This window comes from Paenibacillus thiaminolyticus (genome assembly GCF_003591545.1).
Classification (GTDB): domain Bacteria; phylum Bacillota; class Bacilli; order Paenibacillales; family Paenibacillaceae; genus Paenibacillus_B; species Paenibacillus_B thiaminolyticus_A.
Genome location: NZ_QYZD01000001.1, coordinates 230686 through 284266, shown reverse-complemented (window position 1 = coordinate 284266; position 53581 = coordinate 230686). Strand labels below are relative to the sequence as shown.

General features: G+C 50.1%; 78 protein-coding genes and 1 tRNA gene (1 of these 79 cut by a window edge). 12 read left to right on the top strand and 67 right to left on the bottom strand.

The genetic code is table 11. The annotated features are described in order from the left end of the window. Nucleotides 1–128: 128 nt before the first annotated feature. On the bottom strand, nt 129–353 hold the full coding sequence (locus DQX05_RS01455) for a helix-turn-helix domain-containing protein (protein WP_119790246.1): 225 nt from the start codon (nt 351–353) through the stop codon (nt 129–131). 175 nt (nt 354–528) lie between these two features. On the opposite strand from DQX05_RS01455, the gene DQX05_RS01450 reads away from it, so the two are divergent. From DQX05_RS01450 to DQX05_RS01415, 7 genes are all read left to right on the top strand, one after another. Beyond that, complete coding sequence (locus tag DQX05_RS01450; protein ID WP_119790244.1) at nt 529–711, top strand: hypothetical protein; 183 nt, start codon at nt 529–531, stop codon at nt 709–711. A gap of 236 nt (nt 712–947) precedes the next feature. Then, the gene (locus DQX05_RS01445) at nt 948–1118 is read left to right on the top strand and encodes a D-alanyl-D-alanine carboxypeptidase (RefSeq protein ID WP_119790242.1); all 171 of its coding nucleotides are present in this window, start codon (nt 948–950) and stop codon (nt 1116–1118) included. A gap of 79 nt (nt 1119–1197) precedes the next feature. After that, nucleotides 1198–1503 carry a hypothetical protein gene (locus DQX05_RS01440; protein ID WP_182914576.1) on the top strand — a complete coding sequence of 102 codons (306 nt, stop codon included), beginning with the start codon at nt 1198–1200 and terminating at the stop codon, nt 1501–1503. 415 nt (nt 1504–1918) lie between these two features. Continuing rightward, entirely contained in the window at nt 1919–2782 is an 864-nt protein-coding gene (locus DQX05_RS01430) for a DUF3800 domain-containing protein (RefSeq protein WP_119790239.1), read from the top strand. A gap of 337 nt (nt 2783–3119) precedes the next feature. Continuing rightward, complete coding sequence (locus DQX05_RS01425; RefSeq protein WP_119790237.1) at nt 3120–3305, top strand: hypothetical protein; 186 nt, start codon at nt 3120–3122, stop codon at nt 3303–3305. Between the two features lie 22 nt (nt 3306–3327). Beyond that, the gene (locus DQX05_RS01420; RefSeq protein ID WP_119790235.1) at nt 3328–3921 is read left to right on the top strand and encodes a hypothetical protein; all 594 of its coding nucleotides are present in this window, start codon (nt 3328–3330) and stop codon (nt 3919–3921) included. A 57-nt stretch (nt 3922–3978) separates the two neighbouring features. Continuing rightward, nucleotides 3979–4707, top strand: a complete 729-nt coding sequence (locus tag DQX05_RS01415; RefSeq protein ID WP_119790234.1) for a hypothetical protein — start codon at nt 3979–3981, stop codon at nt 4705–4707. A gap of 76 nt (nt 4708–4783) precedes the next feature. Here DQX05_RS01415 and DQX05_RS01410 read toward each other — a convergent pair whose 3' ends face one another. The 61 genes from DQX05_RS01410 to DQX05_RS01125 all read right to left on the bottom strand — a co-directional run bounded on the left by DQX05_RS01410 (nt 4784) and on the right by DQX05_RS01125 (nt 46009). After that, the gene (locus tag DQX05_RS01410) at nt 4784–5446 is read right to left on the bottom strand and encodes an N-acetylmuramoyl-L-alanine amidase (protein ID WP_119790232.1); all 663 of its coding nucleotides are present in this window, start codon (nt 5444–5446) and stop codon (nt 4784–4786) included. After that, on the bottom strand, nt 5430–5849 hold the full coding sequence (locus DQX05_RS01405) for a phage holin family protein (RefSeq protein ID WP_119790231.1): 420 nt from the start codon (nt 5847–5849) through the stop codon (nt 5430–5432). The genes DQX05_RS01410 and DQX05_RS01405 overlap by 17 nt, the downstream gene beginning before the upstream one ends. Nucleotides 5850–5926: 77 nt before the next feature. Further along, entirely contained in the window at nt 5927–6088 is a 162-nt protein-coding gene (locus DQX05_RS30495) for a hypothetical protein (protein WP_182914575.1), read from the bottom strand. Next, entirely contained in the window at nt 6088–6414 is a 327-nt protein-coding gene (locus DQX05_RS01400) for a hypothetical protein (RefSeq protein WP_119790229.1), read from the bottom strand. The genes DQX05_RS30495 and DQX05_RS01400 overlap by 1 nt, the downstream gene beginning before the upstream one ends. Nucleotides 6415–6426: 12 nt before the next feature. After that, nucleotides 6427–7275 (bottom strand): hypothetical protein, encoded by an 849-nt coding sequence (locus DQX05_RS01395; RefSeq protein WP_119790227.1) that lies wholly within the window; start codon nt 7273–7275, stop codon nt 6427–6429. Nucleotides 7276–7277: 2 nt separating this feature from the next. Continuing rightward, nucleotides 7278–7850 (bottom strand): YmfQ family protein, encoded by a 573-nt coding sequence (locus tag DQX05_RS01390; protein WP_119790225.1) that lies wholly within the window; start codon nt 7848–7850, stop codon nt 7278–7280. Then, a complete protein-coding gene (locus DQX05_RS01385) occupies nt 7843–8961 on the bottom strand; it encodes a baseplate J/gp47 family protein (protein WP_119790224.1) in 1119 nt (372 codons plus the stop codon). Before DQX05_RS01385 ends, DQX05_RS01390 begins: the two co-directional genes overlap by 8 nt. Next, complete coding sequence (locus tag DQX05_RS01380; protein ID WP_119790222.1) at nt 8961–9416, bottom strand: DUF2634 domain-containing protein; 456 nt, start codon at nt 9414–9416, stop codon at nt 8961–8963. Before DQX05_RS01380 ends, DQX05_RS01385 begins: the two co-directional genes overlap by 1 nt. Continuing rightward, nucleotides 9409–9825 carry a hypothetical protein gene (locus DQX05_RS01375; protein WP_119790221.1) on the bottom strand — a complete coding sequence of 139 codons (417 nt, stop codon included), beginning with the start codon at nt 9823–9825 and terminating at the stop codon, nt 9409–9411. The genes DQX05_RS01380 and DQX05_RS01375 overlap by 8 nt, the downstream gene beginning before the upstream one ends. Then, nucleotides 9815–10930, bottom strand: a complete 1116-nt coding sequence (locus DQX05_RS01370) for an XkdQ/YqbQ family protein (RefSeq protein WP_119790219.1) — start codon at nt 10928–10930, stop codon at nt 9815–9817. Before DQX05_RS01370 ends, DQX05_RS01375 begins: the two co-directional genes overlap by 11 nt. Beyond that, complete coding sequence (locus DQX05_RS01365) at nt 10927–11574, bottom strand: LysM peptidoglycan-binding domain-containing protein (protein WP_119790217.1); 648 nt, start codon at nt 11572–11574, stop codon at nt 10927–10929. Before DQX05_RS01365 ends, DQX05_RS01370 begins: the two co-directional genes overlap by 4 nt. A 10-nt stretch (nt 11575–11584) precedes the next feature. Next, nucleotides 11585–13852, bottom strand: coding sequence for a hypothetical protein (locus DQX05_RS01360; protein ID WP_119790215.1), 2268 nt, complete (start codon nt 13850–13852; stop codon nt 11585–11587). 162 nt (nt 13853–14014) lie between these two features. Beyond that, on the bottom strand, nt 14015–14449 hold the full coding sequence (locus DQX05_RS01355; protein ID WP_119790213.1) for a phage tail assembly chaperone: 435 nt from the start codon (nt 14447–14449) through the stop codon (nt 14015–14017). Nucleotides 14450–14467: 18 nt separating this feature from the next. Next, a complete protein-coding gene (locus DQX05_RS01350; RefSeq protein WP_119790212.1) occupies nt 14468–14881 on the bottom strand; it encodes a phage tail tube protein in 414 nt (137 codons plus the stop codon). A gap of 13 nt (nt 14882–14894) precedes the next feature. Further along, on the bottom strand, nt 14895–16358 hold the full coding sequence (locus DQX05_RS01345; protein WP_119790210.1) for a phage tail sheath family protein: 1464 nt from the start codon (nt 16356–16358) through the stop codon (nt 14895–14897). Further along, nucleotides 16359–16550, bottom strand: coding sequence for a YqzN/YkzM domain-containing protein (locus DQX05_RS01340; RefSeq protein ID WP_119790208.1), 192 nt, complete (start codon nt 16548–16550; stop codon nt 16359–16361). A 5-nt stretch (nt 16551–16555) separates the two neighbouring features. Continuing rightward, entirely contained in the window at nt 16556–17392 is an 837-nt protein-coding gene (locus DQX05_RS01335) for a hypothetical protein (protein ID WP_119790206.1), read from the bottom strand. Continuing rightward, the gene (locus DQX05_RS01330; RefSeq protein WP_182914574.1) at nt 17389–17829 is read right to left on the bottom strand and encodes a hypothetical protein; all 441 of its coding nucleotides are present in this window, start codon (nt 17827–17829) and stop codon (nt 17389–17391) included. The genes DQX05_RS01335 and DQX05_RS01330 overlap by 4 nt, the downstream gene beginning before the upstream one ends. Before the next feature lies 1 nt (nt 17830). After that, nucleotides 17831–18214, bottom strand: a complete 384-nt coding sequence (locus tag DQX05_RS01325) for a hypothetical protein (protein ID WP_119790204.1) — start codon at nt 18212–18214, stop codon at nt 17831–17833. Further along, nucleotides 18211–18510: a hypothetical protein gene (locus tag DQX05_RS01320; RefSeq protein WP_259391719.1), complete on the bottom strand. Its 300-nt coding sequence runs from the start codon at nt 18508–18510 to the stop codon at nt 18211–18213. Before DQX05_RS01320 ends, DQX05_RS01325 begins: the two co-directional genes overlap by 4 nt. A gap of 64 nt (nt 18511–18574) precedes the next feature. Next, complete coding sequence (locus DQX05_RS01315) at nt 18575–19639, bottom strand: hypothetical protein (RefSeq protein WP_119790201.1); 1065 nt, start codon at nt 19637–19639, stop codon at nt 18575–18577. 15 nt (nt 19640–19654) lie between these two features. Then, a complete protein-coding gene (locus tag DQX05_RS01310; protein WP_119790199.1) occupies nt 19655–20050 on the bottom strand; it encodes a DUF2190 family protein in 396 nt (131 codons plus the stop codon). A 15-nt stretch (nt 20051–20065) separates the two neighbouring features. After that, nucleotides 20066–21250: a hypothetical protein gene (locus DQX05_RS01305; RefSeq protein WP_119790197.1), complete on the bottom strand. Its 1185-nt coding sequence runs from the start codon at nt 21248–21250 to the stop codon at nt 20066–20068. Continuing rightward, nucleotides 21195–21635 (bottom strand): hypothetical protein, encoded by a 441-nt coding sequence (locus tag DQX05_RS01300; protein WP_119790196.1) that lies wholly within the window; start codon nt 21633–21635, stop codon nt 21195–21197. Before DQX05_RS01300 ends, DQX05_RS01305 begins: the two co-directional genes overlap by 56 nt. 48 nt (nt 21636–21683) lie before the next feature. Then, complete coding sequence (locus DQX05_RS30490; RefSeq protein WP_182914573.1) at nt 21684–21821, bottom strand: hypothetical protein; 138 nt, start codon at nt 21819–21821, stop codon at nt 21684–21686. A 58-nt stretch (nt 21822–21879) separates the two neighbouring features. Next, a complete protein-coding gene (locus DQX05_RS01295; RefSeq protein ID WP_119790194.1) occupies nt 21880–22899 on the bottom strand; it encodes a structural protein in 1020 nt (339 codons plus the stop codon). Beyond that, nucleotides 22899–24374 carry a phage portal protein gene (locus DQX05_RS01290; RefSeq protein ID WP_119790192.1) on the bottom strand — a complete coding sequence of 492 codons (1476 nt, stop codon included), beginning with the start codon at nt 24372–24374 and terminating at the stop codon, nt 22899–22901. Before DQX05_RS01290 ends, DQX05_RS01295 begins: the two co-directional genes overlap by 1 nt. Further along, nucleotides 24367–25797 carry a DEAD/DEAH box helicase family protein gene (locus tag DQX05_RS01285; protein WP_119790191.1) on the bottom strand — a complete coding sequence of 477 codons (1431 nt, stop codon included), beginning with the start codon at nt 25795–25797 and terminating at the stop codon, nt 24367–24369. The genes DQX05_RS01290 and DQX05_RS01285 overlap by 8 nt, the downstream gene beginning before the upstream one ends. Continuing rightward, complete coding sequence (terS, locus tag DQX05_RS01280; RefSeq protein ID WP_119790189.1) at nt 25790–26677, bottom strand: phage terminase small subunit; 888 nt, start codon at nt 26675–26677, stop codon at nt 25790–25792. Before terS ends, DQX05_RS01285 begins: the two co-directional genes overlap by 8 nt. A gap of 77 nt (nt 26678–26754) precedes the next feature. After that, nucleotides 26755–27207, bottom strand: a complete 453-nt coding sequence (locus DQX05_RS01275; RefSeq protein ID WP_119790187.1) for a hypothetical protein — start codon at nt 27205–27207, stop codon at nt 26755–26757. Nucleotides 27208–27285: 78 nt separating this feature from the next. Continuing rightward, the gene (locus DQX05_RS01270; protein WP_119790185.1) at nt 27286–27501 is read right to left on the bottom strand and encodes a hypothetical protein; all 216 of its coding nucleotides are present in this window, start codon (nt 27499–27501) and stop codon (nt 27286–27288) included. Nucleotides 27502–27630: 129 nt separating this feature from the next. Next, nucleotides 27631–28662, bottom strand: coding sequence for a DNA cytosine methyltransferase (locus tag DQX05_RS01265; protein WP_119790183.1), 1032 nt, complete (start codon nt 28660–28662; stop codon nt 27631–27633). Between the two features lie 6 nt (nt 28663–28668). Beyond that, on the bottom strand, nt 28669–29202 hold the full coding sequence (locus tag DQX05_RS01260) for a ParB N-terminal domain-containing protein (RefSeq protein ID WP_119790181.1): 534 nt from the start codon (nt 29200–29202) through the stop codon (nt 28669–28671). A gap of 41 nt (nt 29203–29243) precedes the next feature. Next, nucleotides 29244–29795: a hypothetical protein gene (locus DQX05_RS01255; RefSeq protein ID WP_119790180.1), complete on the bottom strand. Its 552-nt coding sequence runs from the start codon at nt 29793–29795 to the stop codon at nt 29244–29246. Nucleotides 29796–30114: 319 nt separating this feature from the next. After that, nucleotides 30115–30579: a hypothetical protein gene (locus DQX05_RS01250; RefSeq protein WP_119790178.1), complete on the bottom strand. Its 465-nt coding sequence runs from the start codon at nt 30577–30579 to the stop codon at nt 30115–30117. A 529-nt stretch (nt 30580–31108) separates the two neighbouring features. After that, on the bottom strand, nt 31109–31348 hold the full coding sequence (locus tag DQX05_RS30200; RefSeq protein WP_147385143.1) for a hypothetical protein: 240 nt from the start codon (nt 31346–31348) through the stop codon (nt 31109–31111). A 60-nt stretch (nt 31349–31408) separates the two neighbouring features. Then, nucleotides 31409–31900 carry a hypothetical protein gene (locus DQX05_RS01245; protein ID WP_119790176.1) on the bottom strand — a complete coding sequence of 164 codons (492 nt, stop codon included), beginning with the start codon at nt 31898–31900 and terminating at the stop codon, nt 31409–31411. Nucleotides 31901–31996: 96 nt separating this feature from the next. Continuing rightward, nucleotides 31997–32266: a DUF3850 domain-containing protein gene (locus tag DQX05_RS01240; protein ID WP_119790175.1), complete on the bottom strand. Its 270-nt coding sequence runs from the start codon at nt 32264–32266 to the stop codon at nt 31997–31999. Further along, nucleotides 32257–32436, bottom strand: coding sequence for a hypothetical protein (locus tag DQX05_RS01235; RefSeq protein ID WP_119790173.1), 180 nt, complete (start codon nt 32434–32436; stop codon nt 32257–32259). The genes DQX05_RS01240 and DQX05_RS01235 overlap by 10 nt, the downstream gene beginning before the upstream one ends. Beyond that, a complete protein-coding gene (locus tag DQX05_RS01230) occupies nt 32423–32617 on the bottom strand; it encodes a hypothetical protein (protein ID WP_119790171.1) in 195 nt (64 codons plus the stop codon). The genes DQX05_RS01235 and DQX05_RS01230 overlap by 14 nt, the downstream gene beginning before the upstream one ends. Beyond that, a complete protein-coding gene (locus DQX05_RS01225; RefSeq protein ID WP_119790169.1) occupies nt 32614–33048 on the bottom strand; it encodes a hypothetical protein in 435 nt (144 codons plus the stop codon). Before DQX05_RS01225 ends, DQX05_RS01230 begins: the two co-directional genes overlap by 4 nt. Beyond that, entirely contained in the window at nt 33035–33355 is a 321-nt protein-coding gene (locus DQX05_RS01220) for a hypothetical protein (protein WP_119790168.1), read from the bottom strand. Before DQX05_RS01220 ends, DQX05_RS01225 begins: the two co-directional genes overlap by 14 nt. A gap of 33 nt (nt 33356–33388) precedes the next feature. After that, nucleotides 33389–34192, bottom strand: coding sequence for a DNA adenine methylase (locus tag DQX05_RS01215; RefSeq protein ID WP_119790166.1), 804 nt, complete (start codon nt 34190–34192; stop codon nt 33389–33391). Continuing rightward, nucleotides 34189–34527, bottom strand: coding sequence for a hypothetical protein (locus tag DQX05_RS01210; protein WP_119790164.1), 339 nt, complete (start codon nt 34525–34527; stop codon nt 34189–34191). The genes DQX05_RS01215 and DQX05_RS01210 overlap by 4 nt, the downstream gene beginning before the upstream one ends. 11 nt (nt 34528–34538) lie before the next feature. Continuing rightward, nucleotides 34539–35066, bottom strand: coding sequence for a DNA N-6-adenine-methyltransferase (locus DQX05_RS01205; protein WP_119790738.1), 528 nt, complete (start codon nt 35064–35066; stop codon nt 34539–34541). A gap of 85 nt (nt 35067–35151) precedes the next feature. After that, nucleotides 35152–36195: a hypothetical protein gene (locus tag DQX05_RS30485; protein WP_182914572.1), complete on the bottom strand. Its 1044-nt coding sequence runs from the start codon at nt 36193–36195 to the stop codon at nt 35152–35154. Continuing rightward, nucleotides 36128–36661, bottom strand: a complete 534-nt coding sequence (locus DQX05_RS01195) for a crossover junction endodeoxyribonuclease RuvC (RefSeq protein ID WP_119790162.1) — start codon at nt 36659–36661, stop codon at nt 36128–36130. Before DQX05_RS01195 ends, DQX05_RS30485 begins: the two co-directional genes overlap by 68 nt. Continuing rightward, nucleotides 36658–36846 carry a hypothetical protein gene (locus DQX05_RS30195; RefSeq protein WP_147385142.1) on the bottom strand — a complete coding sequence of 63 codons (189 nt, stop codon included), beginning with the start codon at nt 36844–36846 and terminating at the stop codon, nt 36658–36660. The genes DQX05_RS01195 and DQX05_RS30195 overlap by 4 nt, the downstream gene beginning before the upstream one ends. After that, entirely contained in the window at nt 36843–37001 is a 159-nt protein-coding gene (locus DQX05_RS30480) for a DUF6906 family protein (RefSeq protein WP_182914571.1), read from the bottom strand. Before DQX05_RS30480 ends, DQX05_RS30195 begins: the two co-directional genes overlap by 4 nt. Before the next feature lie 13 nt (nt 37002–37014). Next, nucleotides 37015–38445, bottom strand: a complete 1431-nt coding sequence (gene dnaB, locus DQX05_RS01190) for a replicative DNA helicase (RefSeq protein ID WP_119790161.1) — start codon at nt 38443–38445, stop codon at nt 37015–37017. Continuing rightward, the gene (locus tag DQX05_RS01185) at nt 38442–38783 is read right to left on the bottom strand and encodes a hypothetical protein (RefSeq protein WP_119790159.1); all 342 of its coding nucleotides are present in this window, start codon (nt 38781–38783) and stop codon (nt 38442–38444) included. The genes dnaB and DQX05_RS01185 overlap by 4 nt, the downstream gene beginning before the upstream one ends. Then, nucleotides 38761–39801 (bottom strand): replication protein, encoded by a 1041-nt coding sequence (locus DQX05_RS01180; protein WP_119790157.1) that lies wholly within the window; start codon nt 39799–39801, stop codon nt 38761–38763. The genes DQX05_RS01185 and DQX05_RS01180 overlap by 23 nt, the downstream gene beginning before the upstream one ends. Before the next feature lie 28 nt (nt 39802–39829). Then, a complete protein-coding gene (locus tag DQX05_RS01175) occupies nt 39830–40024 on the bottom strand; it encodes a hypothetical protein (protein ID WP_119790155.1) in 195 nt (64 codons plus the stop codon). A 200-nt stretch (nt 40025–40224) separates the two neighbouring features. Beyond that, nucleotides 40225–40932 (bottom strand): MBL fold metallo-hydrolase, encoded by a 708-nt coding sequence (locus DQX05_RS01165; RefSeq protein WP_119790151.1) that lies wholly within the window; start codon nt 40930–40932, stop codon nt 40225–40227. After that, nucleotides 40932–42050 carry a hypothetical protein gene (locus tag DQX05_RS01160; RefSeq protein ID WP_259391718.1) on the bottom strand — a complete coding sequence of 373 codons (1119 nt, stop codon included), beginning with the start codon at nt 42048–42050 and terminating at the stop codon, nt 40932–40934. Before DQX05_RS01160 ends, DQX05_RS01165 begins: the two co-directional genes overlap by 1 nt. Beyond that, the gene (locus DQX05_RS01155; protein WP_119790150.1) at nt 42051–44042 is read right to left on the bottom strand and encodes an AAA family ATPase; all 1992 of its coding nucleotides are present in this window, start codon (nt 44040–44042) and stop codon (nt 42051–42053) included. Further along, nucleotides 44039–44239 carry a hypothetical protein gene (locus DQX05_RS01150; RefSeq protein WP_119790148.1) on the bottom strand — a complete coding sequence of 67 codons (201 nt, stop codon included), beginning with the start codon at nt 44237–44239 and terminating at the stop codon, nt 44039–44041. The genes DQX05_RS01155 and DQX05_RS01150 overlap by 4 nt, the downstream gene beginning before the upstream one ends. A gap of 365 nt (nt 44240–44604) precedes the next feature. Continuing rightward, on the bottom strand, nt 44605–44862 hold the full coding sequence (locus DQX05_RS01145; protein ID WP_119790147.1) for a hypothetical protein: 258 nt from the start codon (nt 44860–44862) through the stop codon (nt 44605–44607). After that, a complete protein-coding gene (locus DQX05_RS01140; RefSeq protein WP_119790145.1) occupies nt 44859–45131 on the bottom strand; it encodes a hypothetical protein in 273 nt (90 codons plus the stop codon). Before DQX05_RS01140 ends, DQX05_RS01145 begins: the two co-directional genes overlap by 4 nt. Before the next feature lie 13 nt (nt 45132–45144). After that, the gene (locus DQX05_RS01135) at nt 45145–45387 is read right to left on the bottom strand and encodes a helix-turn-helix domain-containing protein (protein WP_119790143.1); all 243 of its coding nucleotides are present in this window, start codon (nt 45385–45387) and stop codon (nt 45145–45147) included. A 331-nt stretch (nt 45388–45718) separates the two neighbouring features. After that, on the bottom strand, nt 45719–46009 hold the full coding sequence (locus DQX05_RS01125) for a hypothetical protein (RefSeq protein WP_119790139.1): 291 nt from the start codon (nt 46007–46009) through the stop codon (nt 45719–45721). Nucleotides 46010–46098: 89 nt separating this feature from the next. Between DQX05_RS01125 and DQX05_RS30475 the strand changes: the two genes are divergently transcribed. Then, nucleotides 46099–46350, top strand: coding sequence for a hypothetical protein (locus DQX05_RS30475; protein ID WP_182914603.1), 252 nt, complete (start codon nt 46099–46101; stop codon nt 46348–46350). Nucleotides 46351–46522: 172 nt separating this feature from the next. On the opposite strand, the gene DQX05_RS01115 is transcribed toward DQX05_RS30475, so the two are convergent. Next, nucleotides 46523–46765, bottom strand: coding sequence for a helix-turn-helix transcriptional regulator (locus DQX05_RS01115; protein ID WP_119790734.1), 243 nt, complete (start codon nt 46763–46765; stop codon nt 46523–46525). A gap of 151 nt (nt 46766–46916) precedes the next feature. On the opposite strand from DQX05_RS01115, the gene DQX05_RS01110 reads away from it, so the two are divergent. The 4 genes from DQX05_RS01110 (at nt 46917) to DQX05_RS01095 (ending at nt 49791) form a co-directional block, all read left to right on the top strand. Continuing rightward, nucleotides 46917–47303 (top strand): helix-turn-helix domain-containing protein, encoded by a 387-nt coding sequence (locus DQX05_RS01110; RefSeq protein ID WP_119790135.1) that lies wholly within the window; start codon nt 46917–46919, stop codon nt 47301–47303. Nucleotides 47304–47345: 42 nt separating this feature from the next. Further along, nucleotides 47346–47669 carry a hypothetical protein gene (locus DQX05_RS01105; protein ID WP_119790134.1) on the top strand — a complete coding sequence of 108 codons (324 nt, stop codon included), beginning with the start codon at nt 47346–47348 and terminating at the stop codon, nt 47667–47669. Nucleotides 47670–47736: 67 nt separating this feature from the next. Next, nucleotides 47737–48591: an ImmA/IrrE family metallo-endopeptidase gene (locus DQX05_RS01100; protein WP_119790132.1), complete on the top strand. Its 855-nt coding sequence runs from the start codon at nt 47737–47739 to the stop codon at nt 48589–48591. Nucleotides 48592–48603: 12 nt separating this feature from the next. Then, complete coding sequence (locus tag DQX05_RS01095; RefSeq protein WP_119790130.1) at nt 48604–49791, top strand: site-specific integrase; 1188 nt, start codon at nt 48604–48606, stop codon at nt 49789–49791. Nucleotides 49792–49874: 83 nt separating this feature from the next. Here DQX05_RS01095 and DQX05_RS01090 read toward each other — a convergent pair. The 4 genes from DQX05_RS01090 to DQX05_RS01075 form a co-directional block, all read right to left on the bottom strand. Next, a tRNA-Thr gene (locus DQX05_RS01090) sits at nt 49875–49949 on the bottom strand. A 54-nt stretch (nt 49950–50003) separates the two neighbouring features. Next, nucleotides 50004–51794 (bottom strand): B12-binding domain-containing radical SAM protein, encoded by a 1791-nt coding sequence (locus DQX05_RS01085; RefSeq protein WP_119790129.1) that lies wholly within the window; start codon nt 51792–51794, stop codon nt 50004–50006. A 242-nt stretch (nt 51795–52036) separates the two neighbouring features. After that, nucleotides 52037–53329: a hydroxylamine reductase gene (gene hcp / locus DQX05_RS01080; RefSeq protein ID WP_119790127.1), complete on the bottom strand. Its 1293-nt coding sequence runs from the start codon at nt 53327–53329 to the stop codon at nt 52037–52039. Between the two features lie 194 nt (nt 53330–53523). Then, on the bottom strand, nt 53524–53581 hold the end of the coding sequence (locus DQX05_RS01075; RefSeq protein WP_119790125.1) for a GAF domain-containing protein. It continues 434 nt past the right edge of the window; only the last 58 of its 492 coding nucleotides appear in the window; its start codon lies off the right edge, out of view; it ends in the stop codon at nt 53524–53526.

The window sequence follows — 53581 nt, the reverse complement described above, 5'->3', positions numbered from 1 at the left end:
TTATTAGTCCTTCAAACACCGGATGAATCAACAATAAGGTTCCGTAAGGTCATTTAAGGAATTCTATGTCGGTAGATGAAATGGTAGATGGATTGGTAGATGAATAATGAAAAATCAAAGCCTCGGGACTACTCCCGGGGCTCCTTTTCGTTGTCTGGAATATATTCCAGGATGTCCTCTAAGTTGCATTCCAAGGCAGCGCACAACTTATTCAGCGTTTCAAAATTTGCTTGTGATGATCTGCCGTAGTAAAGATCCGCCACGGTGTTTCGGGCCAGTCCGGTCATTCTAACTACGTCTGCTACTTTCAATCGTTTTCGGCCCATCAACTCGCTTAATTTGTTGACGATCATTCGGTACTCCCCTTTCCGTTATTCGTAACACCATAATAACAATCCTAACAAAAACAATCAACAACCTGACTAAAATGATTGACATCATAATCATTATGTTGTATATTATGTATAGGAAGATGATTATATTAATCAATATGTTAATCGAATAGACTTCCGGAAAGGAGGTGAACAGATGGCAAAGAACAAGAAAAAAAACAAAAAGGTTCGGCCGCCGCAACAAGAGCAACAAGCCGAACCACAGCAAAAAGACGACCGGGTCTCGGCAAAGGAAATGGTTGGGCTTCTCACGGCAATCATCCAACTCCTAGCCGCCACCGTCACGCTAGTCCTACTCCTCGTCAAAGGAGGTAAGTGATTAGCAAGCTACTCGCCCCTTCGGGGGCGGGTAGTGACCCGGTCGTCTGACAAAAAGTATATCATATGACGGAATGACTTAAAACTGGAGGGATATGCGATGAAAAAGATTAACAACGCCACCCTAGCCATAATGATTGCCGGCGCCCTCGTCAGTTGCGTAATAGTCGGCGTTCTGCTCTTTAAGTAACACATGTGGGGGCTGCGGCCCCTCTAAATACGCAAGGAGGGTCAATTATGAGAGCGACATGCACCACCTTAACACGAGGCGGCAAAGTCAAAACGGTAACCGGTAAAGTACTGCAGCGCGGGCTTGGAGTAATAACGCTCGTGCTCACAAACAAGGACGGGACCCAGAAAATACGCCGCTTTGATGAGTCTAAATACACTGTCAGGGTTTTTGATTAATGCGGGGCTACGGCCCCTCTATTGGTTTAAATACGAACAGCATTGTATACTAAACTTAATTATCATTAGGAGGATAAGCATGATGTCTAATGCAAAGTTTAATCCAGATGAATCTATCGAAATATTAAAGGCTTTAATTGAGGCATCTGGAAGCAAAGAAGCGAAGACTATTGAAATTCCACTTGAAGAAGCTAGGCAAATCCTTAACAATTTTAGAATAATGAAACATCAAGCGGATAGCATGAATCGCACACTTGGTGAATTGAAAGAAATGGCGGATCAAGGCCGGTTAGTAAGAGTTGAAGATAATTCTCTCAAGGGATTCTGTTTCACCAAGGAAGAACAAGAAAGAATCAACAAGAATTTCCCCGCAATGAATGAATAAGTCCGCCTGATGAGTCTGAGGAAGCCAACGAAACCTAGCCCTTCGGGGCGAAGTAAATATGACGCAATAAGAGCCCCCGGACATCCCGGGGCTTATCTTTTTCCAAATGAATCATATACGGGCTTCTCGCAGCGCACGCAGGTGTACACGCCGTCGATCCATCTCCCTTTCATGTTGGCCATGCAACTGCACAGGTCCGGATCTTTCGGCTTTTTGACCGCCGGCTCTGTACGTTGTAAGTCCTCTCGCCAGTCCTTCATTCCGATCACCTCGAACATATATTCGAAACCAGTATATGCGAATACACGTTCTCACATCAACTCAATATTTTATAATTACCATTTTTTGTTTTGAAGTACTATCAAGTTAATATTTATGATGAGTATATGAACTCATCAATCGAGGGGGATGCAAGATGGAATGGCGATCAAGACCAAGAATTATTGAATACTGGCCTGACGGTGTTGATTATATAATGGGGATGGATGAGAGCGGCACAGCGGATCTAGTATCAATTAGCAGGAAGGTAGCTGCCGGAAAAGAAGATGAAATTGATTTTACAATGAGAGACTTTACTTTGACTGGTGTTATAGTCGATCAAAACCGTTATGATGAGCTAAAAAGGGTTGTAAATGAAGTGAAGTTTAAGCATTGGGATCAGGGCTTGTATCGTCATAATGGAAGGGAAAAAAGAATATGTTTTCACTCTAGGGATATAAGGAAGAAATCGTATCCCTTTAATAATATTGACCCAGAAATATTAACCTATGATTTGACAAACATGATCGAGAGTGTTAATGCTAAAATAATATCTTGTCATATAGATAAATTAGCTCATTATAAAAGATACATCAATCCAATTCATCCGTATCATATTGCCGTCCAATTTATTTTGGAGCGATACTGCAAAGGATTAAATGATGGAGATATGACTGGGGTTGTCATGCTTGAGTCTCGTGGTAAAAAAGAAGATAAGTTCGTATTAGATTATATTACCCATATTATTGATAACGGAACAAACCAGAATCCAGCTTCTCATTTTCGAAATATCCGCGGAGTTTATTTCAACCCAAAATGGTGGAAAAACGATGATGATAAAAGTTCCTTTATAATACTCGAATATGCAGATCTTGTTTCTTATCCTATCCATAAAGAGCATAGGCATTCGACTAATGAAAGAGCTGTAGATCCGGCTTTTTCAATTGTGGAGAGGAAGTTTTATAATTTTCCAAATTATTTGGGTTGGGGATTAAAGGTATGGAGACCACGGTATAAATAAAAAACCGCCACAGCGTAGCTGGACGGCCGACCGAGTAATCCCGATCCCTGCATAAATTATATCATAAGTTAAGTTTCTTTACAACAATATTGTTAAAAAAGAGCCGTGGGAATCGGCTCTTTTTGTATGGTTTTTACCACTGGTTCAGAAGTTCAATACTTAGCTCAAACTTTATATGTTGTATATGCAAGTCGCTACTTAAGACACTCATTTATTACTAGTCTTTACATCCCACTCTCTCATACCATTTTACCATTATTATACTTTATTTCAACCTAATTTTTAGTATAATATACCTAAGTTCCGCAAATAAATCTACAATTAGGAGGTGGGACTAGTGATTACGACAATTCAGAATGCAATTGAAAACAACCTAACAGTATATATTCGACTAAGTAATGGGGATACAATTTCAGGGAATGTAGAAGTTTCTGATGATCCAAGCCGAATTAAGATTCGGAATTTTGAGGAAGTTATGTGGATTCCATTTGAAGAAATAGAACGTGTAATGGTAAAAGCATAAATAATAGCAGTAGGTGATTTATTTGGAAAACTGGTTCGATATCATAATAATTCTGCCGTTTCTTTTGATTTTAATAATGGAGACGTATATATATCGTAAACAGCGCAAGATTATTTTAGAGCCTATTCAAAAATACGTAACAGGTAGTAAAAGCGGAGCAAGAGGGAAAATAATCAATCTGTATAATTGTTACAACAAATGCTCTGATAGGGAAATCATAATCCAAAAACATCTATTAAAGGTCTACTCAGAACAACCGGTTATTGTTGATAGGGTCGTAGATCTATTTGCAAAATTAATGTTCCCCCTCATAACATTTATGCTTCTCTTTGCAATGACGTGGTTAACAAATGTGTTTCAATCAATAAATTCAAAGATAGATAAAGACCAGCTAGATAAGTTGGAAAAAAACATTTTGAATTTCCAAGAAATAATAGATGGGTTTTATGCTCAGCCAATTTCGTATATTCTAGCGATAGTATCACTAATGACACTTGCCTCAATAATTTCTTATATTATTGTACAAACCAAAAGTAGCTTCCTTAAATTTCATGAGGACATAATTGATAAAATAATAAAGGAAAGAAACATTGAAAATAGCCCATTAATTAAATAATGAAATTGTTTCAGGGTTGGGTAGATGGAGCATATAATATGAGGGAGGTTTCAAGCTTTGTTTAATATCTACGAACTCTCAGATGAAGAAAATAGATTAGTTCATATAGCAGGAGAACGCTACGGGGAAATTTTCTTTTTAGCGAAAGAGGTTGTAGAATACTCTTGGCTATTTGTGCCCTCAATAAGTCAAAGAGTTTTTGTTTTTAATGCGTTTCTAACTCAGATCAATAAAATGATTTCATTAGCACTTCTTTCAATACTACGACACCATACTGTGCAATCTCAGATGTCCCTGAGAACTGCGCTCGAATCGACGATCTTAGCTTGTTACGCTTTGTACAAACCAGATGAGAGCGAATTTATCCAAGAGAACATTGATTTCCCCGGTACTCTACTAGAAAAAAGAAGCGTAAAGAACAAGGCTTATAAGTGGATTGAAAAAAATTATAAACAGTATTCAGAAAAAATTGAATATTCAAAGAAGACCATAAATAATTTATTTGCCCATTCAAACCTGATAAACGCTTTCCGTAACGTTGAGTACGGACGAAAAGCTAACAGCTCTGTATTTGACATGACTCCCGAATTAATTCAGAAAGTGTATATTAGCCATTTAACAAATTCTTTTATCCTTCAAATAGATTTAATTGGTAAAGTAATTCATGATTATCCTTTATGCAAATTAAACCCAGACTTCCATGAAAAAATAGATTACTTTTATTCAAAAAACAAATCGCATTTCGATAAATTGAAGCAAGACCCCGACTATCCGAAACTATCCTAAAATAATCAAGCCGTATAGTGTCCTTATATAATACGGCTTGATTATTTTACTTTAGGACCAATTTTCTTAGGGTTCCTTATTTCTGTACTTGCTTCAATATCCGATCCGCCACCACTGCAATCTCTGCCCGCGTAATCGGTTCGTTCGGCGCGAATCCAGTGTTACGGCCATTCATGATCCCCGCATCCATCACACGCCGAATAGACGCCTCTGCCCAATGTCCTTCATAGTCCTGCTGCTTCGGTTTCTCCATTCCCTCCAGCTCCTTTTCGACCATTTTCACAAACTCGGACCATCGCGGCAGTATCCGGCTTGGACAAGCCTTGCCGCTCCAGTGCTTATGCGGCACCACCCGATCAACCCCGAGTCCGTGCCGCTTGCACAACAGCGCGACCAGCTCCGCCGCCCGCTGCCACGCCTTGGGCTCGTCCATGCCCTGGTACATACAGACCTCGATGCCGATCGAGGTGGTGTTCCCCGGCCCGTTACCATCGCCGGCATGCCATCCCTGCTCATTGTCCCGTAAGTGCTGGTATATATCGTGGTCATCAACGGTATAGTGCCAGCTCGCCTCCCGGCCACCGCTGCCATTGAGGATATAACGGCTATGCGACTCAGCCGTAGCCCCGGGGGCGCTATTGTCCGTATTGTGGATCGTTATATATTGCGGCTTCATCGACCGGCTTGGCTTATTCGGCCGGCCGTCGGGCAGCAGCCGTTGCTTAATTTCGATGGTCATCGTTAACCCCTCCTTTTCCACGCAGCACCTCAACAGCTTGTTTTATGACTGGTGGCAGCGGCATGCCCAATCGCCCACCGTTTTCAATGATGGACAGCAGTTCATTGGCTAAATAGAAAAAGATCGCAGCATCCCGCAGCAAATGCTGATCTCCGAGTACGCTATCCACTTGGTGCGCCACGGCTACAACCATGAAGATGAATACCTTCCTCGCAATGCCGATAAGGCCGATGCTGCTTTTTAACTTGCCTTCGGCTCCAGCGGCCATGACACCCGTGACATAATCAACCGCCACAACAACGATCAACACGTTCAACAGTGCCGGCCACCCACCGAACAAGAATGATGCGATTCCGCCGCTTGTGGCGAATGCCGTTTTCAATACCAAGTCCAATCGTTCCACCTAAATTCCCCCTCAATTGAAATAGCCCCCGGGTATCCCGAGGGCATAATAATAGCGCCATACCATAGGGTAGGCGCTTATTCTACAACTCCACTTTTCACAATGATAAAGTCCTCTACAGCTTCCCTATACTCGGCGTTTGTAACATCATCCAATTCAAACGGCCGTTGCTTCAGCGGATTTATACCTTTGTTTATAATACGCTCTGCCAGTATACGCACAATCACCACGTTAACCACTACAAAATCCCTCCTACCTTTTCATTTTCCTGCATGAGCAATTGATCTTCTAGATCCTTGATCCGCTCGGCTTCGGTCGGCTGCCGATTGATATAGCTATCAATGACGATACGTTTGACGGGCGGATCTGTTTTAGGGTTGGAAACGTCGATATGATACAAATCAGCGTCTCGGAAATTATTTTCGTTGTATCCGAACGGCAGATCGATAAAATCGATTACTTCCGGTCGAAGCCCGTTTTGTAAATCCCCTTCCATCTCATTGAGCGCCCCGTTGAGTATCTTGCCTGTTTCCGCATCATATATAATCCTTTTCCCAATTTCCATGTTCATCCCTCCTCATCCAGCAGCGAACCACTCAAATTCGAACTTATATATATTGGTCCCGATATCAAATTTAAACCCGTTTTGTGTCGGTGTGTAGACGTTTTCTACAAAATACGAGGTAGTACCGTCTCTAGCATGGTACCAATTTAAATTGATTTCTTGCGAATAGACAGCCAAGCATCTTCTACTGCTATAATTTCCGATAACCTTCAGGATGATTAAGTTAGGCTGAAAAGTAAGCCCCGTAACATCAAATCCTGAGAAATCTGTAACGGTCGCCGTGCCCTTTGCCCATTTCATACCTACTTGCTTAATCTTTGCAGACAACGTTGCCCAGGAATCATTCGTGGACGCTGATCCCCCCATGGCGTTGATGGCGTCCACTATTTGTTGCTTCGCATCAACGCCAGCTTGCTTTGCAGAATCTATTTCGGAGAGTACATCCCGTCCCTGTACTGTTAGGATGTTAGTCACAGCCAGATTACCACTAACAGTACCACCCGAGCGCGGCAGGCTGGCATTTTTGGCGTTTGCCTCGGCTTGGGAAGCTTTTTCTTGGGCTCCAGTAGGAGTTTCCGCTCCCACATCCGCCGCAGTTAGCACAACGTCACCCGTTTTGTTATTGACGGACTTTACTTGACCTGCATCCGCTACTTTATCGTTGGCATACTCTTTAGCGGCGGCTAACGCCTCATTCGCCTTTGCTTGGGCTCCTTCAGGTGTTTCTTTTCCATCCCACTCCGCCGCCTTACTGTCTATCTTGTCCCAGTTGCCGTTGAGCATGGTGTCTATGTTAAATGTCTTATCTGAATCGGCGACGGGATCAGCCTTATACAGCTTGAGATTATCTGTTTCAGCCACGATCATCCCTCCTTATTGTCAAATGCGAACTTCGAAAGCGGCGTTTGACCCAATTCCCTGATAGTCATCCGCTCGTGGACATCCCGAATCAGAAGATACGAAAACTCATATGTGACGCCCATATGCGCGGGTTTAATCTCTTCAATCACTGATTTCAGATCTTCGATATTCGGCGGAATGCCGATCGTATCAACGAACTTGACGGTGAAACTCCACTCATTTGGTTGAAATGTAACGTCAACGGTTCCCCCGTCATACGCTTCGGCCACGTTTTTAACCATACGGCCAGAGAACTTCCCGGCGCCACGAAGTTTTGACTCAACCAGAGCACGCCGCTGTTCAATCGGTTTCGAACGATCAGTTTGAATCCCGAGCTCGTACTCCCACCTATCCAGCCCCCAGGTAGCCGTCCGGACGAAGAACTGCTCCAGAGTCTCGTCCATGGCCCGCAAGAGCATGTCCAGTTCCGCTCCCGTGGCCTGCATATCGGCCTGCATAACTCGGGATGTCTCGTAGTAGGCGGGAAGAAAGGAAAACATCTCTCTGCCCTGTGGGCTCGTAATTAAATCACTCATACACATCCACCGTCCCCAATACCGCCACCTCGCCGGGGCCGATCTCGATATTAGCATCGTTTAGGCCATTGACAGAAAGATTCGTAAAGTCAATTATCGGTGGAATGTCTAGTAGCACCGCGGCGATCCGCGTGTATCGGACAAGCGGATCAACAAAGGCCAACTGCTTCAGGTACTGACGGGTGCCGTTTTCGATCATCGCTCTTACCTCACCCAGCGAAGCCCCGCTCGCAAGAGTGAGCTTCACCCGAACGTTGATCGGGAATTCCTCGGCTGCCATAACCGTGACAATCGGCCCCGCCGGCGCCGTCCCTTCTCCCTGCCCGTCCATCGTTGGGTCAATGTACTGCTGCGCTGCCTGGACAATCTCGGCAGATGCAGCGCGCTTCTCGACGTCCAACAAATAGACGCCAACCGTCCCCGGGCCGTCCCAAAGAGGATGAACTTGCACGCCTCCAACGCCGGGCACCTCTCCGGCCCACTGGATGTATTGAGCTTTGTTACCGCTCGTGCCCTGGTTTCGTACCCGGGCGTAGAAGCGTTCAATAAGCGCTTCATCCGATTCAATATCCGCCCCGCCTATTGTCACTTTAGGGTTCGTCACGGACGTAACGCCGGATATTGGAGTGGACATGACTTCGATGACGCCAGCGGGGACATTCCCATTTCGGCCAGGGATGAGGGCACGAATCGGTGCAATACCTTCCCCATTGGCATCCAGCGTCACGGCTGCAGTCGTCTCATATTCGATCGACGATTCTCCCGAAATCTCGTCCGCCGGCGTCGCCACAATGGTCTGGGCCGGTATCAGCTTTCCGACCGTGCCGCTGAATTTGGCCTCCCCCACCGCTGCCACCGCCGAACGCCGGACTACCCCGTGCTCCGCCGTCCGAAGATCCAGATACTCCCCAAAGGTCGTACTGGCAAAGCCACGATCCAGTACTTGCTGCGCCCACACCGCAGCCTCCGAAAGCACGAAAGCAACCGGTGCCTGCGCATCCCAAATAAAAGAGCCCTCGGAAGCATCGATATCCGGGGGCACGCGGTCAAGCATACGCTGCATGATCTCTTCTTCTGTTTGGTCTTGCAGATAGAGCGGTAAAATCGCCATTAGGCTTCAACCCTCCCTTCTATCGTCTCGCTCTCTTCTCGGACGTTTTGAATACGACATGAGAAATGACAGCCGTCACCGGACCAGGAAAAAGTGAAACCGTCGACGCTGGCCGTGCGCGGGTCGACCACCAGCGTTTCGGTCACAATACGCTGGATCTCGCTCTCGATGACAGCCCGGCTGTATCCCTTTCCTATCAGATCGTCGAATTCTTCGCCATGCTCCCGAGAATATATCAGGTGCCGATATCGCGGCGTCCGGATGACCTTCTGGCACCACATCACCCAGGCTTCCGTTTCATCCGCGGCGGCAACTTTCCGTGTCGGCGTCATAACAAAATCACCGGCATCAAAGTCAAAACGCCAGCTTCGACCGAATGCGACATCCGGCTCCGCGGCCTCTTCCGTTTCCTCCGTCCAATCGTTCTCAATATCCGCCGGGAACAGGTTAGGCATTGTTGTTCACCACCCTGCACATCACCACAAAATCAGCTCCGCCGTTCGTCGGCATCACCAGCACGCGCTCACCCGGCAGCAGCCCTGCGGCCAGATTGACACGGACTTCTTCGATCATGGTGGGTTCAAATTCAAACAGCGTCCGCTGCGATTTCGGCCCGCTGGCGTTCCCTTCCTCGTCCACTGGAGATGCAGTTGTCCCTACCAGGGAAAAGGTCGGCAGGTGCAGCGTGGCAAGAAAATCGGCCACGAGGTAGTCCTGGACCTCATGCTTGAAGTTGTCGAGCTTGAGGCCAGTCTCCGTGATCGTTCCCAGCTCGGCCGGAACACCGGAAAGCATTTTATTTGCCTGCATTTGCATACCTGCATGCAGGGAACGCGCGATGGTATCAAACGGATCAGTACTCAAGAAAATACCTCCTCTTTACGTAACTGGCCGAACCGATCTCAAGTGTCATGTGTCCAGGCTCCCCCAACTCGTGGACCACGGACATGACGATCAGAGTCATGCCGTTTAGCTTGACGGCATCGCCGGCCCGGACCGTATTTAAGTCAAGCGTCGTGACGCTGAAAGTCTGCTGTATACCCGTAAGCATCGATTCCGCCAACTTCTTGGCGGCGGCAGGTGTCTTGACATCTTCGTCTTGCAACATGCGCTGGAGCGTTCCCAGCTTGGCCGTCTGGCCCGTTGCAATAGCGAGCACCTTGGACGGCAGCTCGACCTTTGATGACTTGACTTGAGGCTTGCCGCTCCCTCCCTTCTGGACCTTGGCGCCGTATATGCGCCCATACTCCTCCAGCGTCATGCCTTCTGGTATCTCCGGCGCTCCAGCCTGCCCGCTCGCCTTGGATGTTGTTTTTTCCTTTCGGTCTTCTGTGCCGATCACCTTTACTTTAGTGATGGCGCCTTCTAATGTCCTTGTCTGGGTCAGTTCCTCGACCGACTGGAGCTCCCACACCGTCTTGTTGCTGCCAACCTTGAATAGTTCCAGCCCTGAAGTAGTCATCCGTGGAATGTACATATCCCCGCCGGATTTCACTGTTTCCTGCAGGTCGGAAGTAATCATCTTGTATATCGGTCTCGGGCGGTACACAGCCTTCTTGAGCTTCGTCTTTGTGTCCGGAATCGCTGAAAGCTTAATGCCCCAATCGGATGCATACTTCCGCAGCCGTTGGGTCGCGGTCTGGCCGGCCGGGAATAGATATTCGTCTTCCGATTTGTCCAAGTATATAGTGCGATCATATACGAGCACATCCATGTGCTTTGATTCTTTGGTTTTGCTTGTGCATTCCCAAACGACTCCGGGGTTCAGGAGGTACACCATTTTCTCGGAACCGTATGGGACGCCACTCACCCGAATCTCCTGCCCCGGCTCGATGCTCAGTCCCGTGGCCGGAATTTTTAGCTTGATTTCGGCTTGATACGATATTTGATCGAGAGCATCCTTGAGCGTGATGCTTTCGATCAACTCCCGCAAATAATACTTGTTCTGCAGCACCACTTCGTAACTCATGTAGGCAACACCAACTTCATTCCTGATTTAATAATGTTCGGATCATTACCAATCACTTTCTTGTTAAGATCGTATATACTCCGCCACTTGCTACTGCTGCCAAGCTCCATTTTCGCGATTTTTGATAGGGTATCCCCTTTCTTCACAACATAGGTTTTCGGCGCTGGCTTCGTGTCCGGGCGAGTGGTCTTCCCACTCTGCGCAGGGGCCTTGTTTGCTGCTGGCACTTTCGTGTGCACCTTTGCTCGCCTCCACGTTCTCAGGGTGAGTTCGAAGTAGATGTCGCCCGGTTCCCCGCCCTTAAACGTGGTGGTATGGCCAGACACCAGGACAAGGACGTTAACCGGCGTCCCTGTGATGATAAACCGCACAGGCTGCTTGTCCTGAATCATCTTGTTCAGCCAGTTCATGGCCGTGTGCGGTTCCGGGATGTTCTCGTAGTTGCAGTACCCCGGATCATAGACTGCCGGAAAAAAAGAAGAGAAGGCGATTTCCTTCACCTTCTCCCCACTCGGAAAGTCGAACTCCCCATATGACATAACATTGACTGTTTCGATTCCCTTTTCCCTCCGAATGGTCACTTCCTCGGGATTGACGGGGAAATATAGGTTTTTCCCCTTCGCATCAATGAGATGAAACTCCATTTTCCCCGCCTCATTTCTTGTTTTGTTGTGCTTGACGAACAGCGTCAGCTATTTTCCATCCTGCCTCATATGCGATTTGTTTAAGATCCATCTCTTGTGTAGGCATATTGATTTGCACTGCCCCCGGAGGCAGAGTCACCCTAATGTCGTTTGTGACTTCCTTCTTGAAGTCTTGCAGATACGACATCATCTGACTTACTTGGTCCTCGGATATCTTTACTGTGTCTGAAGGAACACCGAAGACAAAATCCTGTTTGCTTGTCGTTGTTTTCGGGGAATTTGCCGCAAAACTCATATAGCGTTCGCTCGTTGGAAGTGCACCCCACTCAAGCATTTTTGGATCGTCCTTATATTTTTCTTGCCACTCAATAGAGCGTTTTATCCGTTCGTTTTTTAAATTCTCACTTATCAAATATCCAGCCCCAGGAATCGTAATGGGTAAGGTTGCAACACCGACAGGCATTAGTGATTTTGCTACATATTCAATCACTTTTGGCACTTTTCCCGGAACGGCCGGTGATTTAGGAGCAACAGGCGGATGCGTTGTTGGCGTTCTGGGTTGCCAACCCCGTTGATATGGTCCAGGGGCCCTTTGCAGAGGTTTATTAGGACTTGATGGGCTCGCCTTGGGTGCCGGGGACTTAGGCGTTCCTCCTGTAGGAGAAGGAATTTTCGACCCTTTATTAACAGTCTTGTCCCATAACCACTTAACGAATTTGCCGCCCCCAAACTTGTACAGGAGTGTCCCGAAAAAACCAGCCGCAAGTAAATTACCTGCAGATGGGTCAGTGAAAGCGTTAACTCCAACCTCCCAGGCGGTATCCGTTAGTTTTTCAGCGATCGCTAAAACATCAAATGCATCTATAAATGACTGGAAAAAGGCTTGTCCAGCTGTTACCCCGGCTTCCGTAAACGTCCCGTCATCGCCCAAAGTATCTCCAGACGTGAATAATCCTAGGGCTCCCATAATAAAGCCCTTTAACCCGCCCCCGAGGGCTCCGCCGATCTTTGACGACATATCTGTCACCACAGCCTCGCCATTAGAAGCCCACCACTCACTAAAGGGTTTCGCGATTATTTCATCCCAGGCAATCCGGACCTTTCCAAGAAAATCAGCATTCTGAAATTCCGGGTTCTTTACCAGTTCATTGAATTTTGTGGTTACCTTATCGATGCCCCCGATTACAAAGGTTCCAATCTTCTTTCCGAAATCCTCGACGCTCTGGCCAAGGATAGCGATTGTTTCTTTGTTCTCGGATCGCCACTGGCGAAATTTTTTCAAGGCAGGACCAAGAACACTCTCTATACCCATCCCCCAACGCTTGAATACGTTCTGTGTCACGAACGACTTGGTTCCAAGCAGTAGGTTCTGTAGGTTGCCGCTCATTTCTTCCATCATGCCGTCAAATTTGTCGAATGCTTGGGTAACAATCGGCCATGTTTTCGAAATGTCCATTCCTGATTCAGCCAGCGCCTCGATACCGGCACGAGCCTCGCCATTTATGGCGCCCATTTCCTGCAGTCGAGATGTCATTTCACCGACTGGCCGCCCAGACTTCATGGCATCATACAGTCGGCCCATCCAGAGTGCAACATCTCCGAACGGCTGCTTCGTCCCCGCCGCGATGTCCCCTATCCGCTTGAGTTCATTTCCGGTAGATAGAGCGTTCCCCGTGAATACCTGCAAAATCCGCGAGGCCTCATAGATTTCCTCACGCTTGTACGGCGTCTGACCCGCGAATGCAGTCAATTCGTCAACACGCTTTTGCGCGGCATCCTCGCTACCCAGCAGGACCTTGAACTGTGACCTAATGCCCTGCTCTTCCATGACCATATTCAGGCCGACCGTAGTAACCCCGGCCAAACCGCCCCCAACGCCAAGTAATGTTAGGGGGCTACTCAGCACGTTCATGATTTTGGAAATGATGCCTGTTGCCATGTCTTTTGCGTAAATGAACACCGTGTACGGCTTTCGTGCCAAACTTGTCAGTGTGGAGGAAATCTTGTTGGTTGCCCCGGAAACTTTATCGACGAGGCGCGCTTCCGGCTTCGCAACAGTCCGATTTATCTTCTCCATCCTGCCCTCAATTTTCTGTGCAGGTGAAGAGATTCGATCTTCCAATCGGGCGGTTGGAGTGATTTTGGTTTTCCCCAGCACGGAAGCCCGCCGAGTCGTCTGCTCCAGCATCTTGTCTATTGCTTTGACTTGCTTCTCGGCATCCTCAACCCCGTCCGTACTAATGACGAGATCCAGGCGGTAGAATTCCTTCTCAGCCACGCTTACCACCTCGCTTCGGCTTAGGAACAGCCTCTATCTCCTTCATCGTGAAAGCCAGTAGAAGCTTACGTTCCCCTGCCGGAAGAGACCAAAAGGCCCCGGGTGTCAGATCGTGCCGTACCCACATGTGGTACAGCATCGTCGTCATTCCCCCGGAGCCTATTAGTTTTTTACGTCTTCGATATTGACTCCGAAGCCAGAGATTTCGAGAACCTTGTCGCCAACGGCGTCGAGTTCCCCGGCGAGCAGGATTCGCCGGATGACTTCTTCCCCGCCGGAAAGTTTCAGACGGCTCGTAAGCCGATCGTCTCCCCATCCGGACAACTTCAATCCTTTGACCTCAAGGGCGACGGTTGCTTCCTTGATCAGAGCGGCGTTGAACAGCTCACTGTCCAGCTTTTCCGTCATCTGGCCTTTGACACTTTTTCGGATCGTACAGCGCTCGCGGATTGTATCGACCTTGCTGGAAGTCAGGCCGCGAAGCGTGATCCGAAGGTCGAGGCGGTTAATTCGGACGGTCTCTTCCGGCAAGTTCTTTGCCGTCTCGAAGAGACTGTCCAAGATTTCCTGTTCGTTTAATTGTTCATTTTGACTCATAATCTATATCCTCCTCGTTTATGGGCCCTCAATAGGGTCTAATAGTTCATAGTTCTCGAACGTGAACGCTACCTCTTCCTGAACCTCTTCGCCTGCCGTCCAGTTGGCAAGCTGCACCTTGTCCGGCATGCAGCGGATCAGGCGTACAGTCTCATGTCCGTATGCTTCCGGGTCATCAAGTTTCGATATAATGTCGAACTTGGCAAAGCCGCGCTTTATCATATCGGACGTTACTTTAAATCCACTCATGGTTCCTGTTCCCTTTTTGATTCCAATCTTGTGCTGCACCCAGTCGATGCCGCACAGGTTCAATTCGCGCTTCTCTACCTCGACGCTGGCCTCCAGATGGTTTATATTTGATTGCCACTTTCCGTCAATAAAGGCGGCCCCGTGGGTACCTAGAATGACGCGGCTCGGGTCTAAATGTTCCATGCTCTCTCACCCCTTATTGAACAAAAAATGTTCCGAAGATTTGTTCCATGACGTCTGTTAGTCGGGCATTCCATTGCAAGAACACTTGGTCCGGTTCAGGCTGCTTTGCCGGGGCAGAACCGTAGTAGCTAGGATCGAGTATGACGTCGTAACCTGCGCCCTCTATGACGTTGCTCTGTGCAAGTGTCCGCATATACTCCTTACATGCTCCAATAAGAGCGAGGCGCCCTACATCGTTGTTATTGACCTTTCCGATGTACGCATCCTCTACCGTTCTCCGAAGGTCGGCGTTTATTTGGTCCATGACACGAATCGTCCGGATTTTCTTCCAAGAATTGTTCTGACCATTACGCAGCGTGATAAGCGTATTGACGCCCCGCAGCACCTTGACCTGACGGCCGTCATGGATGAGCAAGAAAACACCACTCCGAACCGCTTGCTCCTGCTCCGATCGCGTCCAGCGACGGGTAACGTCATCAAAAGGAGATACTGCATATGTCGTGGATTCGCTAATCGATTGTCCAGCTATCAGGCCGGCAGCCCATGCAGCCACTTGAGCGGAACTGTATTCCTTTCCGGCCAGGACAGCCCCAGAGCCCACATTTACAACGCCTTCATGGTTGAAGGCGGCGCTTCGGGCGCTTGCTTTTGCCACTGCGTCGCTTGCCTTGTCGTCCTCGGCCGTTCCCCCGAGAGTAGCAATGATACCTTTGCCCTCGGAGCGAACCCGCTTGACCCATGCAACGATGCTTGCCCGTAACGCCGGATCGGCGACTCCATCAAGCGTCAAAACGTGAAACTCTTGCCCTTCGAATGCTTCCGTCGCGGTGATGTAATCGGCATTCGTGATACCAGAAATACCGCTGTTGCCGCCCGTGAACGTGGAGCCTGATACATCAGCCATTGTCCCGTCAGCTATCTTTTCAGCGACAATCCATTTGTTATCTGCGTCTTCATTGATTGCCGTCGCTGCTGCTGCAGATGAGCCGTCACCAATCGAAAACGTCCGCAACAGAGTCGTGCCCTCATACAATCGCAACTCCTTTTTCGTCGCATCCACAAGACTGGCTTGGACCGTCACATTGAAGTCGTTCCCGCGCTCACCCGGATACTTTGCTGTCAGAGTCAAGCAGTCAGCGGACGCCTCCGCAGTATCTTTAAGCGTGACCTTTGCGGCCGCTGCCGTGTTGTCCGCCAATCGATACGCTAACAGCTTTTTAGGCCCGCCAAGCAGTGCTAAAAAGAGTGTTGTATATGCCGAAGCTCCGCCTGTCTCTTCGAGCGAAAAGCTTTCCTTGATAGATTTCTCGTCCGCTATTTCAATGAACTCCCCGACTGGCCCCCAGTGCGCCTTCACAGGAGCAACGACCACGCCACGAGCACCCGGCTGGATGGCGGTGCCCGCCGCGGCTACGAAATTCATGTACAGGCCGGGCAACACCGGCATATCGGTCGGGCTCCAATTTCCTCCTGCCATCTACTTCACCTTCTCTCGTAAAAATTTTCTGATGAGCGCCTTGGCTTCCGAAACTGACATTTCAGCCACTTCAACTCCATGTAACGCCCCGGCCAGAACCTCCGGCTTCACGTCAAAAAGAGCTTGCGCATTCGCCGCAAGCTCTTCAACGGGATACCGGGAGATACTTGGCTGCTCTTTCTTTTCAGCCACGCCGATCACCTCATATCTGATTTGAAATTGACACTCTGAATCACTGGTGCTTCCTCGGTAGGCCTTGCAGTTCGGCGGCGTAGGGTGACCGTTATTTGTCCCTCTGCGATCGGGTCTGCAGAAATGTTGGCCCTTAAATCCGAAACCGTCATGTACCGTCGGTCAGATTCGTCCAGGGGTACCTTGATAGCATTTCCAAGCTCTTCTACGAGTTTAAGGACACCACCATGTTCTTGGTTTGTATCAGCACCAATGATGTGAGCTGTGAACCGCTTCTTAACCTCATATACGGCTCTCCCCATTGACTGTACGTCTATTCCCGTTACCCGCCACATTACGGCAGGACGGGCATATCCAAGCGGCCAGAGTCCGGAATACACGGCCCACTCAGGCGCTATGCTTGATTGTGTCCATTCAGCAAGCGCCGATAGCCACGGGTCGTTCGAGATCGCCGCTGTCGTATTGACCGGCTGCAGGGCCATGACCGCAAACTGCATACCGCGGGTAATCGCGTCCCAATCCTCGTCAACAACGTCCTGGCCAGAAGATCCGAGATAGATACACGAAAATACTTCTCCTGCCTCGGTTGTCAGCAGCTGCTTGTCCAGTGCGGCGATGATTTTTCCCGCCAAGGCGTCCACCTTTTCAAAGGTTGAGCGCGACACATACGGCCAGACCTCTACGATCCGCCGGAAGCCCACCCAAGGTGACTCGTCGCTATCCTGCCCTTGCAGGACAACGACATACGGCTTTTCGCTCTTGGCCTCGGCAGCATGTGGCTCATAGACGTCCTTTAGCTCGGGAATTGCAGCAAGCAGCCGTTCTCGGATTGCATTCCTCATTCAGCACCCCACCATTTCAATAAAGAGTCTCTGAGTTCCCCTTTGTATTTGACCGCCGTAGGTTGGACAATTGGCCGCGCCTTCATCCCGGGGTGATTTCGAATTGCATGAACCGGGTGCTTGGCGCCGCGCCAGTATAGCGCTTGACCATGGACGGGGACGATGTCATATGGGGCACCGACAGGACCGTGAATCCCCGTTCCTTCCTCGAGGTAATTCCCGATCTTTGACCCATGGGCCATGTACATGATGATTTTGTCATTCGACTTCTCGACACCGGAATGCAACGCTCTCCGAGTGTTAGCGGTCCGGTCTTTCCATGGAGCCCCCATTTTCATATCGCCTTCGGCTTGACGTGATACATGTTGTACCAGGGCGTAGGTTCCGGCCTTTTTCCGCTTCATGTACTCAAGCGCACCCTGACCAAAGTCCCCCATATCACTTCACCCTTTCGAGATCCGCTTGATAACCAACGGTCACTCCCTGCACAATCTGAGGTTGCACGGATACGACCTCGAACGTCTCTCCCAGGGCTTCGAATCGATCAGTTACATTCGGCCCCGCTTTGATGTCGGCATACTCGTCGGCCAGCAGGCTATATGCCTTGTCCGTCTGCTTCGTGCCGGCCATCACAGAGACGGTCTGAGGTATCTGTGACCGAGCCATAAAAATCCGGACGGTGACGGGCGGAAGGTCCCTTTCAATCTCATCGTGCCCGCCACCCTTCCGGATCTTCTCCTTGCGGTGGATGGTGATCGCCGTCGGGTTCTGTGCAATGTTCCAGGCGATGTGCTTCCGCCGCATTGCTACAAAGTCGGTCATAGCACCCTCGGCGGCTGCACGCGGAGCATGAAGCTCCCCCCGTTCGTAACCGATTCCGCCATTTGGCTGTACTGCTGAGCCATCAACAGAGCGTGATTGAGCTTGTCTTTCAGGGGGGTGAGGTCGTACTTTTCCGTACCAGCCGAATAGCTCTCGATGTCACCCTGCAGCAGTCCTGCCTTCTCCATCCACCCCGCGGAGGCGGCGGCATTAATGCTATCCGCCTCCTGTAGCAGCAAGTCGATTTCTGTATCGGTGAAATTTGTGTCCGCTTCGGTACCGCCCCTCGGAATCACCTCGTTTAAGAGTCTCCGAAGCCGGGCCCTAAGCAATGGACTAGTTTCCATTTAGATCACCGCCTTAGGCTTTCCCCGGGAAAGTAATCTCCTGGACATTTTCGTCGATCGCCGCAAATACACCGCGCCATACGTCGCCGACCACTTGTGCTTCTACCAGACGTGTCAGGTCCCCCATAGTTGCTTGGATTTGCAAAGCCTGCTTGATCAGTTCCTTGAATCCACGCTTAGGGCGAATGAGGTAAGCTTTACCCGCTGGCACCCCAGGATACGAATATGATTTCTTGCTGACTTCCGCTTCCCATCCATCGTAATAGATGATATCTGTAATGCCGGCCAGTGCTCTGTACGGGGTCGCCTGAATCGTGAAGCTGGACAACGCATCATCAATGTCTTCCTTGTCAGCCGGATTTGCTAAGAGAATGTTCCCCGGGCGCTTGGCCGTCCGTGCATCCCGCAGCGCAGCTCGCAACGTCTCCCGCATGCTCAAAATAAAGTGGGAGCCAGTGGCATTCGCAAGCGTTTTGCCAAGTTCGTCCACATATACAGGAGTTGTCTTATTGCCCGCCTTAAAATTGTGTTTGATGATCGGCCCGAGGTGCAGATGATTAAGCAAAGCATTGTGTGCTTCGCCGAAAGCCTTGTTAAGCAGCTCGAAGTTAAATGTTTGATTGAAAAGCTGCATTTCCTTCGTATATTCAAAGCCCGCCGTATACCCCTTAATACGGGCAATAGGCCCTTGCTCGGCCTGCAAGCTGCCAAACTTGACCTCTTCACCTTCCATATGCTCAAAAAAGATGACCGTCCCGTACTGTGCCCATTTCGCTTCGAATTCCTTTGGAAAATTCGGATCGTCCATTGTGTGATAAATGGGGCCGTACAGGGTCGGAACTTCTTCTTTTCCCAGCTCAACGTCAAGCACAACCTTCTGCAGCAGTTCTTTCCTGCTGTTTTCGCTAGTGAGCATTTCACCGATCGGCTTGTCGAGCTCATAGGTCTCCATCTCGCCGTTTACGATCTTCTTGGTGACTACTTCCTCCTTTCCGTTCAACAAAAAAGGAACCCTCGTCTCAATGGTTCCTTGGCGACGTTTCTCTTTAATTGTCTCCACGCTGTGTACTCTTGCCATTGATTATCAGCCTCCTTATACTTGCGGTCCCAATAAGAACCAAATTACGTTTTTCGAATCCTTGGCAGCCGTGACACGGCCGACAAGGCGGTTTCCTGTGTCAGTCTCGGTCAATTGCGACTTGGCAGCGTCCCAATAGATAGGCGTGCCGAAGGCGAACTCTTGAGTTTTATCAATCTGATCTGTTTCAAACTCGGCTTGTTCCACATTGAGGATTGCTTCGTCCGTTTCACCAGTACCAGTTTTTACTGACTCCATGGCAGCTCCGAAGAAGCCGCCAATAAGATAGAATTTCTGAGCCTCCAGGGTAGTTTTTTCAGGCACAGGAACTCGAACGGACTTCCCGTCACTGACCTTCGCACGGTACGACTGATACGTGGTGCTCGGAAATGGTTGGCCTTTATATGCCATTGACATTCAACCTCCTTAAATGCTTGTTTTCTTTGTTCTAAGACCTTGCGGCGCCCCAGCTTGCCCGCCGCCAGTTGTGGCGCGGCCAGCTCCGGCAGGCTTATCAGTATGGATTGCTTCGACCATGCCCTTGACGACTGGGTCCGCCAAGAATGCATCCATCTCACCAGCGATTTGCTCCTTAGTCGCATCTGCAGCGATACCACGGGCATGGTAAGTCCAGAGCTTACCTAGCGCTGTCTCGGGGCTTTGGAGTTCCTTCCGGACGGCCGAAGAAGTAACCTTCGACTCCATCATTTCCCCTACGATTTGATCCCGGTTGGCGGAAGTCTCCTTGTCAGCAGCCGCCTTCAACGTTTTGAATAATTCTTCAACATCCATTTCCCCGCTCACGCCCAGGACACTCTCAGCTTTGCTCAATACATCCAACGCTCGCTGGACTTGTTGCGCAAACTCTGGTGTCAACTCGGCGACGACCTGCTCATCTGTAAGCCCCATTTCGCCGGCCAGCGTGCCGATCGTAAATCCCTTCATGCCGTGTTTCTTCTTCACTTCGGTTAAAACCTGCGCCCATTCCACCTGTTCGTCATCTCCTTTCGATTCTTCGGGGCCTGCCCCATCTAAGTCCCACATCTCGCCCGACATGGCGACGATGCGGGTATTCATCCCTGCGCGGTCAAGTGGCGTCCAGTCGATGGATAAAGGATTGTAGCCAACTACGTCAGTTTCTCCCTTTGCTCGTTGCAGCTTCGGCATGCCGTAAATGGATACCTGATTAATTCGGTTGGAGCGAATCCACCGTTTCAGATCCTTGGCTGCTGCATCGACCACTCCGCGGAAGTAAGCCGTTTCGCCGACCATCTTTGCGCCGACCCAATGCGTGACTGGCGGCAGAAACTGATTGTTGACCTCCTCCGGTTTTTGGTGGCCCAGGAAGCCGTTCAGCGTCTTGGTCATGACCGCATCGACAATATCCTTCAACGACTGGCTTCTGTAGTTCCAGCCCCGTTTGGAACGGCTGGCTGGGATCTCTACCACGACTTCCAGCGGATCATCGTCGCCTTTCTTTAGCTCATCAATCCGTACTCCAGGTGCAAGTGGTACATCATTGATGTTCATCTCTCCCGAAAGATTCCCGAACAGCCTAAACGGCTGTGCTGTCTGCTCCGCCATCTCCCCGTAAATCAGTCCGTTCCGCATTCTCTTGTTCACCCCCTCTCCGTGCCAACGCAATCAAGCCGCGGCTGATTGCTTCGATAGCCTGTTCCTCTGCGACCAACCGCATTTCTTCCTCCCGATCTGCAAAGAGCGGAAATAGATGGATGTGCAATAACTCGTGCACCAATGAAAGCTCCATGTCCTGGGGTTCGGCAGAATCAGGAGGGTAGTCGACCGGATCTAGGATGCGAATCGACGCCATTCTTTTCGGGAGCACTGCATCAATCTCAGCATTGCGATTTTGTTCATGCATTTCCCTCTCCCGACATATCTCAACGCCAACAATCCAATCCTGCAACCGTAGGACCTTCTGCCATTCCGCGCACTTAGCGCGGAGCTCGTCCACTGTAAAAATCACTTCATGCAAGATGCTCACTCCTCTACAGGCAAAATAAAAAGCGCCTTTTCGGGGCGCTTACTCTTCATCGTCTATGTTGTTATCCTTGCCTCCATCTAGCAGCTGAAGCTTTTCCTTCGTCTGTTCCTTCCGCATCTGCCGCAGCTCCTCCTCGGTCGGAATCAACGGGATTTCAAACTCAATTCCTCCTGACATGCGCAACCCTCCTATATGCATTCTACGAGTCCATCATAGCACGCATATGCAAAGGGTACTATGCCGCCTTGGAATATACCTCCTGATACCATTTTTCGAGCTCCGGCTGCGATGCCGGATTCTTCGTCCAGGCATTCAGCCGATCGATAAAGGTGTCCGTATCCTCATGGACCGAAACAAGCGTGCACATACAATTAGGATGGGCCGGCATCGGCGGTTCCTTCCCGGGTGGCCAGACGCCCCTACCGAGGCCGTGGTCTGCTTCCGCGAATCTCTTGCATACATGGCATGGGTCAGAATTATTCGACAACAGCCACTTCATGCCGGTATAGCTTGGGCTTACCTTGGCAGCGGCGATCGTCCCCTCGCCGAACGCGGCAGCCGTCTCCGTCCGGACGAGGCGCAGCGCCTCATAGCTGATATCCTGAGGGATGCGGCTGCCCATTCGTTCCATCATGTTTGGATATTCATAGGCAAGCGTCTTTTTCCCACGCCGGACATATTTTTCAAGAGCCCGCGCCGTTTCGACAGGGTCCTCGCCCGTCGCGACTGCATCCTGAATGATTTCGGTCATAGCAGACCGGGCTTTTTCTCCGTGTTTCCACAATCGATCGGATAAATGCAACCCGCCTTGGGTTCTTGCCCAGCAAGCTTCGACCGCCTGCGTATTGGCTCTGAAAAACGCCCTCTTTACCGGTTCCTTCGCCAGCTTCGTTTTACTGATCTGCGAAAGCGTAACCTCGTAAGAGTAGCTGGTGCCTGCTTCCACGGCCTTCTCGATGCTGCTGCTCACAATTCCCTGCAAGGCCTCCGTTATACTGTTCTGGCGCAGTGAGAGCTCAAGAGCGGTCAAGTATCGGACATTCATCTGATTGCCGTAGCCCTGCCGCTTCATGAGGCGGATTTCCCTCGCTACCTTGTCAGCAGCACGGATATAAATTCGACGGACTTCTTGATCCTGGCCGAGCCGCAGGTCGATATACTTCTTCCTGGCTGCAAGCGCCCATTGCAAGTATGGCCCCGTCGTCCGCATCAGTTGTCGCAACGTCTCCTCAACAGACTTGACAATGCGGCTCATTATATCGCTTTCCTTTCTTCTTCAAGGTAACTTGCATCAAATAATCGAGATCGGAAGATGGACGTCTCCAATATTCGATCCTTTTCGCCTGCCACGTCCGGGTCACCGGACTCATAGTCACGGATCGTATCTATCCAGTATTTCAAGTACTGCACGGCAGCCTCCATAGACATCAATTGTCCAGATACTGCCTTGTCCAACGCTTCGACGATTGATTTCAACTCCTCGGCAGCATCTTTGCTGTCGCGGGGGTCGATATTCTCCCAGACCAGGGCCGTCTCGTAGGTACTAAAGCTGATATTCTCGGCCTTTGAAATCATGGCCAGCACCATCCGAGCCAAGAGCTTCCACGAGTCTGAGAATGCCTGACGCTTCCGCTCAATCTTTTGGATGAATACAGGCATCTGCTCTTTAGTCGATGCGAGCGAGCTGGGCGTATGAACACCAAACACGAATTCCGGAGTCTCTGAGGACGAGATGATGCAGTAAAATACGAATTCAAGCAGGGCCGTTGCGTCACCGGTTGCAGATCGCGCTTCGATGAATTGGGCATCTTCTTCGCCCTGGAATATCAACAATTCGTGTCCGTTAAGGTCGATTTTCCCGCCCTTCTTCGCGAACTCAGCCGGATCATCGACGCCGAAGTTGTTTCGTAGAAAGCCAGCGACGTCTTTCAGCTTCAGCTTGAGCCTCGGCGTGCTGTGCATCTTCGAACCCTGTACCGCATGTAGGAATACGTCATGGTACACCTTCAGGAACGGCTCCACCGACTCAAGGTCACTCTTCCCGAATTCCATGGTCTCGTCGCCCTCATTTTTGAAATGAACAATGGGGATGAATCCCCAGGGGTTCGGAGTTTCCCCAACTTCTATGCCTGGAGGGATGTCGCCCTCAATCTCAATCAAGCGCCTCTCAGCACTGATGCGTTGCTTGATGGTCGCCTGCCGGTTCGCTCCGCTCTCATCTACCCAAGTATGTGTCGATTCAAGGATATACTCAATTGCTTCCCCCGTTATTGGGTTACGGTTGATTTTTCTCACTTGGTCGGGTGGGAGAATGTTATATACCAATCTCTTTCTCTCTTCAGGAAAGAGGGGGGAAGTATTGTCCTCCCGTGTGATCCAGACAAAGCAGTCACCTTCCTTGATGGCGTTCAACTGCGTCCGCTGGACCCTTGAGTGATTCTGCTTGAAAAACTCCTGCAGCCTCCCTTGGGCATCTTCATCGGCGCTTTTTATTTCGGGCACGCCCATAAATCCGACAGTCGAGTTGACTATCTTTTTGGCAAAGCCAGCACCGAGCTTGTAGTTCTCTTCTGTGTTGTCATAAAGTGCCCGGGCTTTTGCGTAATTTACTCGAGTCGAATCAAGCCTATACGCACCGCCTATGCCGCTTGTTACAAGCCCCCAGAGACCGGACAAGCCTTGCCGAAGCTTTGACATTTCCCCAACCGCTCGCTGCCACCAACTAGCCATATATCTTCCCTCCTCTCAGTAGACCAGCCGCAGCCGGATCAATAACCATACCGGATCTTGCGAATGCCAAAACAAGCGCGTCCGCCCGGTCAGGTGATCGGAGGCCCCGCTTTTTCATGTCTTTTTTGGATTCCAAAATGATTTTGCCCTTGCTCGTCACGGTGTACTTCCGGGTTGAAAGCTGCGCGATTAAGTCCTCATCGTTCGGGATCTGAATATCCCCAGCCTGCAGCAAGTCCCGGACGCGCGCCCATGCTTCCGTACCCCAATTATCATAGTGATCGGGGTCGTCCGCCTTTCCGCCGTTGTGGCAGTCGATCACATCGATGTATAGCCCCTCTTCTCGGACAACTTCCCTAACCCGGTCAGTTACTCCGCCGCCGACGCCATCATCGTCAATTTTGACGGTGCAACGCGGGCGCCCGTATTTCAACATCAGCTCCTTGGCCAAGTTGATGACCCATCCGGCCGTCTCCATGGTGTCCTTCTTGGTGTAGGTCCGAATGAATGGAACCATTAGGCCAATCCGCGGCACGATGACGGTTTCGTCGTCACCGAAGCGAGCGACGTCAACGCCGATTTCAAGAGGCGCCGCTTCCGGTATGTCGAGCTCCCCGTCTTCCTGGAGATACACTTCCCGCATGGCGGCCGCCTCGGCCAATTCCAAGGGGATGAAGGTGTCCGGCTCCGCGCGGGGAAAATCCCCATCTACCCGGACGCGGACGACGTCGCTGTCCCGGCCGTACTTCCTCTCCAGCATTTCGATGTTTTTCTTATTGGTGCGCCGGCTGTCCCGGCTGGAGACCTTATGCGCCCGATAGTCGCCCCGATCCTTGTGATGTGAATCGTAGAAGGTGCCACTTGTCCGCGTCGGGTTACCGCACATGACCAACTTGTTCTCATCCCCGGAAAGTGTCCCGAGGATGGCTTCCATGATTTCATCCTTCACGCCGGAAGCCTCATCCACAATGAAAAGCATGTAGTCCTCGTGAAATCCCTGCATATTCTCCGGCTTCGTGGCCGTCCGCGCAGTCGCGAACCACCGCTGTTCGTGGCCCACCATGTAGACCTTCGTCTTCGTCCATTTGAGCAAGTTTTTGACCATTGAGCGTTCCAACCATTTGGCCACTTCGGCCCAAAGGACGTCGTGGAGCTGCTGCCGGGTCGGAGCTGTACAAACGACCTTCGGATTCGGGCGGCAACAAAGGAACCATATGATTAGGGCCGCCTCAAACGCTGTCTTGCCGACACCTTGTCCGGAACGAATGCTCACCCGTGGATGAACGGCCACATCGGCCATCGCTGCCCGCTGCCAGTCGTCCGGGTCGAATCCGAGCATGTCCTCCGCGAAGGCGACAGGATCATCCCAATATAGGTCAATGAGGGTAACGAGGTCGGAAACGACGTTATACGGCTTACCCATCCGTCTTCACCTTCCGCCGTCTATCTGCAATCTCCCTAAGCGCATCTGTCCAGCTCGCCGTTGCTCCCTCAGCACCCTGAAGCTTCTGCAACTCAATTTGCAAGATGGCCGTCCGGACTTGCTTTTCCTCGTCAATTGCGATCAGTTTGTTCATAAGCTCGATCGCTTTGAGTTTCTTGTCTTGGACTCGGGTCAACGCCTCCTCAAGCTTGATGATGTCGTCAATGGCTCTGTACTCCGTTTCCTCAATCTCGGATTCGACCATCTCCGTCCGGGTAATGGGCACCGTCCTGGTCACACCCGTCTTCTCATCATGGACCGTTAACACATCCTTGGTCGCTTTGAGCTCGCTGAGTACCCGCCGCTGCTTCTCGGTCAGCCCGTCCATGAGCCGGCCTATACGCTTGAGCATGCGACGCTCGCGAATGGTCAGCAGCTTTATGGCCTCGTCTGCCTGCTGGACGGGATCGGTGTCAACCTGCTCGACGAGCTCCTGCTCGTCCTCTTCGAGTGCATCCATCCAGATTGTTTCATACTCCCCGGTCGTGACCGCCTTCTTATTGCCGAAGGGCCCGCCGGTACCCCCTTTATTGCCGACAGCATTCTGATTTCCCTTGGGAGCGCCGCCGCGGTTACCGACAGCGTTCTTGTTCCCTTTCGGGGCGCCGGGACCCCGCCGTCGATTGGTAACGTTACTATTCGATTCATTGGTAACGTTACCTTTCAAATTGTCGGCCCAACGGTCCTGGCTCTTCCACTTTCGGACCTGTGTCTCGCCAATCCCGAGGGCGGCAGCGATGTCCTTAAGCTTCATCGTCCCGCCGTTCTCCAGCCACATTTGTTTTGCCTTGTCCCGTCCAGGGCTTCTCTCTCTCGCCATTACATATCACCCCACCTCCATAAAAAAGGACGAGATCATTTGATCTCGTCCTTTTAAAGCTAATCCAGTATATTAATTTAGATACCCTCTATAATCCAACCTGCTGCTTCTATTAATCCCCCTGAACCTAAGTCGTCTAAAGAAATAGCCGATCCAATAAAATCAGTTATATCTTTTGCAGAAGTAGGAATTCCCGATGAATCTTTCTCAACTTCAACTTTAAAAACTGTGGTACCTTTCCCGTCCCATCCCATTATTTCTGATTCTTCTGAATCATCCTTTGATGCAGTACCGGCTATAGCATCTGCTCCTACAGTAAATCCTTTATTGTAGCTATAAACAACCTGTTTATCTCTGTCAAAAATAGCATAGACCATGTAACCTTTCCCTGTTCCATTAACTCCGGATTTTCTCAAATAAAAGTTAACATTAACACTATAGTCTTCGCCTTCTTGACTTAATACATATGACCCCTTTGCTTTTGTGGATCCCTTTTCATCCTTTTTTTCTTTTTGTTTAATTACTGGCATATAAACTCTCCTTTTTGTTTTTTTACACATTTATTATTTATAAATTTGGAGAATCTATTAAGACAATTAATGGAATGGTTAAATTTCGTCTTTTTGCAACTCGATATCTATTTCGATGAGCTTTTTCAGGTCGTCAACGGTTTTGATTTCGATCCGGCCGTCTTGAAAGTCCTTTACCCAGCGAGCGATTCCGGCCTTTACAATCTTCCGGTACTGTTCCTTGCTTTCAAGAATCCCCTCCATGACGGCAAGCTCATGCTGCAATAACACATCATGTTCACAATTTGTTCCCATTGCCGTTCCCCTCGACTTCCATTACAATGATGACGAGATAGTGGCTTTCGCTTCCGTGGCCACGGGTTTCCACTATCTCAGCCGGGGGAACCTGGCTGCGTAGGAGGGCGTACCAGCGCCCTCCTTTTTCTATGCTTCGAACCATTGCAGATTGATCTGCTCGGCAATCTTTTTCATCATCAACGGCGGCACGCTCATTCCGCATACGTACTGGACATCTGCATCCATGAAATCGTAATCCCGCGGGAACGTCTGCATCCGAATGATGTCTGTGTCGCTGATATGCTGCGCCACGTCAGACCGCACGAATACGGAAGAGCTGGCGATGGTGTTCGGAACTTTCTGATCCTTTAGTAGCACAGTGTTGAAGTTGCTGATCCTTCCCTCTTCTCTCCCGGTAACGTCGCCCATGTTTAAATCGTGCGGGCGCCGCTGCTTCCACCGCTGGAACGTTTTGCTGTTTGGGTTGATTGGCGGGCCGTCCCCGCCGCGGATGTCCCTATACAGCACCGGCGGCTCATTGAATTCTAGCCGCAACGGTGGGTAAGGCATGTCATCCCGCGTAGCAATGAAGAAGATCCGTTCCCTCTTTTGAGGAACCCCCATCGTGGCAGAGTTCAAGAGGAACAATTGCGGGCGGTATCCGATTTCCCGGAAGCGCGACAATACCATGCTAACATACCCACGTGCCTTTCCGACTATCATCCCTTTGACGTTCTCCGCGACCACCACACGCGGCCGCAGCTTCTCAGCAACGTCCAAGAAGTCGAAGAATAGATCATCCAACCTCTGAACAGCCTGGCCCTCACGGAATGCGAACTCTCCACCCCATTTCTTTTCACGGGCTCCTGACATGGAAAATACGCTGCAGGGCGGCGAGGCGTCCAGTATGTCCAGCTCGAATAATTCAGCCGGCAGCTCGGCGTCTAGCAGCCTCTTAAACTCCTGAATTGGCATCATGTAGGAATGCCGTGGGCTGTGGTTCCGCCGATAAATCCGCATCATCTGGGGGTCAATCTCCACATTGCCCAGCACCGTATAGCCGGCAAGCTTGTAGCCCATAGTTGAGCCGCCACCGCAGGAGAAGCAACTGAACACGGTGCGGCCATGATTCTCCACCTGCCCAATGTCCTTCAAACTCCAGTCCCATTCACGCGTCATGCTGCATCACTCACTTTCGGGATCAAAAACGAACCCACAGCGTGGGCACTTGCACCCGAAACGGGATTCGTCGAATTCGTCAGTATCCAATTCTCGATTCTCGAAATCGCCGAGTTGGTCTGCCGGCAGTTCCTTGAATTCATCAAGCAAGCGGTCGATCTCGTCTTCGTCGAATCCGGTCAGGCTCAGGTCGGCAGCTTCGGCTTGGAGCTCGTCAAGCAGCCGGGCAAGTGCCTCGTCATCCCAACGGCCAGAAACCTTGTTCAGGGCCAGATTCAACAGCCGCTCCTGCGTCTCGTCAAGGTCGACGACGGACACTTCTACTTCCGTCCGCCCCTGCTCGTTGACAAGGATCTTGAAGCGTTGATGCCCGCCGACCATATTCCCGGTTCGCTCGTTCCAGACTATCGGCTCGACGTAGCCGAATTCCTCAATGCTGCGGCGCAGCTTCTTGTATTCCGGGTCGTCCGGCTGCAGGTCAATGCGGGGGTTGTACGCTGCTGCTCTGATTTTCTCTATCGGTATGACTCTGATATCCATAGTGTCCTCCAATAAAAAAGCACCCGTCCGGGTGCATAATTTTAAATCGCTCCATTATTTCTTAAATTCCTCATGATCTGCGGATTATCTTCTTCTACGCTGTAAAAGAAGACTTCGTCTACGTAGTTCTCTACATCCCACTCATTTATGCTCCACTCATTTGTAGTAATCAGTATCACTTTTCTTGATTTTGTATTCTCTAGTTCAGTAAGAAAATTATTATACCGCTTAGGATTATTTAATACGGTTTGAACAGGGAAAAATAAAGTGAAAGTACTATCGTTACCTTTAGGATTAAATTTGGTAGAAGTAACATAGCTGTTTATATTAACAGTCATTCTTCCTAGATCGTAGGCAGTTGTTGACTTAACTGTATCCGGTAAAAGTCTTTCTTTAAATGCACGGTTAATAAAGTTTGATATATCTGACATAGAAGACGTTCTGATAATCCCCCTATCAAACACTCTATCCAAACAATATAGAATAACCCTTATTTTAGCGTCACTGTCATAACCTCTTACCAAAAGTGTTTTTTTAGTGTCATCATTCAAGAAATCTAATACAGCTTCAATAGCTTTCTGTTTATCACTCACGCTCTCGCCTCCCTCTCATCAATATCTTACACTTCGACCTAAGGAACAAAATTCCTTTAATCAATAGACTGCAACAATGCCATTCCGAGCCTTTTACTTTTTCCAATCTTACGAGGACCTGCGTGCCGCTCAATTATGTTGTGTTGGTTTCTCGCGGGTTCATTCGTAATACGTCCGCACAGCGATTCTACGGCCCCGCCCTGCCGTTTTCTGCTCTTGCTCCTGTACTCGGAAGTATTAGAACATACGTTCCTTAAACGGGCTTATATTTCGTCGTTTCGTGGCAAAAGAAAAAGCACCCGATTAAGGTGCTTGATGATTAATTTAAGCCGTAAATATATTTCTCAATATGATTGTATTTGGGCCCCATCTCCTCAATGGCAAGTCCAAACTTAGAAGCTGCCGAATTAATGATCCTGTCATACTCTTGATCCGATACATATCCGTTTTGTTTTTCTTCAATTTCGGATAATGCACCTCTAATATACTCGTAAATCTCCAAATCTCCAGGTGCTAGACTGTTCTTACGATTCTGTTGTTCAAGTATAATTTTATTTAGCTCAGGTGTAATGGCTTGCGCTTTTCCGTTTACAGCAAAAATTTCATTTCCAAAAATCTCCCACTCATATATAGATGGAGTACTCAATCCTGGAATTTTGACAGTATAGACAACTAGGTTACCTTTTTCCTCCCACTTTCTCTCGAATTGGGAGTGCTTCTTTTCAAAAAAATCACTTATTGAGACGCCATCTTTAGTAATGTAATTTTGAACCATTTGAAGCATGTTACCACTCCTTCAGCTTTTAAGTCATTACATAATTCGACATCAGGAAGAATTACCCTGCTTCACACACGGACGCCTGCCACAAAATTGCTTTGTTCCTGTCCATTCTCCCCAACTACAGCCTTTACAAAGAGCTGGCTGCTTAGCCGGATCTTTTATTCGCTTCTTTTTCTTCTTCACGTTACATTCCCCCAATAAAAAAAGCCGTCCCATTGAAGGAACGACTTCGGATCATATATAAAATTCATTCGAGCAAAGAGTCTTGTTCGAGCAATGGCGCCCGCAAGCGGCCGCAGCAAAATCGCTGCGCTCTTTGCTTTAAAATCATTTCGTACTTTGTAACTATATACGTGGATCTAAGAGCATTTTATCCGGCCGAAAAAACCATTGTCAAAGCCAAATTTTTCGATTAAGCATGGAAACTACTCCTCACCATCCACCTCTCTTGGAATATCTCACTATTTCACACTTTTGATTTCCCCTATAAAATAGTTTAATCTGGAAGAAAGAACAAATAGAAAGGGGCCTTCTAAATGGAAATTTTCCAGAGACAGCTTGGTAAGTTCATAGCCTTGGCTTTAATCGCTATTTTCGTTATTTTCGCGTTCAACATGCTTCCCCAGGCCATAAAAAGTTTTCCCGAGCGAATGGCTGAATTAGCACCTTTGTTCAGCCGATAATGAAATTGGCGAGAAGAGGTACGCCCCGGTAATTCGCCGCCTGCTGGACGGCCGTGCGTGTCATTCTCGCCCCATTTCCACATTGCCATAGTAACACGGTTTTTTCCTCACGTGTTCGTCAAGATTCCCCAAAATGTCCCACGTTTTCGTCAAAATTTCATCTCGTCCCGTTCGAAGAATCCTAGCAGCTTCAATGTGTTTGCAATCGAGGTGGTACCTTCCTCGATCCGTCTGTCTATTGTGCTGTCCGACAAGCCGCGGCGGAAGAAAAGGATCGTCTCCTTGCGGCTGTAACCCTGAAAGAACCGATACTCGACCGCCCGCTTCGCATCTTCGTCTTGGATCAAGCCAGCAGACCGGCGCAGCATGGTCGTGTAGAATCGATATTGCTCATACACCCATTTCTGCTTTTCGGTCAGAATGACGGCGTTCGCCGTCTTGTCTGCATGCAGATCATCTTGGTCTATCCGCCGGCCCGTCTCCCCATCGACGGCCACTTGCGCCAGTTCCTGTTCGAATGCTTCAAAATCGCGCATCAGCGCGACCATGTGTATATATTTTTCGAGCAGGAATTTCGCTCGTTGGATCTCTGCATCTGTCGCCTTTGAAAAGAGTTCACCCTGTGCCCACTCCATCGCCATTCCCCTCATTCCCCTTTGTGTGGTATAGTTGGAATGAAGGAAATACGTTTTTTGACCGCCCCCGCAGCCCGGCCAAGGATTCGCGGGGGCCGTCTTTTATCTTCCAATCAGAAGTATTGACATTGCCACATATCTATCAGGCAGCCACGGGCGGCCTCGTAGAATATGCGTTATAAGGACTTTTGCATCCCAACCGCTGTACGTCTCACTCCTGGGGTCCCATTCTTGCAGATGCAGCGTGTCGCCCACCTCGTAGCCCCGATCATCAAGCCGAATTTCAACTGTCTTGCGCCGGCAAGGGTCCGGCTCCGTTACAGCCTCGAAATGCTCCGGCCACACTTTCAATGTGTGAACGCTCAAAACCATTCCCCGCCCTTCTTCATGTACTTCCCATTGAAGCTCATCTGTGGGGCTGTAACTGCCAGCGGCCCTTTTTTGTACTGTACCGCGGGCTTCATAGCATCCAGACGTTCACGTTCAGCCTTCAACTGCTCTGGACTCAATATATATGAGGTCACTTTTTTATAGTCGGTCATCTTCTACACTAACTCCTTCCTCATCATCTACTTGGCAGAATGCGCGTTTGAACATGGCTTCAAGTAGGCTTAAATACAATTCCAGTTCATCATCCGTTTTCGCGTTTATATCCGGTCCGTGACCTGGAACAGACTTGAAATTTTCGAGTCGCTTCAGGAGTTCTTTGCGTCTTTTGGTCATGACTCTGTTTCCTCCTCTATTTCAATCCCCAGGTAATGATAGTCATCGTAGTAACCCATGCAACCGTCAGAATGATAATCTTCCGTGAACGTCACGCCGGTGCCGTCGGTCATTTTCAAAACAATCTGCCCCGGTTCCCACCACTCATCATTCACGATACGTTCCCAGGATGTTACCTCTATGCTGCAAATCGTCTTGCCTTGTAATTTTTCGAGCAGCTTCATTTTCTCAGCTCGGAGCTCCTGAATGCGCCGCTGCCGTTCTTCCTCCTGGCGTTCCTTTTCCCAGCGTTCCTTCTCTTTTCGCTCCCATTCCTGTACAGCTAGGCGTAGCCTCATATTCTTCGATTTTTGCTCGTGGCAAAAGCCGCATCTTCCGAACCGTTCTTTTTCAAAGAGGCTTATCGCCCGACCACATTCACATTGAAGCATTGCCGTTCCCCTCCTGTATGCGTTGTATGACTGTCATTTCAGCTTCTGCTGAATCGTGAAAGCTATCGAATGGTTCAATGTCCCCGTTCTGATGCCAATTTGATATTTCCAACCCTTGACCATACAGTTCATCGAAGTACGTTTTGAATCTTTTAAGCTGTTCATTTTCTTCTTTCAGCCGTTCTACTTCTTCCCAGCCTGCTTTTTCTGATTCATACAATACTTTCGCCATTACTCCGCGCAAACACAAAATCGTATGCACGTTTTGATCTATCAATTGACGTTGGCTGTCGGTAAGCTTAGTCATTCTGTTCACTCTCCCCTTGGGCTTTGCCCTGATTTATATATTCAAAACTAGCTGGCCAACTTGTGATGCAGCTACTGGATTGATCCAAAGGACTTCTTCCCTGGCTGCGCCTGCCTCAGCCTTGGCTTTCTTGGTTTCTCGCCTCCAATGCCGTAGCCGGTCATCGTACATTGGATGAGCGTATCCGGACAGCAACACCGGACCCGGATGCTGATCCAGCGCGTCCAGTAATTCTGCGTGCTCTTCCTCCGTCATTTCGAATCTATAGCTGGAGGACGTCCGCGTTGTGAGAACATACCGCGGATCTGCATATATCAGAACATTCGGGCGTCTGTAACGCTCCATCAGTTCCAACGCTGGCTGATTCTCGATCTGGACTCCTTTTAGCCGTTCGGAGACCGCCCTTACTCTTCCCGGAAATTGGAGCCACTCTTGCCCCGGAAGCGGTCCATTTGCCTCGACCATGCTGCGCCATCCGGTGCGGCGATTAGTCTTTCCGCCGCGCCCTTGCCATAGCCGGACGAGCAGCCGCCGTGCCCGCTCGAGCTCATCTGCCGTATCTTCATAGCTCAGGTAATATTCCTCCCGGCTGTGCGGCGTCCAGCGGATGACATGAGCCAGCTCGTCCGGACGCTCCCGGATCACCCGGAACAGATTCACGATGTCCCCATCGATGTCGTTGACGGTCTCGATCCGGCTGCGCCCCTTCGTGAACAGAACGGCACCTGAGCCAAAGAACGGCTCCAAGTATGTCTCGTGCTCTGGCATATGGGAAATGATCCATTCGGCCATGCTCCACTTGCTGCCGGGATAGTGTAAAATTCTTGGGACGCTCAAGCTCTCCCCTCCCCGGCCAGGAGGCCCATATTTGAAAATGCGTATAGCAGCTTCTCAAAGGCCCGGCTTCGAATCTTCATGTATGTGACCGCGCTGATCGACGGTTCGAAAGCGAATGAATATACCTGCGTGTCTGTGATCCTTTCTCGCTTCATGTATCGCTCCCGAATGAGCAACTGCTCGTCCGGGTCGAGGTTGGAGACAACCTCATCAATGGCTTTGCACAAGCGTGCTTCTTCGGGAATCTCTGCCACATCGATCCTGTTCAGGAAACTGTGGAATCGATACGACTTGAATACTTTCTCTATCGCCGTCTTCATCTCTTTGGCGTCCACGGCCGGCCCCCCTATGCTTGTGCAATATATCCACCCATCGACTGGGCGGTGTATCTGTGATCCATGCATATCTGTGATATCCCCGCAGGTGTTGCTGGAACGTAGTAAGAGCCCCGCAAACTGCAGCCGGGATACCAGACCACAATCGCCGACGGGAAGGGAGCTCCGTCCGCGGCTCCTTCGAACTTCAACCGCCCCTTCAGGTAATAGATCCGGCCAAGAAGTGCATTATCTTGGAACCAAATCGTATCAGTGCGAGCTGCAACCAAGCCGACCACCGTCACACCTTTATGGGCTTCCTCGACGGCTTTGCGCATCCAACGGCTCACAGCTCTACCGTATGGCGGATTCATCCAGCAGACGCCTGTCCAATCTTGGGTAAGGCCGTTCTTTTCCGTGTCAAAATAGTTCGGATGCTTGTGGTTCTCGGCATTCGCACATACGTCGATCGTGAAGCCAAACGCCTCATGAAGTTGGTCATATAGCCATTCAGGAGTTCCCCAATCGTCTCGTTTGCTGCTCGTTAACGCTTCATTCAAGAGTGCCCCCACCTTTTTCAAGAATGTATGTTCGGTTTGACGGCCGCAAAGTGCTGCTGCAGCCGTCAACCTCTCCCCTATTTGCTTACGCGGCGCCGCCGTTCTCTTTCATTTGCTTCGCGACACGCTTCTTGTACGCGGTCCACCGTGCCGAGAATTGTCCGCTTGTCAGGCCGACCTTGCTTGCAATTTCTCGCCAGGTTGTATTTGTATTGAGACGTTCTTCCAGTAACCTCGGGAAGTCGATTGGAAGGTCATCATATGCCGGGCGGTGTTCCAGAATGAACTTCTCAAGCTCTTCCTTGTCCACTTCTTCGGCAGCCGCGCCCTGGTCTGCTTCCTCCGCAGCAGGTTCTTGGTCGGAGCCTTGGCCATCGTCTTCAAACTCAACCGTTCCGGCCGGCGCTCCATCCTCTTCAGCACCTCCGGTATCCGCTGGCTGAGCATCTTCTTGCGCAGCCTTCTCCGCTACTGGTTCAGGCTCGTCCTGCACTTTGCCTTTTCTCCACTCGTCCCACTTGGCAGCCAGCGGCGCAACCCGCGCCCGGTACTCGTCAAAGATTTCAGCAACTTTCCCGCTGCTCATTTCCAGCTCATTCGCAATTTTGAGGTACGTTTCCCCGCTCCGAATGCGCTGAATATATGTGGGGAAGTCGTAAGGCAAATCCTCGTATGACGGCGCCAGGCGAGCAATGATGAAGTCATCAACGATGTCCTTGTCAGATTCCTTCGCTTCGTGTTTGACTGGTACTTCCTCTTTCGGAACTCCTTCCAGTTCCATTTCTACCTGTTCACCATCTGGCTTCACCTCGGAAACAAGCCCTTTTTCGTCAACCCGGTAATGCTTGATTGGCTTCTCTGTTCGTGCATTGACCTCGACGTTATACTGTACAACTTGACTTTCCAGAGCGAACCTGACGTTTTTCTCGATCATCTTCCGCAAGTGGTAGTAATCTTCGCGGCTCTCTAGATCCTGCGTAACTTCGATTTGCAGAACCAGCTTCCCGCCTTTCTTCATGTTTGCTCCAATCAATGTTCCCTCGGACTCGATGTAACCCATGTCAAGCAGCTCCTTTTTTGATTTTTTGATGACAAGCCCAGCAGAGCGCAATGGCGTCTGACGGGTCATATAAACGTTCCTTGATGTCGCCCTTCTTGTACTTCCCTTTCGGGTCGTCTCTCTGGTAGAAAAGAGGAACGGCGATGTCGTCGTAATCCAAGCCGAAAAGCATCTGCATTTCGACCGCGACGGTTTCCTTGTCCGCATTCCCCTTCCCCGTATGCATCTTGAGTTCCGTTGGCCGAATCTCTGCAATTCTGATTCCCAGATGTAGTGCCCCGAGCGTCACCATGGAGTAAGCCCCCACAAGTGCCAAGACGCTATTGGCATTCTTGAAGTGGACTGGGCGCTCCAGAACAAGAACATCCGGGCGCTCCCGTTTCAAAAGCTCGTATGTGTCCTGATATATCGCATCGAGTACCGCCGGCATTTTGATTTCGGTGTAATCCCTAATCCCAAAATTTCGCGGCCGTCCGGCCACCATGGTCGCCCATCCGGCATAATTGGTCCCGTGGTCAATCCCCATGATTTTCATGATAAGTCCTCCCTGCTGACCATCAGCCTCAGCTCAAACTCTCGAATTCCCTCGTCGAGCTCGTCCGGATTGATGTCGGCGAATTCCGTTTCGAGTTCTCCCCGGGCGGGCACCTCGTATGTCCGCTCGAATCGGTGCTTCATGTATTCATACACGCTCCACCGGCTCCAAGGTCTTCCGCTCATGCTCCCCACCGGAGCCGCCGCACCTGTCCTTTTTCCCTGCTCACAATCACCATCTGCTGGCCGTCATCCCGCTCCACAAACCAGTTATCCGGGAGCAGTTTTTGCCGGCGAAGCTCCATCTTCTGCCGTCTTGTCGGTTTTCGTAACTTCTTCATGTCCAATCCCACCTCATTTCGCCCAGCGGCGCTTGTTAATGTCACTCACTTTTGCCGGAGGCTGAGGCTTATCCCGCTCCCGGTCGTAGCTTACGAATTTATTGAATTGTTTCAGGAAAACCAGCTCGACGGTCCCGACCGGGCCGTTCCGCTGCTTGGCGATAATGATTTCGATGATGTTCTTTTTCTCGGTTTCTTTGTCGTAGTAGTCATCGCGGTACAAGAAGGCGACAATGTCGGCATCCTGCTCAATCGAACCGGATTCCCGCAGGTCGGACATCATCGGACGTTTGTCCTGCCGCTGCTCCACGCCCCGGCTCAGCTGCGAGAGGGCAATTACAGGGACGTCCAGCTCGCGGGCCAGTTGCTTCAGCATCCGTGATATCTCGGATACCTCCTGCTGCCGGTTCTCTCCCCGGCCGCGGCCAGCGATGAGCTGCAGGTAATCAATAATGATCATCCCCAAGCCCCGCTCTTTTTTGAGACGGCGACAGCGGGCACGTATCTCATACACGTTCAGCCCCGGTGTGTCGTCGATGTAGACGTCCGCCTCAGCAAGCTGCGCTATCCCGTTCGTCAGCTTCTCCCAATCGCCGTCCTCGAAGTATCCGGTTCGCATCCGGCTGGCATCTACTCGTGATTCCGCGCACATCATACGCTGAACAAGCTGCTTTTTGGACATCTCCAGGCTGAATATCGCGATCGTTTCCTTCGTCCGAACACCAACGTTTTGGGCGATATTGAGCGCGAACGCGGTCTTTCCGACCGATGGCCGGGCCGCCACGATGATGAGGTCACTGCGCTGAAAGCCCGCCGTCATGCGGTCCAGGTCATCGAAGCCAGAAGGAAGCCCAGTGATCCCGCGGTCTTCGTCCCGAGTCTCATACCGTTGTTCTGCATCCTCGTAGACCTCTATCAGCACATCTCTTAACCGGATAAAGTCCTTCTTCGGCGCGGCCAGGTCTGAAAGCCGGGTCGCCGTTTCCTGAAGGCCGGATATGACCTTGGTCGGGTCCCCCGATGTCACTGCCTGCTCCACAAGGACCATGCTCGCCTCGATGCTCTGCCGGAGCAGGTACTTTTCAAGCACAATTTCAGCATAGTGCTCTGTGTTTGCAGTGGTCGGCACGCTGCCGGCCAACCGGGACAGGTAACTGACTCCGCCGACCGCCGCAGCCTCGTCATGCTCCGAGAGTTTGTTTGTCAACGTCAACATGTCGATCGGGCTTCCTTCGTCGGCCAGATCCACCATACGCCGAAATATATTCTGGTGTTTCGTAGCGTAGAAAGCGGATGGCGTCAGCCTCTCTTGCAGCATGTCCATCAGCTGCGAGTCAATCAGCACCGCACCGAGTACCGCCTGCTCCGCCGCGAGATCCTGCGGGGGCTCCGTTCCAAGGATGTCAGCCAACGTTGGTTGCTGCTGTTGATTCTTTTGACTCATGCGCCCTCCCCCTTCACGAGAGCCCGAACCCGTTCAAGGTTGCCCGGCGGCGGCGGGGCTGCATTCTGGCGCCATGCGTCCAGCTTGTCGAAATATTCGTCCGTCTCCTGTTTCATGCGGTTGCGCTCAATCTGTTCTCCGAGCCGCCCGCGGATATCGGCAATCGTCGGCGGGAACCGCTCTGTCATGATGTGCTTGTCCACGTTGTCTAAAGCAACTTCAAAGGGAAAATCCTTCAGGTATCTGAAATTCTCTTTGACGTTCTGAACACTCCCGTCAAAGTTCGGATAATGGCGCTTGATGATTTTAAACAGCTCAGCTGCTTCGTCTATCTTCACGTCGTCTCTCCTCCTCGATGAACTTATCGAGTTCGTCAATCTGGTCTTGTTGCCTGCTTCGATAATTCTTGGCAGGAAGCGTTGAGCCCGCATTTTCTTTCCCTTGTACCTCAGGACCCCCTCGCGTCTTGTAGCCTTCAAGGATACCCCTGACATAAGCCAGCGTTCGCTTTCTATGTCGTACTGCTTCCCGCATCGCTTTTACCAGCCATTCACCACCGTAATCGTCATAAAGGTATCCAAGATCTTCGGCTTCGAACTCAGTGACATTCCCGTTCTCCGTGAAATTTTTTTCGTAGGCACGGTATATGTATCCGAATGTGTATTCATGGTTGTTGCTGCTGGATGCCTCCGTACCTATATCAGTTACAGTATCTTTAGTACTACTGCAGTTATTCTTTTTTATTATTGCTTTAATAATTGCTTTCGGGGCCCCGTGAGCCTTGATATGACGGGAAAAATCGCGTTTTTCGTTTCCCTTTTTGGGAAATGAGGACTTCCCGATTTGGGAAATGGTCGTTTCCCCTTTTGGGAAGTCATTTCCCGATTCGGGAAGCAAGTTCCCTTTTTGGGAATCGTTTTTCGTTTCCCGATTTGGGAAGTCGTTTCCCTTTTCGGGAACTTTTTTCGCCAAATTTGGAGACCGTTTCTCGATATTTAACTTGATTAATTCTTTCATTCTCCCTGAGTTAAAACTTCCAACTGCGTCTATCGTCCACTGGTCATAGTGCTTGTTAATTTGAAAAGCATTCAAACTTCGCTCCCAAAAAATCACTTTATTTTCGACCAGCGTTTCAAGGGCATTCCGTATGTGATTACTCCCGACTCCACATAATCCAAAGTCCTTCAATTGAGGAATGATCGCCGATGGCTTCCCGCACCCCCAGCTCAGCGTCAATATGAAATTGATAATGTCATGCTGCCGCTGATTAAACTTCCGGCGGATCATCTCTCGGTGTATTTCATGCGCAATTCGGATATGCGGGTCGTCTGGTTGGGGATTTACGCTGGAATCCACCGACTCTCACCCCCTGCTGCTTGCCATATTAAATGGCGCGCTCCTGCTTCGTTTTTTCTTGCCATGCTTTGTCGAAAAGACACCGCTTGGCGGGAATCTCATAGTGCCTCCGGCCAAGCACAAACGATACAAATCGATCCGTGCTGCGCTCGTAGTACATGCCGTTCAGTGGCGGCCGCGGCGCCAGTGCTTCAAAATCTGAAAACAGGTCCATCTGAACCATGCTCAATGCCTTCTCCCCCTATCGTCCCGGAGGTATATGAGCGGATATTTCGCTCGGACGACCGTCCAACCAGGATAACCCCGCTCGAAGTAGGCCCGGACCTCCCGCTTGAATGCTTCTGGATCTGAGTCTTTCAAACTCCAGAGCCGGTTGCCAATCATGCTTTTCATAAGTGGCTGTAATTCGTTCATCCCGCCCGCCTACCTTCCGGCCACCCGGACAACTTTCCCGGTCAGCGCCTGGATCTCACTCTTGAACAGTTCCTCGTTGCTGTTGTTGTCCGACAAGTGAAGCAGCCAGATTTCCTCCACACGCTGCAGGTCATTCGCCCGCAGGAACTCCTTCACATTCTCAAGGCTGAAATGGGACCTGAGCAGCCGACTTTTCATGACTGCTGGCACGCGGCCGGCGGCGATATTCTCCCGCAGTATCCCGATCGAGTAATTACATTCGACCATGATATGAGTGAGGCCCCTAAACCTGTAGCGGATGTAATAGGTATCCGTGGCAAACAGCAGCTTGTCCCCTGCCCGATTAGTCAGCAGGAAGCCCAACGGCTCTGCAGCGTCGTGTTCGACCTCAAAGGGCAGAATAGTCCATGTTCCTACAGTAAATGACTGGCGGGCTGCCACAGGCCGCAGGCGGTGCCCTGAAAGCCCCAAGGCTTCCGCCGTGCCCTGCCCGGTATACATATTGATTCCGGCCTTCATCACATCCTTGGCGGCCTTGCTGTGGTCGCCATGGTCGTGAGTAACCAGACAGCCCGCAATATCCGACATACGGAATTCCAGCACCCTCTGAATGTCCTTGAACCGGAGCCCGGCTTCCAGCAGGAGGGCCGTATGCCCATCCGTAATCCGGTAGGCGTTGCCCCCGCTGCTGGAGCCGAGAGGTAGAATATCGATCATCAGAAACCAGGCCCGTCTTCAAGGGTCTTTTCAAAATCCTCGAAGTCGATAGCTCCTTGACCCGGGGGCTGGATAGCGTCAGGTGTTTCCTTTGGTTGCTCATCTGCCGGCACTTGTTCCGTCGAGTGAGTTGGCTTCTCCGGCTGCTGCGGAACAGGTTCTATATCGATAAACTCACTATTAGCTCGCTCCGCAATCTCATTCTGTACCGCTGCATACGATTCATCCGACGTGTCTGTATATACCATCTCAACAAGAGCATTTCCAAAGTCTTTCGGTATCTTCTTTACGATGTTATTCCGCATTTTACGGACGAGCATGGACTCTCGGCTCTGATAATCTGTCCAAGCTGGGCTAATGTACTGCTGCAACTCCGGATCGTCCAGCGCCCCGAGTCCAAGCTGTTTCGCTTTCTTCAGAACTTCCGCTTTCTTCACGGCGATCTGCTTTTTCTGCTCCGTAGTTGCATTGAAACGGTCTTTACAGATGCCGAAGGTTTCATTCATCATGTTATTGTTCATGTGGGCAATCAGATTTCTGGCCACGTCTTCACGTTCTGCAATGTGGAATTCAACGGTTCCATCCTTCTTCAAAATCGGGTAGACTACCCGAACGACGTCCCCTTTTCCTTTAGGAATCCATTTTGGAGGGACTACATCGAAACCAGTGTATTGAGGGTAAGTAAAGTCATCTCCTTCCCGCACAAGCCAGAACTGGCCGACCTTCGCCACATCCCGACCGTAACGGGCAAGGATGGCGTCGTTCCCATCCCCTTCGATCCCCATCTCGATCTGCTTCTTCCAAATGTCCTTTCCGTCAGGGACTTTCGTCTTGACATTGCGGACTTGGAAAAATACTTCACGCGGGCTTGCCGCAGCGTTGAGCTTCAGGGATGCGACCGAGAGCAACGTTTGCGTAACGTTGCTCTTGTCCAGTTGGGGATCGTTCCAATCGATCCCCTTGGCATCCAATGCGGTATTAATAGATGAAATGGCTGACATGACGCATTGCTTGGAATACTGATCCATGTTGATTCCATGCCCAGTGAGTTGAGATTCGATCATGGGCAGGAAGATGTCATTTACCTTGGTTAGAGCTGTTGAAAATGGTGTACTCAATCAGATCGCCTCCTGCATGCTGTTGTTTTCAGTCACTACCCGGAGCTGCTTGTCCGCCTCAGATACCACCAACCGTATTACCTGGGCGTTCGTATCGATTAGCTTCGTGACGGCTTCGGCATTGTCGACGTATATCGGCGCCGAGAAGCCGTAATGCTCGGATAAGGTATTAATGATGTCCAACCCAACGTTGATCCGGGCGGCGTTGTTAAGACCGCCGTCATAAGGCACACCTTTGAAGGTGGTCACGCAAACCTCTTTCAGGCCACCGTTGACCTGCTGGTCGAACAACTTGAACCGAGCATAACGGAACTTAGAATTGATTTTCGATTCAAGCATGCTGACCTTAGTTCGGATGAACTCCTCCGTGAGAAATAGTTCTTGTTCAAGCTGCTCGAACTCGGACGCAAGCGCTTTTTCTTGCTTCTCCAGCTCGATAATACGCTGTTCGATTGCTCTGGCTTGACCAATTTTGGCCTTCTCTGCCTCGAGTGATTCGAGCTCCGCACGGAGCCCGGCTATCTGATGCTGGACTGCTCCCGCTGCAGCAAGAGTGCACGAACGAAGTTGTTCAATTTCTTGCCGTACACTAAGGGCCTCCGTCTGCAGATGCTGATGTCTTGGATCGGCAGTCGGGTCCTGCATGTCAGAGCGGAGAGTGGCCAGTTCAGCTTCAGCAGCGGAGAGTGCTTCCTGTTTCCCCGCCAGTGCTCGCTGATTCTCATCAAGAACGAAGGTAAAGCGTTCGGCTTCCTGTCGGAGACGTTCGGCTTCCGCCATTGCCTCTTTGCCTTGGACAGAGATCTCTTCCATTTGCTTCGCTTTCCGACGATTGAAATCGGATAGTACCTTGTCATGTGCTGCCTGAAGCTGTTCATCGGGGAGAGCCTGCCCACACGTTGGGCAGTTCTCGTCATGGTGATGATCCGGCATCGGTTGACTGTTTACCGTTGCCCATTCTTCACGCAAGCGCTTCGCTTCTACCTCACGGCTTTGCGCCTTGCGCTTATTCATTTCAATGCGTTGTTCTGCGTCATCAATGCGCCGGCGTAGCTCGTCTACTTCCCGGTGGAGAGCATCTACTCCCGCCCGCTTGCTCGCTATCAGATTCAGCGTCTCCTGCTGCAGGTCATTTTTGATCCCAATCAAATCGGTCTCAATCTCCCGCAGCCGCTTCTCCTTAACCGCGATTTCACCGCCGGATTGTATCCGGGACAATTCTTCTTCTTTCGCCGAAATGCGGCTGCGAAGGGTTTGGATGTCCTCCTGCAGCAGCTCCTCGTCCAGCTCCGCAATGTCCGGGGCGCTCCGGCGTGCCTCATCGATGCGAACCGGTATCTTCTCCAGCTCCTTGTTGATGTCGGATCGCCGGGCCGCAACCACTTTGCGGTGATCCTCGATGCTACGGCCGTTCAGGATGTCGGGCAGCCGTTCCAGCTCCTTGTTGCTGTGAATGACTTCCGCATCTGTGATGTCTCCGCAGACTTCGAGAAGTATTCGGCGGCGTTGCTCCCATTTCAGTTGCTCGTTGAAAAATGCCGGATTGGTCAGAAGCTTGAACACGTCCTCCTTGATCACCGCATCCACTGCTGCAGCGTACTCGCCTTGCTTCACCGGCACACCATCCACAAAGTACGAGGTCGTGTGTCCGGTGAATTCCGCTCTGGCAGCGCCGCGCTTTTTCGTCCATTTCTCGGCGTATACGCGGCGGAACGTCTTTCGTCGGCCGTCAAGACTAAGAACCAATTCGACCTCATGGTCAAGGCCGTGCTGCAGGACGTTTCCCGCTCCATCCAACTCCTTAATTTCGAAGTCAGTGCGGTTGGTACTGTCCTTCCCGAATAACCCCCACATGAAAGCATCAAAAATCGACGTCTTTCCGATTCCGTTATCGCCGTACACATCGACGTTTCCGCCGTTCGTTACTAACTCGAAATTGCGAAATCCCTTGAAATTCCGGACCGTCAGGCGTTCCATTATAATCTTATTCATGCGATTTCCTCCTTCGCGGTTTGAAGGTGCTCATTAATAGCGATCATGATTTCCGCCAGCTGCTCCTCATCGGCATGCAGCTCGACCGTGCCCGTCTGGCCCCGGATGGATAGAATCGTCGGCGTATATCTGAGCTTCGGGCGGATAGCGACCTCAATCCGCTCCTTAGTAACGTCAAACGACATTGCAACTCCCATCGTTACTCCTCCTTGTGTTTGAACGGCCATCCGTGGTAGAATGGCCGTATCAATTGAATTTTCAATGAACAGGAATGACCCGGTGCGAACGGGTCATTTTTCTTTTTTCGAGCATTGACATTTACAAGTGCATTTTCTCGGTAGCAATGGGATGATTTCTCCCGACTGCGGCGGGTTTTCGCTCAACCTCACAACCACGCCTCGTTCATCCCGCTTAACCCACATCAGCTCCTGTTTCCATGGGGTCGCCATCTATATCCCACCTTTCCTATGTATTGATGCGTCAGCCGCATCTTTCGACGCCAGTCAGAGGAATGAGACGACTGACCGGCGCCGAAAGACAAAGCCGAAGCTCTGCCTTGCTATTATGTTTTGTACTCCTCATATTCCCTCTGAAATGCCTGCATGATCTCGAGCGGTAAATCACTGAGCACATCATTAAAAAGAGTCCATTTTGCATAACTCTGCTCAACTAATGCGCGAGTTTCCTGAAATTCTTTTTGTGATATTTCTGAGGCCGTGATGAGAGCAAATTTCCTTGAAGACTGGATATATTCGTCGCGCACTTGTTGATATCGCACTGCCAATGCAGCAGCAAATTGCTTGATGTCCTCTTCCGTCATACCGTTCCCTCCTTGCGCTTATCGCGAGAAGGCGATACAATGGACGAAACGAGATACTTTAATCGAGTTCTCAGTGATGACGTCCGGCCTGCCCGCCGGGCGTTTTCTATTTCCTCTTCTGCAAACGTAATCATCATGTTTAGGTACTGCTCCGCATCCTCAAGCTTTCCCGGGGCAATCTTCTCCGGGTTTTCCTGAATGACTTTCAGATTGTGCTTCGCAGTTCGACCGGCAGCCATCGCTTCCGCCGCAAGAATTTTTCTATCCAAATTGTTACCCTCCTTAAAATGCTGTCATTAGATTTTGCAAAATCGTAATGCCATCCATGCCGTAGAGTATAGACACGGCAACTTCGGGGGCATTCGTAGCTTGAACCATTCGCATAAGCGTTGGGACATCAAGCGTCTGCTGGTCGTTCTCCAGCTTTGATATCGCGCTGCGGGACATGTGAACCTTTTCGGCCAATTCTTCTTGGCTCCAGCCCTTTCGTGTCCGCAGCGCCTTTATGATTACACCAAATTTCACAGCCTCTCACCTCCCGTTCTAAATTCGAACAGAAATAGTGGGGTGATCCGGTGTAATATAAAAGTATGGAAAGTCACCCACCCCACTCATCCCCTCCCGCTGGCGCAGGTACCGCTCCGGCGGGTTTCTTCTATCCTCTTGAGCGCAGCGGCTACATCCCGGCGTAATGACCGTAATTCCTTTTGCGATATAGAATCTGGGTTCCTTGCATGACCTTTCTGCAATGTCAGAGCCAACGCCTCATCAATCTCCATTCCCTGCACCGTTACACGGGCAACCGCCATTGTTATGCATGCTGCCCGGGAAGATGTGCGGTTCCAGCCGAATCTCATTAGGCACCTCTTTGTTTGCTCCATTCAACAAATTCACTCCAAATGACTCTCCGCTGCCGTGGCCCCCCTAGCGTGAATACAGGGCAGCCGGGTTCTGAAAGGATGTCGGACATATTTTCTTTACTAATGCCCAAACGTCTTCTGAGCTTAGGAATGGTCAATACTTCATCTTCTTGGAACTTGTTTGGTACGGTTACTTCTTGTGGTTGATGTTTTAACGAGTCGACAATTTGGAGTGCTTTTGTCAGCGTCTCCTTCATGCTCTCCAATTCTTGAACTGGTAAGCTCACGGGCGCGTCTCCTTTCTATGAACTTCCCTCCTAAAATCTGCTAAAATGAGATTGTCCAGATCACATCGCAGGAATGGAGGTGTAAATAAATGAATAAAATTGGTCTCGATGTTGAAAGTCTTATTAATCGTGGAGTGGCAGAACATGCTGCTACATCCGGTGAATTAACAGTTGAAGTCTTTGAAGACAAAGAATTAATTAATAACCCGAAGCTTCTCCAGGCATCCCTTGTGGTAGCGAGAGAAGAAGCAATCATTCGCGCTGTTGCAAAAATGATTGAAGAGAACAACAATGAGCTTCTAAAGCAGTTAAAAGCCGCTGGCGTTCTTCCGGATCAGTAACTCTTTTTTCGATGCGACGTTTTCGAACCTGAAGTAAACGTAGCTGTTCTTTGATCAAAGCCGTCGTTTCACCGGCGGCTTCCCTTCTCAAGTCCAGACCGCATATTTCGCAGAAGTTATCATCTGCTTCGATCTTGTTGTGTTGGCATCGCGGGCAAGTTTTTTTGGACAATTAGACAACCTCCTTTGCGTGAGAATCATCCAAAGGAAACGTTTCGTTTCCCTTATGCTTAAAAAAAAGGGTCCAATCAAATCCCAAGACCGCACCAATACGTTTCGCAAGGGTCACGCCTGGATCCCTTACCTCTGACTCAATCATCCCATAGTATTGTCTACTAATTTTAACTAAAGTAGCGACTTCTTCATGAGTCATGTCTTTTTCATTTCGTATTTTTCGTAACCAATCTCTCCCCATATTCACCACCCCAAGCAACATTTCGTTTCCTTATATCATTCATTATACGCAACATTTTGTTTCTGTCAACGATTTTTAGAAACTTTTTGTTGCGTATATGTTTGGCAACAAAAAGTTGCGTTATACTTACCTTATAGGTGAGGTGAATTAAGTGCTATCAGAAAGACTTGCCCAAAAACGATTAGAAAAAAAACTCACACATCAAAATATGGCTGACAAACTAGGAATCACTAGACAGGCATATGGAAATTATGAATCAGGGAAAAGAGATTTGGATACAGAAACCCTTTCAAAGATCGCAGATATACTTGAAACTACAACAGATTATTTATTAGGGCGTACAGAGGATCCATCACCAAAGAATACAACTTCAGAGGAAGCCGAGATTGATGAACTCCTCAAGAATGAAGTGCATGGTGCCTTTTTCAAAGATTACCTTTCCGCCCCAGAGCAGAAAAAAGCTGAGATGCGACAATTTTTAAAGTTTATTCTTGAGCAACAGAAGGATAGAAAACCGGGGCAGCGACAGGGTGAATAGAGGATATAACCGGAACAAAATAATCAATGTGAGGGAGTACAAATGACAAGTGTTTTATTAGTCATACTTATACTAGTCATTCTTTTCCGTGAAGAGATTAGAACGATTATAGGTCTGGGATTACTCTACATTCTGATTGCTGGGTTTTGGGATAATAATGAGTGGTGGGGAAAACCACTTGTAATTGCACTCGCTGTTCTTTTTGCATTAGGAGTGATTGTTGGTTTATTAGAAAAATATGTGGAGAAGTATGGAGAAACACGTTTTTTTCAATACGTTAAAGTCATTTCACAGATGCTGGGTATATTGATATTAGTTTGTTCGATTGCCGGTGGTCTGTATCTTTTGACAAAACTGATAACCTAAGTGCCCTCGGGCATTTATTTTTTACCTCAAAACCGAACATATATTCTCATCAATGGAGGGATGAATCATGTTTGAGCACTACATAATGACACAAATTGAAGAGTTTCAAGAAAGCTTGTACAGACGTATTGGGGTATCTCACCCCAGCCATCTAACGATCGAGGAAATGGCTGCTCGCCTGAACGTATGGCTATATTTTGGACCCGTCGGAAGTAAGGCTCTCGAAGTAAGGCCTGGCATGTATTCAGTGAACATCGACTCACGGCTCAACCAACAAGAACAATGGCTCGATTTTCTACACGAACTATGCCATTTGCTCCGGCATGCTGGCGATCAAAGCATCATGCCGGAGCAATTTACCCGGGCCCAAGAATGTGAGGCGAATGCCTTCATGTTGTATGCTGCGCTGCCGCTTTCCATGATTCAACGACTTCACCTTCCAGCGTCATTCGACGGGTGCGTCGAGATGCTGGCCAACGAGTTCCGGGTCCCAGTTGACCTCGCAACTCAGCGTATGGAACAAATACAACGGCGCTGCCTACAGGGAATGTTTCAGAAGATTGCATCTACATATAGACCGCCGAGAGCACCCGTGGAGAGTCACAACGGCCATACTGAGGTTTATGCCTATTTCGATCCATATGGAGATCTTGATGAACCTTCGCAACTCATTGTCAGCATTGATCAACAAGACGCTCGCAAAGACGAACTGCTCATTCCGATCGATGGTCCCTACAAGCGAATCAACCCTGAAAGCCCACCTGTTATGTCGTGTGTACAGGTGGGGCCCGAGGATATTGCATGTAGGAATGGTCACATCTTTCTCAAAATAAAGCGGTTGGCCGAAAGGCATGGACTGTCTGCGCGAAATGTTTTGCTGCAAATGCGAGATATTGAAGAAGCTAAAAAATTTGCTTGGTAGGAGGTCTGTACCATGAGAGGACATATTGCATCAAAATGGGGTAAATATTATATTGTCGTGGACATGACAGATGAAAATGGGAAACGTAAAAAAAAGTGGTTTAGCGGGCCGAATAAAAGTGGTTTTTTACGAAAAAAAGATGCGGAGAAAGCTCTTCCTGAAATTCTCAATTCCATAAACAAGGGCACATATATTGAACCAAGTAAAGAAACATTTGGGACGATCATGGAAGAATGGCTTCGAGATAAGAAAACTGAGGTTAAACATGGGACATGGAAATCGTACCAATGGCTGGTGGAAACTCATATTGTCCCTAAATTGGGGAATATTCAAGTTATAAAACTAAGGCCCGAACACCTTCATGAGTTTTATCACAAAACATTATTAAACAAGTGTAATCTATCTGTAGGCTCGATTAAGAAAGCTCATGTATTGATTCTGGATGCTCTCAACCGGGCTGTTCAATGGGGAAAAATAGCGCAAAATGTCGCCACGGTTGTCAAACTACCTCAAGGCAAGAAGGCAAAATTTCAGGTTTGGAATGAGGAACAACTCCGGATTTTTCTTGAGACGGCAGCAGATGATCAGTATTTTATGGCTTTTGAGCTTGCGGCGTCGACGGGGATGAGAAAGTCTGAAATACTCGGATTAGCTCGCGAGGATATTGACTTGACCACAAAGATCGCATCAGTACGACAAGCATACACTTTAGCCGAAGACGGGTACGACTTAGATGATACCAAAAATGATAGCAGCGTCCGATCCATAGCACTTTTCCCGAAAACAGTTGAATTATTAGAACGGCATCTAAGAAAGCAACGAGCTGAACAAAACGCTTTAAAGCATCTATACGATGATCATGGACTCGTTATTCAAACCGCAAAGGGGACTCCCGTTAATCAAAGGAATTTAATGCGGAATTACTACAGAATCATAAAGAAAATTCAGAAGGCATGCCCCGACTTTCCAAAAATTCGTTTCCATGATCTTCGCCATACTCATGCAACTCTGCTGCTCAAAGCTGGCATTCATCCAAAAATTGTCCAGGAGAGACTCGGCCACTCGTCGATAAATGTTACTCTCGACACATATTCTCACGTATTGCCGAACTTGCAAGAGGCGGTCCTTCGCAATGTCGGAGATTCAATCACTGGACAGCAAATTGAGGAGAAAAAGCCGCTTTATCTCGATAAAGGGTAGATGATCGGTAGATGAGCATGCAAAACCAGAAAAATAGCGCGGCCCCCGAAACCCCGGAAGCCGCGCCGTTATCGACATGTAAGTGGTGCTGGTGAAGGGAATTGAACCCCCGACCTACGCATTACGAGTGCGTTGCTCTACCCCTGAGCTACACCAGCAGTTTAACAACGAATATTATTATAAAGAAATCGACGAAAAGTTGCAATACTCTTTTATCCATTTCCATAAATTACATGTCCATTGATAACCGCAGGGCAAGCATACCAACGGGGCAATTGGCGCCGTTCCGCCGCAGCAGCCGCCTCGCCAAAGAGAACGATCACGGCGCTCGGGACAGAACGATCCGCTTCTCCCGTCTTCACCAGGCGGACAGCATCACATGGCCACAGGTCAACCATGGCATGCTTGTGCAGCGCCTGCTCGGTCAACTCCAGGCTGCCGAAGCCGGCATGGAGCTGCTCAGGCGCATCCGCTAACCGCTTCAGCCAAGCCCCGACCTCCGCCTTCGACGGGGATGTCCACCAGAGGGTGCGCGGCTTGTGACGATGCTGCAGCATATAATCCAACCGCATCAGACTGCGAATAACATCCAGATCCGGCACCTGCGTCCGCTCCAGAAATTGCTCCAGGCGAAGGAACAGATCATGCAGTTGATGGCCGATGCGCTCCCAGCCCTGCTCCGCCCAGTCATCTCCGAACTGTTGAAAAAAATCATACGGCGTCGCAAACGAACGCTGTGTCAAATAATTGACGGTATAATCGGCTCGATGCGAATTCCAGTACTTTTCTAAAATATCCTCTACCCGCTTGATGCGCAGGACATCCGAGAACGGGAGGACATCGTTCGCCAGCATTTCATAGGGGGCTTGCTCCATATATTTATAGCCGTACCGGCCGGCATCCGCCCGCAAGCCCGTACCGCGCAGCAGCTTCAGGAAGCCGAGCTGCAGCTCCTCGGGCTGGAGCGCGAAGACATCATTGAACGTCTTTTTGAAGGACGCATAGTCCTCTCCCGGAAGCCCGGCGATTAAATCGAGATGCTGATCGATTTTGCCGCCCTCCTTAATAAGGCGCACGGTGCGGCACAGCTTATCCCAATTTTGGCGGCGCTTGACGAGCCGGTTCGTCTCCTCATTCGTCGACTGGATGCCGATCTCGAAGCGAAAGATGCCGGGCGGAGCCTCCTTGTTCAGGAACTCCAGCACCTCCGGCCGCATAATATCGGCGGTAATCTCGAATTGGAACACGCAGCCGTCATGATGATCGATCAAAAACTGGAAAATATCGAGCGCATAATCGCGGTTAATATTGAACGTGCGATCGAGGAACTTGATGGTGCGTGCTCCTGCCTGGATCAAATACTTTAAATCGGCCTTCACCCGCTCCTTGTCGAAAAAGCGGACTCCCGTCTCCGTACTGGACAGGCAGAACTGGCAGTTGAACGGACAGCCGCGGCTCGTCTCGAAATAAACGATGCGCTTCCCGAGCTCGGCCCGATCCGCTTCGAACCGGTATGGAGACGGCATATGATCCAGGTCCAGCTTGGCCTGTGGCGGATTGACGCGGATGTCTTTGCCCTCCCGCCAAGCGATGCCCGCCACCGTATCGACCGGCAGGCCATCGGCGAAGCAGCCGAGCACCGCTTTGAATACCGCCTCGCCTTCGCCCATCACGACAATATCGACAGCCGGCTCCCGCCCAAGAAAATAGCCCGGATCGAAGGATACCTCTGGCCCCCCGAGCACGATGCGGACATCGGGCAGCACCTGCTTCAAGATCCGGGCTACAGCCAGCGTCGCTTCGATATTCCATATATAACAGGAGAAGCCAACCACATCCGGCTTCCGGTTATACAAATCGGCCGCAATATGAAGCACCGGGTCCTTAATCGTGTACTCCGCCATATCTATCTCGAATTCATCCTCTGCATATGCCTTCAACAGGCGCAGCGACAGCGCGGTGTGAATATATTTTGCATTGATCGCAGCGACAATCGTCTTCATCCTTGCAGCTCCTTCTGCTGATTACATGTGCTTGCCGGTCATCGGCCCGGCATGCCACTGCTTACCGTAGCGGAAGGCTCCACGGGAGTCTATAGCGGATATCACATTTGGCGCAAAAAGAAGCTTCGGCATGGCGTCGCATTTCGAAGCCGGAGCGAAGCGTGCGGAACAACAAAACGCGGCCCCTTCAGGGACCGCGCCACAATCGGTTAACTCCATAAATACTTTACCCCATTCACCATCTAGACAAGACGGAGCATCGCCTTCATATCTTCCTGCGCATCCCCGATAAGCTTCAGGCCGAACAGATCGGTCAGCACGTTCATCACGCCTTCCGAGATGAATTCCGGCGGCTTCGGCCCGATGCGAATATCACGGATGCCCAGACTGAACAAGCCAAGCAAAATCGCAACCGCCTTCTGCTCGAACCACGAGAGCACGATCGACACCGGCAGTTCGTTGACACTGCAGCCGAAGGCGTCCGCAAGCGCAGCAGCGATCTTGACCGTGGAGCCGGAATTATTGCACTGCCCCAGATCGATATAACGCGGAATGCCCGTATCCGCCACCGTACCGTAATCGACATCATTGAACCGGAACTTCCCGCACGAGGTCGTCAAAATAACAGTATCGTTCGGCAGTGATGTCGCGAGCTCGCGGTAATACTCGCCGCCCTTGCCTGGCGCATCGCAGCCCGCGATGACGAAGAACCGCTTGATTTTGCCATCCTTAACGGCCTGAATAATTTCCGGCGCCAGCCCGAGCACCGTCTCGTGGTGATATCCCGTCGTCAATGTCAGCTCGCTCTCCACATCCGCCGCAGGCAGCACCAGCGCACGATCGATCAGCGGCGAGAAATCGTCGTTCACGATCTTGGTCACGCCCTCGAGCCCCGCCACGTCATAGGAGAAGAACCGATCAGCATAGGTCCCCTTAATCGGCATGACGCAGTTCGTCGTCGCAAGGATGGCGCCAGGATATTGCTCGAACAGACGGCGCTGGTCGTACCAGGCTTTGCCGATATTGCCTTTCAAATGCGGATATTTCTTCAATGCCGGGTAGCCGTGCGCCGGAAGCATCTCGGAATGGGTGTAAATGTTGATGCCCTTGCCCTCCGTCTGCTTCAGCAATTCCTCCAGTGCATACAAGTTATGCCCTGTCACGACGATAGACTTGCCCTCTATCTTGTTCTGCGGGACGGTAACCGGCACGGGAACGCCGAAATGCTCCGTATGGGCCCGATCCAGCACATCCATAATGCGGATCGCCGCGCCCCCTACCTTCATCGCCATGTCCAGATGCTCTTGTAAGTTGAAATTGGAGTTAGTCAACGTCATATAGAGCGCTTCATGCGTAATCGCGTCAACTTCTTCATCGACATAGCCCAACTGCCGCGCATGCGTCGCATACGCCGCGATGCCTTTCAACGCAAACACGATCGTATCCTGTAGACTGGCAATCGTCTCGTCCTTGCCGCACACTCCGACAACCTTGCAGCCGCCCGTCGGCGTCTGCTCGCATTGATGACAGAACATTTGCGCTTCCCCCTGTCAAAATTGGTTTTCTATTTCCAACATACTAAATAGGAAAGCACCCCCGAGTGCGTACGATCACAACAAATATTTCAAAATCATGAATATCGCGTCAACTTCATAATCTCGCCTCATGTCACAAAAAAACAGCGCGTCCATTCCAGATCGCGCTGCCCACATATGATTACAATATGCGATTACAAAACCGCTTCCTTCATCAAGGCCTCAACCATCTTCTCCAATGCCTCACGATCC

Excerpts from the sequence above, each read along its gene's own strand:
- DQX05_RS01270 (WP_119790185.1), bottom strand. The coding sequence starts at position 27,501 with ATGGGAACAAATTGTGAACATGATGTGTTATTGCAGCATGAGCTTGCC.
- DQX05_RS01355 (WP_119790213.1), bottom strand. The coding sequence starts at position 14,449 with ATGAGTCAAAATGAACAATTAAACGAACAGGAAATCTTGGACAGTCTC.
- DQX05_RS01410 (WP_119790232.1), bottom strand. The coding sequence starts at position 5,446 with ATGACCATCGAAATTAAGCAACGGCTGCTGCCCGACGGCCGGCCGAAT.
- DQX05_RS01370 (WP_119790219.1), bottom strand. The coding sequence starts at position 10,930 with ATGAGTTACGAAGTGGTGCTGCAGAACAAGTATTATTTGCGGGAGTTG.
- DQX05_RS01225 (WP_119790169.1), bottom strand. The coding sequence starts at position 33,048 with ATGCTTCAATGTGAATGTGGTCGGGCGATAAGCCTCTTTGAAAAAGAA.
- DQX05_RS01380 (WP_119790222.1), bottom strand. The coding sequence starts at position 9,416 with ATGCCTAACCTGTTCCCGGCGGATATTGAGAACGATTGGACGGAGGAA.
- DQX05_RS01310 (WP_119790199.1), bottom strand. The coding sequence starts at position 20,050 with ATGGCATATAAAGGCCAACCATTTCCGAGCACCACGTATCAGTCGTAC.
- DQX05_RS01315 (WP_119790201.1), bottom strand. The coding sequence starts at position 19,639 with ATGGCAAGAGTACACAGCGTGGAGACAATTAAAGAGAAACGTCGCCAA.
- DQX05_RS01305 (WP_119790197.1), bottom strand. The coding sequence starts at position 21,250 with ATGCGGAACGGACTGATTTACGGGGAGATGGCGGAGCAGACAGCACAG.
- DQX05_RS01295 (WP_119790194.1), bottom strand. The coding sequence starts at position 22,899 with ATGAGCCGCATTGTCAAGTCTGTTGAGGAGACGTTGCGACAACTGATG.
- DQX05_RS01445 (WP_119790242.1), top strand. The coding sequence starts at position 948 with ATGAGAGCGACATGCACCACCTTAACACGAGGCGGCAAAGTCAAAACG.
- DQX05_RS01235 (WP_119790173.1), bottom strand. The coding sequence starts at position 32,436 with ATGACCGACTATAAAAAAGTGACCTCATATATATTGAGTCCAGAGCAG.
- DQX05_RS01450 (WP_119790244.1), top strand. The coding sequence starts at position 529 with ATGGCAAAGAACAAGAAAAAAAACAAAAAGGTTCGGCCGCCGCAACAA.
- DQX05_RS01240 (WP_119790175.1), bottom strand. The coding sequence starts at position 32,266 with ATGGTTTTGAGCGTTCACACATTGAAAGTGTGGCCGGAGCATTTCGAG.
- dnaB (WP_119790161.1), bottom strand. The coding sequence starts at position 38,445 with ATGAGTCAAAAGAATCAACAGCAGCAACCAACGTTGGCTGACATCCTT.
- DQX05_RS01385 (WP_119790224.1), bottom strand. The coding sequence starts at position 8,961 with ATGGCGATTTTACCGCTCTATCTGCAAGACCAAACAGAAGAAGAGATC.
- DQX05_RS01245 (WP_119790176.1), bottom strand. The coding sequence starts at position 31,900 with ATGGCGATGGAGTGGGCACAGGGTGAACTCTTTTCAAAGGCGACAGAT.
- DQX05_RS01155 (WP_119790150.1), bottom strand. The coding sequence starts at position 44,042 with ATGAATAAGATTATAATGGAACGCCTGACGGTCCGGAATTTCAAGGGA.
- DQX05_RS01220 (WP_119790168.1), bottom strand. The coding sequence starts at position 33,355 with ATGACTAAGCTTACCGACAGCCAACGTCAATTGATAGATCAAAACGTG.
- DQX05_RS01350 (WP_119790212.1), bottom strand. The coding sequence starts at position 14,881 with ATGGAACATTTAGACCCGAGCCGCGTCATTCTAGGTACCCACGGGGCC.
- DQX05_RS01275 (WP_119790187.1), bottom strand. The coding sequence starts at position 27,207 with ATGCCAGTAATTAAACAAAAAGAAAAAAAGGATGAAAAGGGATCCACA.
- DQX05_RS30195 (WP_147385142.1), bottom strand. The coding sequence starts at position 36,846 with ATGAGCGGAAGACCTTGGAGCCGGTGGAGCGTGTATGAATACATGAAG.
- DQX05_RS01175 (WP_119790155.1), bottom strand. The coding sequence starts at position 40,024 with ATGGTTCAGATGGACCTGTTTTCAGATTTTGAAGCACTGGCGCCGCGG.
- DQX05_RS01345 (WP_119790210.1), bottom strand. The coding sequence starts at position 16,358 with ATGGCAGGAGGAAATTGGAGCCCGACCGATATGCCGGTGTTGCCCGGC.
- DQX05_RS01335 (WP_119790206.1), bottom strand. The coding sequence starts at position 17,392 with ATGAGGAATGCAATCCGAGAACGGCTGCTTGCTGCAATTCCCGAGCTA.
- DQX05_RS30480 (WP_182914571.1), bottom strand. The coding sequence starts at position 37,001 with ATGAAGAAGTTACGAAAACCGACAAGACGGCAGAAGATGGAGCTTCGC.
- terS (WP_119790189.1), bottom strand. The coding sequence starts at position 26,677 with ATGGCGAGAGAGAGAAGCCCTGGACGGGACAAGGCAAAACAAATGTGG.
- DQX05_RS01325 (WP_119790204.1), bottom strand. The coding sequence starts at position 18,214 with ATGACCGACTTTGTAGCAATGCGGCGGAAGCACATCGCCTGGAACATT.
- DQX05_RS01390 (WP_119790225.1), bottom strand. The coding sequence starts at position 7,850 with ATGAGTGATTTAATTACGAGCCCACAGGGCAGAGAGATGTTTTCCTTT.
- DQX05_RS01330 (WP_182914574.1), bottom strand. The coding sequence starts at position 17,829 with ATGGGGGACTTTGGTCAGGGTGCGCTTGAGTACATGAAGCGGAAAAAG.
- DQX05_RS01115 (WP_119790734.1), bottom strand. The coding sequence starts at position 46,765 with ATGGGGAGAGATTGGTTACGAAAAATACGAAATGAAAAAGACATGACT.
- DQX05_RS01365 (WP_119790217.1), bottom strand. The coding sequence starts at position 11,574 with ATGGAGTTTCATCTCATTGATGCGAAGGGGAAAAACCTATATTTCCCC.
- DQX05_RS01100 (WP_119790132.1), top strand. The coding sequence starts at position 47,737 with ATGTTTGAGCACTACATAATGACACAAATTGAAGAGTTTCAAGAAAGC.
- DQX05_RS01430 (WP_119790239.1), top strand. The coding sequence starts at position 1,919 with ATGGAATGGCGATCAAGACCAAGAATTATTGAATACTGGCCTGACGGT.
- DQX05_RS01440 (WP_182914576.1), top strand. The coding sequence starts at position 1,198 with ATGATGTCTAATGCAAAGTTTAATCCAGATGAATCTATCGAAATATTA.
- DQX05_RS01250 (WP_119790178.1), bottom strand. The coding sequence starts at position 30,579 with ATGCTTCAAATGGTTCAAAATTACATTACTAAAGATGGCGTCTCAATA.
- DQX05_RS30485 (WP_182914572.1), bottom strand. The coding sequence starts at position 36,195 with ATGACCCGTCAGACGCCATTGCGCTCTGCTGGGCTTGTCATCAAAAAA.
- DQX05_RS01290 (WP_119790192.1), bottom strand. The coding sequence starts at position 24,374 with ATGGCTAGTTGGTGGCAGCGAGCGGTTGGGGAAATGTCAAAGCTTCGG.
- DQX05_RS01400 (WP_119790229.1), bottom strand. The coding sequence starts at position 6,414 with ATGGAAATTGGGAAAAGGATTATATATGATGCGGAAACAGGCAAGATA.
- DQX05_RS01165 (WP_119790151.1), bottom strand. The coding sequence starts at position 40,932 with ATGATCGATATTCTACCTCTCGGCTCCAGCAGCGGGGGCAACGCCTAC.
- DQX05_RS30200 (WP_147385143.1), bottom strand. The coding sequence starts at position 31,348 with ATGGCAATGTGGAAATGGGGCGAGAATGACACGCACGGCCGTCCAGCA.
- DQX05_RS01105 (WP_119790134.1), top strand. The coding sequence starts at position 47,346 with ATGACAAGTGTTTTATTAGTCATACTTATACTAGTCATTCTTTTCCGT.
- DQX05_RS01150 (WP_119790148.1), bottom strand. The coding sequence starts at position 44,239 with ATGGGAGTTGCAATGTCGTTTGACGTTACTAAGGAGCGGATTGAGGTC.
- DQX05_RS01265 (WP_119790183.1), bottom strand. The coding sequence starts at position 28,662 with ATGACGCGTGAATGGGACTGGAGTTTGAAGGACATTGGGCAGGTGGAG.
- hcp (WP_119790127.1), bottom strand. The coding sequence starts at position 53,329 with ATGTTCTGTCATCAATGCGAGCAGACGCCGACGGGCGGCTGCAAGGTT.
- DQX05_RS01095 (WP_119790130.1), top strand. The coding sequence starts at position 48,604 with ATGAGAGGACATATTGCATCAAAATGGGGTAAATATTATATTGTCGTG.
- DQX05_RS30475 (WP_182914603.1), top strand. The coding sequence starts at position 46,099 with ATGAATAAAATTGGTCTCGATGTTGAAAGTCTTATTAATCGTGGAGTG.
- DQX05_RS01260 (WP_119790181.1), bottom strand. The coding sequence starts at position 29,202 with ATGGATATCAGAGTCATACCGATAGAGAAAATCAGAGCAGCAGCGTAC.
- DQX05_RS30490 (WP_182914573.1), bottom strand. The coding sequence starts at position 21,821 with ATGTCAGGAGGAATTGAGTTTGAAATCCCGTTGATTCCGACCGAGGAG.
- DQX05_RS01230 (WP_119790171.1), bottom strand. The coding sequence starts at position 32,617 with ATGACCAAAAGACGCAAAGAACTCCTGAAGCGACTCGAAAATTTCAAG.
- DQX05_RS01455 (WP_119790246.1), bottom strand. The coding sequence starts at position 353 with ATGATCGTCAACAAATTAAGCGAGTTGATGGGCCGAAAACGATTGAAA.
- DQX05_RS01145 (WP_119790147.1), bottom strand. The coding sequence starts at position 44,862 with ATGACGGAAGAGGACATCAAGCAATTTGCTGCTGCATTGGCAGTGCGA.
- DQX05_RS01195 (WP_119790162.1), bottom strand. The coding sequence starts at position 36,661 with ATGAAAATCATGGGGATTGACCACGGGACCAATTATGCCGGATGGGCG.
- DQX05_RS01085 (WP_119790129.1), bottom strand. The coding sequence starts at position 51,794 with ATGAAGACGATTGTCGCTGCGATCAATGCAAAATATATTCACACCGCG.
- DQX05_RS01285 (WP_119790191.1), bottom strand. The coding sequence starts at position 25,797 with ATGGGTAAGCCGTATAACGTCGTTTCCGACCTCGTTACCCTCATTGAC.